This window comes from Streptomyces sp. NPDC033180 (genome assembly GCF_055577645.1).
Genome location: NZ_JBVIPU010000002.1, coordinates 846,218 through 889,492 on the forward strand (window position 1 = coordinate 846,218; position 43,275 = coordinate 889,492).

At 71.4% G+C, this 43,275-nt stretch carries 37 protein-coding genes and 5 pseudogenes (1 of these 42 running past the window's edge); 23 read left to right on the forward strand and 19 right to left on the reverse strand.

Going from position 1 to position 43,275, the window contains the following annotated elements; all coding sequences use genetic code 11:
* The 3 genes in view from ACZ5WE_RS10505 to ACZ5WE_RS10515 are tightly spaced (at most 14 nt apart) and all read right to left on the reverse strand, a layout consistent with a single transcriptional unit that may run on beyond the window.
* Nucleotides 1–2,353, reverse strand: the 5' portion of a protein-coding gene (locus tag ACZ5WE_RS10505) for an ABC transporter permease (protein WP_467683850.1). 218 nt of this gene lie to the left of the window's left edge; 2,353 of the gene's 2,571 nt are visible here — the first part of the coding sequence; the start codon lies at nucleotides 2,351–2,353; the stop codon falls past the left edge of the window.
* Nucleotides 2,354–2,367: 14 nt separating this feature from the next.
* A complete protein-coding gene (locus ACZ5WE_RS10510; protein WP_467683848.1) occupies nucleotides 2,368–3,156 on the reverse strand; it encodes an ABC transporter ATP-binding protein in 789 nt (262 codons plus the stop codon).
* Nucleotides 3,153–3,452: an SHOCT domain-containing protein gene (locus ACZ5WE_RS10515; protein ID WP_467683846.1), complete on the reverse strand. Its 300-nt coding sequence runs from the start codon at nucleotides 3,450–3,452 to the stop codon at nucleotides 3,153–3,155. Before ACZ5WE_RS10515 ends, ACZ5WE_RS10510 begins: the two co-directional genes overlap by 4 nt.
* 320 nt (nucleotides 3,453–3,772) lie before the next feature.
* On the opposite strand from ACZ5WE_RS10515, the gene ACZ5WE_RS10520 reads away from it, so the two are divergent.
* The 4 genes from ACZ5WE_RS10520 to ACZ5WE_RS10535 are packed head-to-tail and all read left to right on the forward strand — an operon-like array spanning nucleotide 3,773 to nucleotide 6,361.
* Nucleotides 3,773–4,345 (forward strand): TetR/AcrR family transcriptional regulator, encoded by a 573-nt coding sequence (locus ACZ5WE_RS10520; protein ID WP_467683845.1) that lies wholly within the window; start codon nucleotides 3,773–3,775, stop codon nucleotides 4,343–4,345.
* A gap of 15 nt (nucleotides 4,346–4,360) precedes the next feature.
* Nucleotides 4,361–4,780, forward strand: a complete 420-nt coding sequence (locus tag ACZ5WE_RS10525; RefSeq protein ID WP_467683843.1) for a (R)-mandelonitrile lyase — start codon at nucleotides 4,361–4,363, stop codon at nucleotides 4,778–4,780.
* Nucleotides 4,781–4,799: 19 nt separating this feature from the next.
* Nucleotides 4,800–5,453 carry a DUF4865 family protein gene (locus ACZ5WE_RS10530; protein ID WP_467683842.1) on the forward strand — a complete coding sequence of 218 codons (654 nt, stop codon included), beginning with the start codon at nucleotides 4,800–4,802 and terminating at the stop codon, nucleotides 5,451–5,453.
* Nucleotides 5,447–6,361 carry a phosphotriesterase family protein gene (locus tag ACZ5WE_RS10535; RefSeq protein WP_467683840.1) on the forward strand — a complete coding sequence of 305 codons (915 nt, stop codon included), beginning with the start codon at nucleotides 5,447–5,449 and terminating at the stop codon, nucleotides 6,359–6,361. Before ACZ5WE_RS10530 ends, ACZ5WE_RS10535 begins: the two co-directional genes overlap by 7 nt.
* Nucleotides 6,362–6,422: 61 nt before the next feature.
* Here ACZ5WE_RS10535 and ACZ5WE_RS10540 read toward each other — a convergent pair whose 3' ends face one another.
* Nucleotides 6,423–7,250 carry an alpha/beta fold hydrolase gene (locus tag ACZ5WE_RS10540; RefSeq protein WP_467683838.1) on the reverse strand — a complete coding sequence of 276 codons (828 nt, stop codon included), beginning with the start codon at nucleotides 7,248–7,250 and terminating at the stop codon, nucleotides 6,423–6,425.
* A 250-nt stretch (nucleotides 7,251–7,500) separates the two neighbouring features.
* On the opposite strand from ACZ5WE_RS10540, the gene ACZ5WE_RS10545 reads away from it, so the two are divergent.
* Together ACZ5WE_RS10545 and ACZ5WE_RS10550 are read left to right on the forward strand one after the other, a co-directional pair.
* Nucleotides 7,501–8,097 carry a TetR/AcrR family transcriptional regulator gene (locus ACZ5WE_RS10545; protein WP_467683836.1) on the forward strand — a complete coding sequence of 199 codons (597 nt, stop codon included), beginning with the start codon at nucleotides 7,501–7,503 and terminating at the stop codon, nucleotides 8,095–8,097.
* A 180-nt stretch (nucleotides 8,098–8,277) separates the two neighbouring features.
* Nucleotides 8,278–9,513 carry an MFS transporter gene (locus ACZ5WE_RS10550; protein ID WP_467683834.1) on the forward strand — a complete coding sequence of 412 codons (1,236 nt, stop codon included), beginning with the start codon at nucleotides 8,278–8,280 and terminating at the stop codon, nucleotides 9,511–9,513.
* Here ACZ5WE_RS10550 and ACZ5WE_RS10555 read toward each other — a convergent pair.
* On the reverse strand, nucleotides 9,510–10,742 hold the full coding sequence (locus tag ACZ5WE_RS10555) for an ROK family protein (RefSeq protein WP_467683832.1): 1,233 nt from the start codon (nucleotides 10,740–10,742) through the stop codon (nucleotides 9,510–9,512). The two genes, ACZ5WE_RS10550 and ACZ5WE_RS10555, sit on opposite strands and share 4 nt — an antisense overlap.
* A 374-nt stretch (nucleotides 10,743–11,116) precedes the next feature.
* Between ACZ5WE_RS10555 and ACZ5WE_RS10560 the strand changes: the two genes are divergently transcribed.
* Nucleotides 11,117–12,307: an MFS transporter gene (locus ACZ5WE_RS10560; protein WP_467683830.1), complete on the forward strand. Its 1,191-nt coding sequence runs from the start codon at nucleotides 11,117–11,119 to the stop codon at nucleotides 12,305–12,307.
* Nucleotides 12,308–12,404: 97 nt separating this feature from the next.
* On the opposite strand, the gene ACZ5WE_RS10565 is transcribed toward ACZ5WE_RS10560, so the two are convergent.
* The gene (locus ACZ5WE_RS10565) at nucleotides 12,405–12,932 is read right to left on the reverse strand and encodes an ester cyclase (RefSeq protein WP_467683828.1); all 528 of its coding nucleotides are present in this window, start codon (nucleotides 12,930–12,932) and stop codon (nucleotides 12,405–12,407) included.
* Between the two features lie 55 nt (nucleotides 12,933–12,987).
* Nucleotides 12,988–13,473: pseudogene (locus tag ACZ5WE_RS10570) on the reverse strand (sensor histidine kinase); the annotation flags it as partial.
* A 144-nt stretch (nucleotides 13,474–13,617) separates the two neighbouring features.
* Between ACZ5WE_RS10570 and ACZ5WE_RS10575 the strand changes: the two are divergent.
* Nucleotides 13,618–14,595: an SDR family NAD(P)-dependent oxidoreductase gene (locus tag ACZ5WE_RS10575; protein ID WP_467683826.1), complete on the forward strand. Its 978-nt coding sequence runs from the start codon at nucleotides 13,618–13,620 to the stop codon at nucleotides 14,593–14,595.
* Between the two features lie 18 nt (nucleotides 14,596–14,613).
* On the opposite strand, the pseudogene ACZ5WE_RS10580 reads toward ACZ5WE_RS10575, so the two are convergent.
* Nucleotides 14,614–14,850, reverse strand: a pseudogene (locus tag ACZ5WE_RS10580) (molybdopterin-binding oxidoreductase); the annotation flags it as partial.
* Nucleotides 14,851–15,112: 262 nt separating this feature from the next.
* On the opposite strand from ACZ5WE_RS10580, the gene ACZ5WE_RS10585 reads away from it, so the two are divergent.
* The 4 genes from ACZ5WE_RS10585 (at nucleotide 15,113) to ACZ5WE_RS10600 (ending at nucleotide 22,771) form a co-directional block, all read left to right on the forward strand.
* Complete coding sequence (locus ACZ5WE_RS10585; RefSeq protein WP_469157285.1) at nucleotides 15,113–19,795, forward strand: cation-translocating P-type ATPase; 4,683 nt, start codon at nucleotides 15,113–15,115, stop codon at nucleotides 19,793–19,795.
* A 146-nt stretch (nucleotides 19,796–19,941) separates the two neighbouring features.
* Nucleotides 19,942–20,406, forward strand: a complete 465-nt coding sequence (locus ACZ5WE_RS10590; protein WP_467683822.1) for a hypothetical protein — start codon at nucleotides 19,942–19,944, stop codon at nucleotides 20,404–20,406.
* Between the two features lie 216 nt (nucleotides 20,407–20,622).
* Nucleotides 20,623–21,996, forward strand: a complete 1,374-nt coding sequence (locus tag ACZ5WE_RS10595; protein WP_467683820.1) for a cryptochrome/photolyase family protein — start codon at nucleotides 20,623–20,625, stop codon at nucleotides 21,994–21,996.
* A 40-nt stretch (nucleotides 21,997–22,036) separates the two neighbouring features.
* Nucleotides 22,037–22,771 (forward strand): maleylpyruvate isomerase family mycothiol-dependent enzyme, encoded by a 735-nt coding sequence (locus tag ACZ5WE_RS10600; RefSeq protein WP_467683818.1) that lies wholly within the window; start codon nucleotides 22,037–22,039, stop codon nucleotides 22,769–22,771.
* Nucleotides 22,772–22,790: 19 nt separating this feature from the next.
* Here ACZ5WE_RS10600 and ACZ5WE_RS10605 read toward each other — a convergent pair whose 3' ends face one another.
* A complete protein-coding gene (locus tag ACZ5WE_RS10605) occupies nucleotides 22,791–23,216 on the reverse strand; it encodes a MarR family winged helix-turn-helix transcriptional regulator (RefSeq protein WP_467683816.1) in 426 nt (141 codons plus the stop codon).
* A gap of 89 nt (nucleotides 23,217–23,305) precedes the next feature.
* Here ACZ5WE_RS10605 and ACZ5WE_RS10610 point away from each other — a divergent pair, with 89 nt between their 5' ends.
* Both ACZ5WE_RS10610 and ACZ5WE_RS10615 read left to right on the forward strand, forming a co-directional pair.
* Nucleotides 23,306–24,805: an MFS transporter gene (locus tag ACZ5WE_RS10610; RefSeq protein WP_467683814.1), complete on the forward strand. Its 1,500-nt coding sequence runs from the start codon at nucleotides 23,306–23,308 to the stop codon at nucleotides 24,803–24,805.
* 76 nt (nucleotides 24,806–24,881) lie between these two features.
* Nucleotides 24,882–25,157, forward strand: coding sequence for a DUF6332 family protein (locus ACZ5WE_RS10615; protein ID WP_467683812.1), 276 nt, complete (start codon nucleotides 24,882–24,884; stop codon nucleotides 25,155–25,157).
* Here the strand turns inward: ACZ5WE_RS10615 and ACZ5WE_RS10620 are convergent.
* The 3 genes from ACZ5WE_RS10620 to ACZ5WE_RS10630 form a co-directional block, all read right to left on the reverse strand.
* A complete protein-coding gene (locus tag ACZ5WE_RS10620; protein ID WP_467683810.1) occupies nucleotides 25,118–25,783 on the reverse strand; it encodes a response regulator in 666 nt (221 codons plus the stop codon). The genes ACZ5WE_RS10615 and ACZ5WE_RS10620 overlap by 40 nt on opposite strands.
* Nucleotides 25,780–27,039, reverse strand: coding sequence for a sensor histidine kinase (locus tag ACZ5WE_RS10625; RefSeq protein WP_467683808.1), 1,260 nt, complete (start codon nucleotides 27,037–27,039; stop codon nucleotides 25,780–25,782). The genes ACZ5WE_RS10620 and ACZ5WE_RS10625 overlap by 4 nt, the downstream gene beginning before the upstream one ends.
* A 594-nt stretch (nucleotides 27,040–27,633) precedes the next feature.
* Nucleotides 27,634–28,545, reverse strand: coding sequence for a LysR family transcriptional regulator (locus ACZ5WE_RS10630; RefSeq protein WP_467683806.1), 912 nt, complete (start codon nucleotides 28,543–28,545; stop codon nucleotides 27,634–27,636).
* A gap of 194 nt (nucleotides 28,546–28,739) precedes the next feature.
* Here ACZ5WE_RS10630 and ACZ5WE_RS10635 point away from each other — a divergent pair, with 194 nt between their 5' ends.
* The 3 genes and pseudogenes from ACZ5WE_RS10635 (at nucleotide 28,740) to ACZ5WE_RS10645 (ending at nucleotide 30,161) form a co-directional block, all read left to right on the forward strand.
* The gene (locus ACZ5WE_RS10635; RefSeq protein WP_467683804.1) at nucleotides 28,740–29,363 is read left to right on the forward strand and encodes an NADPH-dependent F420 reductase; all 624 of its coding nucleotides are present in this window, start codon (nucleotides 28,740–28,742) and stop codon (nucleotides 29,361–29,363) included.
* A gap of 95 nt (nucleotides 29,364–29,458) precedes the next feature.
* Nucleotides 29,459–29,692: pseudogene (locus tag ACZ5WE_RS10640) on the forward strand (NAD(P)H-binding protein); the annotation flags it as partial.
* A gap of 82 nt (nucleotides 29,693–29,774) precedes the next feature.
* Complete coding sequence (locus tag ACZ5WE_RS10645) at nucleotides 29,775–30,161, forward strand: AfsR/SARP family transcriptional regulator (protein ID WP_467683802.1); 387 nt, start codon at nucleotides 29,775–29,777, stop codon at nucleotides 30,159–30,161.
* A 25-nt stretch (nucleotides 30,162–30,186) separates the two neighbouring features.
* On the opposite strand, the gene ACZ5WE_RS10650 is transcribed toward ACZ5WE_RS10645, so the two are convergent.
* Complete coding sequence (locus tag ACZ5WE_RS10650; RefSeq protein WP_467683801.1) at nucleotides 30,187–30,885, reverse strand: TetR/AcrR family transcriptional regulator; 699 nt, start codon at nucleotides 30,883–30,885, stop codon at nucleotides 30,187–30,189.
* Nucleotides 30,886–31,058: 173 nt separating this feature from the next.
* On the opposite strand from ACZ5WE_RS10650, the gene ACZ5WE_RS10655 reads away from it, so the two are divergent.
* The gene (locus ACZ5WE_RS10655) at nucleotides 31,059–31,538 is read left to right on the forward strand and encodes a nitroreductase family deazaflavin-dependent oxidoreductase (protein WP_467683799.1); all 480 of its coding nucleotides are present in this window, start codon (nucleotides 31,059–31,061) and stop codon (nucleotides 31,536–31,538) included.
* 55 nt (nucleotides 31,539–31,593) lie between these two features.
* On the opposite strand, the gene ACZ5WE_RS10660 is transcribed toward ACZ5WE_RS10655, so the two are convergent.
* The gene (locus ACZ5WE_RS10660; protein WP_467683797.1) at nucleotides 31,594–32,796 is read right to left on the reverse strand and encodes a geranylgeranyl reductase family protein; all 1,203 of its coding nucleotides are present in this window, start codon (nucleotides 32,794–32,796) and stop codon (nucleotides 31,594–31,596) included.
* Between the two features lie 135 nt (nucleotides 32,797–32,931).
* Between ACZ5WE_RS10660 and ACZ5WE_RS10665 the strand changes: the two genes are divergently transcribed.
* Nucleotides 32,932–34,287 (forward strand): M20/M25/M40 family metallo-hydrolase, encoded by a 1,356-nt coding sequence (locus ACZ5WE_RS10665; RefSeq protein WP_467683796.1) that lies wholly within the window; start codon nucleotides 32,932–32,934, stop codon nucleotides 34,285–34,287.
* Between the two features lie 3 nt (nucleotides 34,288–34,290).
* On the opposite strand, the gene ACZ5WE_RS10670 is transcribed toward ACZ5WE_RS10665, so the two are convergent.
* The gene (locus ACZ5WE_RS10670) at nucleotides 34,291–35,334 is read right to left on the reverse strand and encodes an NUDIX hydrolase (protein ID WP_467683794.1); all 1,044 of its coding nucleotides are present in this window, start codon (nucleotides 35,332–35,334) and stop codon (nucleotides 34,291–34,293) included.
* A gap of 305 nt (nucleotides 35,335–35,639) precedes the next feature.
* Between ACZ5WE_RS10670 and ACZ5WE_RS10675 the strand changes: the two genes are divergently transcribed.
* Nucleotides 35,640–36,017, forward strand: a complete 378-nt coding sequence (locus ACZ5WE_RS10675) for an STAS domain-containing protein (RefSeq protein WP_467683792.1) — start codon at nucleotides 35,640–35,642, stop codon at nucleotides 36,015–36,017.
* 454 nt (nucleotides 36,018–36,471) lie between these two features.
* Nucleotides 36,472–36,567: pseudogene (locus tag ACZ5WE_RS10680) on the forward strand (NPCBM/NEW2 domain-containing protein); the annotation flags it as partial.
* Between the two features lie 84 nt (nucleotides 36,568–36,651).
* Here the strand turns inward: ACZ5WE_RS10680 and ACZ5WE_RS10685 are convergent.
* Nucleotides 36,652–37,617, reverse strand: a complete 966-nt coding sequence (locus tag ACZ5WE_RS10685; protein WP_467683790.1) for an ROK family protein — start codon at nucleotides 37,615–37,617, stop codon at nucleotides 36,652–36,654.
* 175 nt (nucleotides 37,618–37,792) lie between these two features.
* Between ACZ5WE_RS10685 and ACZ5WE_RS10690 the strand changes: the two genes are divergently transcribed.
* Nucleotides 37,793–38,839 (forward strand): LacI family DNA-binding transcriptional regulator, encoded by a 1,047-nt coding sequence (locus ACZ5WE_RS10690; RefSeq protein WP_467683788.1) that lies wholly within the window; start codon nucleotides 37,793–37,795, stop codon nucleotides 38,837–38,839.
* 42 nt (nucleotides 38,840–38,881) lie between these two features.
* On the opposite strand, the gene ACZ5WE_RS10695 is transcribed toward ACZ5WE_RS10690, so the two are convergent.
* Entirely contained in the window at nucleotides 38,882–40,573 is a 1,692-nt protein-coding gene (locus ACZ5WE_RS10695) for a serine/threonine-protein kinase (RefSeq protein ID WP_467683786.1), read from the reverse strand.
* Nucleotides 40,574–40,648: 75 nt separating this feature from the next.
* Nucleotides 40,649–41,941: a DUF6986 family protein gene (locus ACZ5WE_RS10700; RefSeq protein WP_467683784.1), complete on the reverse strand. Its 1,293-nt coding sequence runs from the start codon at nucleotides 41,939–41,941 to the stop codon at nucleotides 40,649–40,651.
* A 246-nt stretch (nucleotides 41,942–42,187) separates the two neighbouring features.
* Between ACZ5WE_RS10700 and ACZ5WE_RS10705 the strand changes: the two genes are divergently transcribed.
* Nucleotides 42,188–43,084: an endonuclease/exonuclease/phosphatase family protein gene (locus ACZ5WE_RS10705; protein WP_467683783.1), complete on the forward strand. Its 897-nt coding sequence runs from the start codon at nucleotides 42,188–42,190 to the stop codon at nucleotides 43,082–43,084.
* A gap of 71 nt (nucleotides 43,085–43,155) precedes the next feature.
* Here the strand turns inward: ACZ5WE_RS10705 and ACZ5WE_RS10710 are convergent.
* Nucleotides 43,156–43,275 (reverse strand): annotated as a pseudogene (locus tag ACZ5WE_RS10710) (electron transfer flavoprotein subunit alpha/FixB family protein); the annotation flags it as partial.

Consider the following 43,275-nt stretch of genomic DNA (forward strand, 5'->3'; position numbering starts at 1 on the left):
AGGCGGCGACCAGCACCGACTCCCAGCGGACCATGGCCCGCAGCTGCGCCCTGGTCTGTCCGACGGCACGCAACAGGCCGAGCTCACGGGTCCGTTCGTGAATGGCCAGAGTCAGCGTGTTGGCGATGCCGAGCAGAGCGATCAGGACCGCGAGCGCGAGCAGGGCGTAGACCAGCGTGAGCATCATGTCGATGCCGCCCGCCGCGGACTGCGCGTACTCACCTCGGGTCTGCACATCGGGATTGCCGTACTCCTGGGCGACCTTGGAGACCGCGGCCTTGCCGTCGTCCGCGCTCACGCCGTCCTTGAAGCTGACGGAGACGAGGCTGTCGGCGTCCTGCATGCGGTGCGGTGCCCAGGCCTCGCGGGTGACGACGTAGTCCCCCGCGAGCTCCGACAGGCCGTACAGCGCACGGACGGTGAAGGTGGCCTTCTTTCCGTCGGCGAAGGCCAGCTCGGTCTTGGAGCCGACCTCGAGGTCCTGCTTCTCGGCCTCCGCGCGGGTGATCGCGATGCCGTTGGTGCCGAGGCCGTCAAGGGACCCCTCGACCTTGCCGAGGTCGAAGGACTTGGCGAAGGGGCCCGGGTCGGTGACCGTCAGGGCCCGCCCCTCACCGTCGACCTCCGCCGCGCCCTTGCCGAGGCCGACCGCGGTCGCGACCTCCGACTGCTCGGCGAGCGCCGGGGCCAGCTTGGGGCTGAGCCCGCTGCCGCCCGCGCCGAAGCCGGGGGTGCTGATGGCGAGGTCGCCGGCGAAGGAACGGTTCACCGTCTGGTCCATGGTCGCCTTCAGGGAGGCGCCGAAGACCGTGAAGAGCGAGACGACGGCGACGCCGATCATCAGGGCGCTCGCGGTGGCGGCGGTCCGCTTGGGGCTGCGCAGGGCGTTGCGCCGGGCGAGTCCGCCCGTGACGCCGCGCATCCGGTCGAGGGGCCCGCCGAGAATACGTACCGCTCGCGAGGAAGCGACCGGACCGAGTACCACGAACGCGACGAGCGCGAGGACCGCCCCGGCTCCGGCCAGCCACACGGACGGGCTGACCAGGACGCCGGTCAGCGAGAGGCCCACGGCGGCGAGCGCGAGCAGCGCACCCGCGACGGCGCGCGTCCGCGAGGCTCCGGAGTGGTCGACGGCGGTCTCGCGCAGCGCCGCCAGCGGTGCGGTGCGACCGGCGCGTACGGCGGGCAGCAGGGCGGAGCCCAGACAGACCACGATGCCGACGGCGAGCGGTAGCAGCATCGACAGGCCGCTGATCACCAAGTCGCCCTCGGGGAAGGGGAACCCGATGGCCGGGAAGAGTGCCTGGAGCCCGGCCGCGATCCCGATGCCACCCGCGAGGCCCGCGACGGACGCGGCCACGGCGACCACGCTCGCCTCGACCAGGGTGGCCGCGGTGACCTGGCGGCGCGAGGCGCCGAGTGCGCGCAGGAGGGCGTTCTCGCGGGTGCGCTGGGCGACGACGATCGCGAAGGTGTTGTGGATGCTGAAGGTGGCGACAAGCAGCGCAATCCCGGAGAAGACCAGCAGGAAGCTGGTGAAGAGCGTCAGGAACTGGCCGGAGATGTTCTCGGTGTTCTCCGCCGCCGACGCCTCGCCGGTGATCGCCTCAACTCCCCTGGGCAGTACGGGACTCAGCGCGTCGACGAGTTCCTGCTCGCTCACGCCGGGCCCGGCCCGCACCTGGATGGTCGCGGCCTCACCGGGCTTCGGCGTGAGGTACTTCTCGGCGTCGGCCTGCGTCATGCCGGTGAAGGTGGTCTGCGCCATGCCGTCCTCGCCGCCGAAGGTCGCGAGGCCCACGATCGTCACCTGGACGGGGTCGGGGGTGCGCAGCGTGGTCGTGTCGCCGATCCTCAGGTCGCCGGATTCGGCGGCGCCACGGTTGACGACGACCTCGCCGGACCTGGCGGGGGCGCGGCCGTCGGCCAGCTGGTAGGCGTTCAGCTCTTTGTCGTCGATCCAGTTGCCGGCGAGGGTGGGCGGGCCTTCGCCGCCGATGGGCTCCCGGTCCTTGCCGAGGAGCTGGCCCGCGCCCTGGATGCTGGGCGCGGCGGCGACGACGCCGTCGGTCTGCTCGATCCTCTCGACGAGCGAGGTCTTGACGGGCTGCCGGGTGCCCTGGCTGTCGTCGGGTGTGGTGATGGTGTCGGCGCTGCGGACGACGGCGTCGGTGCCGCTCGTCGCGTTGCCGAACATCGTGTCGAAGCTGCCGCGCAGGGTGTCGCCCATGACGAGCGTGCCCGCCAGGAAGGCGACACCGAGCATGACCGCGAGGAACGTACCGGCGAAGCGTCGTTTGTGGCCTCGCAGCGAGGAGAGGCTGATGCGTGCGGTGGAACTGAGGGAACTCATGACAGAGGTGCTACTCATGACGGTGGTGCCCCCTTGGCATCGAAGGCCTTGAGCCGGTCGAGGACCTTGTCGGCGGTCGGCTCCGCCATCCGGTCCACGAGGCGGCCGTCGGCGAGGAAGACGACCTCGTCGGCGTGGGCCGCGGCCACCGGGTCGTGGGTGACCATGACGACGGTGCGGCCCATCTGCCGTACGGCGCGGCCGAGCAGGCCAAGGACCTCCTCGCCGGAGCGCGAGTCGAGGTTGCCGGTCGGCTCGTCGGCGAAGACGACGTCGGGCCGGCCCGCGAACGCCCGTGCCACGGCAACACGTTGCTGCTGTCCGCCGGAGAGCTCGGCGGGCCGGTGGTGGAGCCGGTCACGCAGCCCCACCACATCGATGAGGGCGTCGGTCCACTCGGCTGACGCTCCGTCACCACGCCTGCCCGCGAGGTCCGTCGGGAGCGTGATGTTCTCGGCGACGGTCAGCGTCGGCACCAGGTTGAAGGCCTGGAAGACGAAGCCGATGCGGTCGCGGCGCAGCAGCGTGAGACGGCGGTCGTCGAGCGCGCCAAGTTCGGTGTCGCCGATGTGGGCGGACCCCGAGGTGAGGGTGTCGAGGCCCGCGGCACAGTGCATCAGGGTGGACTTGCCCGAGCCCGACGGGCCCATGATCGCGGTGAAGCGTCCGGCGGGAAAGCCGACGCTCACCCCGTCCAGGGCCCGCACGGCGGTGTCGCCACCGCCGTAGACCTTGACGGCCTCGGTGACCCGCGCGGCGTCGACGGTGGCGGTGCCGCTTCGGTGTCCGGTCGCGGTGGTCATGCCGCACCACCCTTGGAGGCGCGACCGAACTCCTCGTTCAGGACGGACAGACGCCGCCAGTACTCGTCCTCGTCGATCTCGCCGGATGCGAACCGGCGGCCGAGCACGGCGATGGGCGAGTTCTCGTCGACGCGTACGTTCCGCTCGGCGCCGTCCCGCTGCCACGGTGCGCGGCGGCCACGCCACACGGTGCGGCGCAGGAGGGTGATGCCGCCGATCACGACGGCCGCCCAGATGAGCGGGAAGAACAGGATCCACGGGCCGGGCCCGCCGTCGAAGTGAGCCAGGGTGTTCATGGTGTCCATCTCCTCGGGAGCGTGTCTTGTGTGCGGGGTCTCGTGCGATATCTCGAGACTCGCGCTCCGAGGGGGTCCGAGTCGTCGTACGGGCAGCGGCACTGCGCGTACCACTCCGGGAGTACGTGGGGGCCGCGGGGCTGCTTCCGGGGGTGCCCCCAGGGGCAGTTCCCGGGGCGGCTCCCGGGGACTGCTCCCGGGGCGGGCCGAGTCTGTACCTATAGGTAGGTACAGAGCGCAGCCCAGAGTTGGGTACAGCGCGCACCAATCGACCCATGCGCCTCTAGACCTCTGTACCTACTAGTATGTACAGTAGCTGCATGAGCACCCCGGAGCGTCTGATCGAGTCCACCCGCGAACTCCTGTGGGAGCGCGGTTACGTCGGCACGAGCCCCAAGGCGATCCAGCAGCACGCGGGCGCCGGGCAGGGCAGCATGTACCACCACTTCGCCGGGAAGCCCGACCTGGCACTCGCCGCCATCAGGCGCACGGCGGACGAAATGCGCGCCACGGCCGAGGGCGTGCTCGGCGGCACAGGATCGGCGTACGAACGCATCGAGGCTTATCTGCTGCGCGAGCGCGACGTCCTGCGCGGCTGCCCGGTCGGACGACTCACGATGGACCCGGATGTCATCACGAGCGACGAGCTGCGCGCGCCCGTCACCGAGACGCTCGACTGGCTGCGGGACCGCGTCGCCGGGATCGTCGAAGAGGGCCAGCAGCGGGGCGAGTTCGCGGCCACGCTCGACGCGCGGGCGATCGCGGCGACGGTTGTCGCGACGGTCCAGGGCGGCTATGTACTGGCCCGCGCCTCGGGGTCGCCCGCGGCTTTCGACACCGGCGTACGCGGCTTGCTCGCCCTCCTTTTCGCCGCCACCACCCCATCTCCGTAAAGGACTTGAAGAGAAGTGCACATCACGCGCAACCGCCCCGACAGCCAGGCGGGCCCCGCCGAGAACTTCACCGGCACGGTATGGCTGGATGAGATCGCCGCACCCCCCTCCCCCTCCCGGCTACGGATGTTCAACGTCCACTTCGCCCCCGGAGCGCACACCGCCTGGCACCGCCATCCGCACGGCCAGGTTCTGCACGTCCTGGAGGGCGAGGGCCTGGTACAGCGCAGGGGAGGAGAGGCGGAGACGATCCGCGCGGGCGACACCGTCTGGATCGAGCCGGATGAATGGCACTGGCACGGCGCCGCGCCCCGCACCTTCATGACGCACCTGGCGGTCGTCGAGGCGACGGACGACGGCACGACCACGCATTGGGACGCCCACGTGGGGGCGCACGAGTACCCGGCGGCTGCAGACGCGTACCCGGCGGCTTGATCCAGAGGAGCGAACCACCATGCATGCGATGCAGTACGAGATCACGCTTCCGGCCGACTACGACATGGCCGTCATCCGCGACAGGGTCGCCACCAAAGGCCACCTGCTGGACAACTACCCGGGGCTCGGGACCAAGGCGTACCTGATCCGCGAACGCGGCGTCGACGACTCACCCGTCAACCAGTACGCACCGTTCTACCTCTGGAACACCCCCGAGGGCATGAACTCGTTCCTCTGGGGCCCAGGATTCCAGGGCATCGTCGACGACTTCGGCCGACCGGAGGTGCAGCACTGGACGGGTCTGGCTTTCGTGGAGGGAGTCGCCTCGGATGCCGCCTCGTCCGCGAAGACGGCGAAGACGGCGAAGACGGCGAAATCGGCGGATGCAGCGAAGGCAATGAAGACCGCGAAGGCCGCGATACGACGTCGCATGCGCATCCCCGCTGGGGCCCACGTCGGCTCCTTGGCCGCCGAACTCGTCAGCCAGGCAGAGCAGTTGGCGCGTCAGGACGGAGCGATCTACGCGGCCGCGGCCATCGACCCGCGAACGTGGGAGGCACTGCACTTCTCCGTCTGGGATCACGCATCACCCAAGGGGCAGGGCGATGTGTTCCAGGTGCTGCACCTGTCCGCACCGGAGCGACATCTGCTCCCCAAGGGGCAGCAGTGGTGAACGCGATTCGCACGGTCCTGGGAGACACGGCCCCGGCAGACCTCGGCACCTGTGACGCCCACGACCACCTGTTCCTGACGAGCCCTCAACTACCCGGCCAGGAGCTGGACTCGCTCACGTCGGGGGCGCAGGAGCTCGCAGCCTTCCGGGATGCCGGCGGCGAGAGTCTGATCCAGTGGACACCGCACGGGATGGGGCGCCGCACAGGCGACCTGCCCGAGCTGTCCCGGCTGTCGGGCATACGCATTGTCGCGGCCACGGGGCTCCATCAAGCGGCCAACTACGCACCGGAGTTGCTCGGCCGCCTCCGCACGGACGGGCTCGCGGAGCTCTTCGTGCGGGAGGTGACCGAGGGCATCGCCGACACGGGCGTGCGGGCAGGGCTGATCAAGGTCGCGGGCGGGTTCCACGGTCTGGACGCGCACGCCCGCTGGACCATGGAAGCGGCGGCCGAGGCCCACCACGCGACCGGCGCACCCATCGCCGTCCACCTGGAACTCGGCACAGGCGCGCTGGACGTAATCGACTTGCTGTGCGGCGAGTTGAACGTCCCACCGAATCGCCTGATCCTGGGTCACCTGAACCGCTCCCCCGACCTCGCGATCCACCACCAGGCGGCCGAAGCAGGCGCGTACCTCGCCTTCGACGGCCCCTCCCGCGCCAACCACGCCACGGACTGGCGCATGCCGGAAGCCGTACAGGCCCTGACCGAGGCGGGCTTCGCTGACCAACTGCTCCTGGGCGGCGACACGACAACGGCCGCAGCCCGCGCGGTGAACGGCGGCCCAGGCCTGCCGCACCTGCTGCGCAGGGTACGACCACGACTCGAACTCGCCGTGGGTGAAGCCGTGGTCGGACGGATGCTGAGGGAGAATCCGGCACGGGCGTTCGCGGTGGAGTGGACGTAGAGAGCGGCTGATCGCTTCACTGCCGCCACTCCGTGCCGCTCGCCCCGGACCGTCCGGCCGCTCAGACGCTCGCGGTGTGGAAGCCCGCCGCCAAGTGCGCGAGCAGCCGCGCGGGTGCGTCGTCCTGGATGGTGTGGCCCGCGGCGTCCACCCAGGTCAGTTCGGCATGCGGGATGCGTGACCGGAGGAACTCGGCGAACTCCGTTGGCAGCAGGCGGTCTTCGCGGCCCCAGATGATGCGCGTCGGCACGGCCACCCCGCCGAGGAGAGGCTCGAGTTCGTCCGTCTGGGACTGCTCGAACTGGCGGTACTGGCGGTAGAAGGCCGCCTGGCCTTCCTTGCCGCGCCAGGGGTCGATGTACGCGTCCAGCACGCCCGGCCGGTAGCCGGTGTGCGTGGCGTGGCGGAGGTGGCTGGCCACCAGTGCCTCGTGGGCGTAGTCGGGGAGTTGCTCGAAGACGTGCGCGTTCTCGCGGATGAGCTTGAAGTAGCCCGTCCCCCATGCACCGCCACCGACCGCGTCCACCAGCGTGAGGTCCCCGAACTCCGCGCCCTCGATGAGCAGCGCCCGCAACGCCACCGCCCCGCCCACATCGTGCGCGACGACGCTGGGGCGGGACAGCCCCCAGTGCGCGAGCAGGCGGGCGAAGATCCTTCCCTGCGCCGCCAGACCGACGTCCTGCCCCTCCCGCTGCTCCGACTGCCCGAAGCCGAGCAGATCCCAGACGTAGACCTTGCGCGTACGGGCGAGGGCGGGGGCGATCTCGCGCCAGATGTACGACGAGAACGGCGAACCGTGCAGGAGGACCACCGGGTCGCCCTCCCCGAACGACGCCCACCTCACGTAACCGTCCGCCGTCTCGAACTTCTCCTCCAAGTGCCACGTCACTGGGTACCTCCCGCTGGTTGGGAATCCGCTCCGTCTGGTGGGGAATCCGCTCCGTCTGGTGGGGAATCCGCTCCGTTTACATGCCCTGCTGCTCGTCCTGCTTCTCCCCCTGGTGATTGACGTTACCAGTAGAAGTGGTTAAGGGGTAACTCCCTTCACTCCCTTGGATGCCTTGGCTCCCCGTGGATCCCTTAGCTCCCTTGGCGTACGCGTATTGCACTGGGCGTTCCAAAACCTGTACGGTACCGACATGGCCCGACCGAGAACCTTCGACGAGGAGCGGGCCCTGGACGCGGCGATGCACGCCTTCTGGGCGAATGGCTACGAGGCCACCTCGACCCAGGACCTGTGTGACGCCACCGGCCTGGGCCGCAGCAGCATCTACAACACCTTCAGCAGCAAGCACGAACTGTTCCAGCGGGCCCTGGCCCGCTACATGGACTCCATGACGTCCATCCAGATCGAGATCCTGGAGGACACGGAGCGCCCCCCGATGGAGCGCCTTCGCGCCCTGTTCACCCGAATCGTCGACTCCGAGTTCGAGTGCCGCGAGGACGGGCACAGCATCGGCTGCCTGACCGTCAACACCACAGTGGAGCTCGCCGGGCGCGACCCCGAGGCCGCCGAGATGCTCGCTCGCGACCTCGCGGTGCGGCTTGCCGCCATCGGCGCCGTCATTCGTGCGGGACAGAGCGGCGGCGACGTCACCTCCACGCGGGACGCGGGCGACCTGGCCCGTTTCCTGAACGCCGTCATCGGCGGCATGCGGATCGCCGCACAGGGCGGCGCCGATCACGCAGCTCTCACGGGCATCGCCGATACTGCCCTGGACGCCTTGACCCGCTGACCTCGCCGGCCGCACAGGGCTCGCTGACCTCGCTGACCTCCTTGACCTCACCGACCTGGCCGGCCTCGCCGGTCACCTCGCCAGCCCCCTGCGATCACCTCTACCCCTTCACCCCGAGCCGAGCTCTCGCACGCCCATGTTTTGCACTGATCAGTTCATAACTCATCGACAGGAGCCCTCATGCCCCGCGCCGTCTATCTCCTGGCCCTCGGCATCTTCGCCATGGTGACCAGCGAGTTCGTGGTCGCCGGTCTCATGCCGCAAATGGCCGACGGACTCGACGCCACGATTCCGGAGGTCGGCTACCTGATCACCGCCTTCGCCGCAGCGATGGCGTTCGGCGGGCCCTTCCTCACGATCGCTCTGCTGAAGATGCGTCAGAAGTCGGCCCTGATAGTCCTGTTCGGCATCTTCCTGGCAGGCAACGTCCTCGCCGCCCTGGCCCCGGACTACCGCACCATGCTGGTGGCCCGCGTCATCACGGGTGTCGCGTCGCAGGCCTTCTTCGGCGTCTCCATCTCCCTGTGCGCGCAGCTCACCCGACCCGAAGTCCGGGGCAGGGCCATCGCGGTGGCCCTCAACGGGCTGATGCTGGGCACGCTCCTCGGACTGCCGCTCTCCACCGTCATCGGTGAACACCTGGGCTGGCGGGCCGCGTTCTGGGCCATCACCGGCCTGACCGTGCTCGCCGCGCTCGCCACCCTGGCCGGGGTGCCCCGCATGGAACGCGCCGACGACGGCGGAGGCGACCTGCGCCACGAACTGGGCGCCTTCCGCAACCCCAGGCTCTGGCTCACTCTCACCACAAGCACCTTCATCATCGGCGCCACGTTCTCCGCCTTCAGCTACCTCAACCCGATCCTCACCGAGGTCACCGGTTTCTCCACGGGCACCGTCCCGCTGCTGCTCATCGCGTACGGAGCGGCCACCGTCATCGGCAACACCATCGTCGGCCGGTTCGCCGACAAGCGCACTGTGCCGGTCCTGCTCACCGGCCTGCTGCTCAACCTGGCTTTCCTCGCCGGATTCGCCATACTCGCCCACCTGAGCGTTGCTGCCGTGGTGTTGATGATGGGCATCGGCCTGGTCGGAGTCACCATGAACCCGGCTCTGGTCACCCGCGTCCAGCGCACGGGCAACGCACGGCCGCTGGTCAACACCGTCCACTCCTCGTTCATCACCCTCGGCATCATCATCGCGACGTCCGTGGGTGGACCCGCCATCGACACGTTCGGTCTGCGGGCACCGCTCTGGATCGGCGCCGCCCTCGCCGCCCTCGGTCTGGTCACGCTGCTGCCCGATCTGCTGCGGTTGCGCGACGGCCGAAACACGCCTGCCGCCACGGCAGTTGCCCCCGCGCGCCCGGCCGCGGCCACGGCCACGGCCGCGTCCACGGAGGAATCCGCCCGCGTCTAGCCCAGCGCCCCGAGGGGGTCGTCGAGCACTGGCTGCCAGGCCAACTCGGCGGCCCCCACCAGGCTGTTGTGGTCCAGTGTGCAGGCCAGGATCGGTACGCCGCCGCTGCGTCCCCACAGACTCCGGTCCGCGACGACGGCGCGCAGCCGCTCGGGGTCGGCCTCAAGGAGCGCGCGGTGCAGGCCGCCCAGGATGATGCGGTCCGGGTTGAGGATGTTCACCAGGCCCGCGAGCCCCAGGCCGAGGCGGTCGATGAGTTCCTCGGCCGCCGCACGGACCGCCGGGTCCGCGCCCCCGTCCCGGAGCAGTTCGCGGGCCTGCAGCAACAGCCCCTCGGGGCCCGGCTCGCGGCCCGCAGCGGTGAGGAAGGCCAGCGGGTCCGTCTCGACATCCAGGCAGCCCCGACTGCCGCAGTGGCAGGGGCGTCCCTCCGGGTTGACCGTGAGGTGGCCGACCTCGAGCGCGAGGCCCGAACTCCCCGTGTGCAGGCGCCCGTCGAGGACGAGCGCGCCGCCGACCCCCCGGTGTCCGGTCGCGACGCACAGCAGATCGCGGGCGCCGCGCCCGGCGCCGTGCCGGTGCTCGGCGAGCGCGGCGAGGTTGACGTCATTGGCGGCGAACGCGGGCCCGGCGATCCCCGCGTCCCGTACACAGTCGGCGAAGATCTGGCGGACCTGCGAGCCGGCGGGCCACGCCAGGTGCAGCGGGTTGAGCGCCGTGCCCTCCGGTGCGGCGACGGCCGAGGGCACGGCGAGGCCCGCGCCCACACACCGTCTGCCGGTCTCCCGCAGCAGTTGCGCACCCGCGTCGATGACCGAGCCGAGCACCTGTGCCGGGTCGGCGTCGATCGTCTCGCAGCCGGGCGCGGTGGCGACGATCCGGCCGCCGAGCCCGACGAGCGCCGCCCGGAAACCGTCGGAGTGCACCTGCGCGGCGAGCGCCACCGGGCCGTCGCCCGCGATGGAAAGCCCGTGCGAGGGGCGGCCTTGAGAACCCGCGGGCGCGCTCGGCCTCGCGTCGATCCTGATCAGACCGAGCGCCTCCAGCTCGGCGGCGACGGCGCCCGCCGTGGCGCGGGTGACGCCGAGTTCGGCGGTGAGCACGGCGCGGGTCGGGGCACGCCCGGTGTGGACGAGCTCAAGAGCGGGACCGAGCGCGCCGCGCCCTCGCTCCAGGCGCGTGCGCGTGGACAGATCCCCCTCGGTGCGGGAGGCAGCCTTGCCGTTCATGAGGGCGAGTCTCCCATGATCCGTACGCCGCCTCGCCGTTCAGTGGTCACCTGCACGCGCACCGCCATCTCCCTGCCCTTCCCCTGCCGCCTCACGAGAACCTCCCACTCACGCGCGCCCGCCACCTCAACGAGCGCCCTCCCGCACGAGACCCACGAGGCCACTCCGCCCGGCCTCCGCCCGGACTCCACCCGGACCCCGCCCGGCCCCGCCCGGACTCCACCCGGACCCCGCCCGGCCCCGCCCGGACTCCACCCGGACTCCACCCGGACCCCGCCCGGACTCCACCCGGAAATCCGCCCGGACCCACCGGTGACCGCCGCCTCACGGGAACTGTCTTGTACGCCACGGGGGCGCACCTCTACCCTGACTTTGTGCCGCTACTAAACAAAACCACGTCCGCAGCGTCGCGGGCCACTCCCCCGGGCCTTGCCCGGCTCCGTGTCGCACTCACCGTCTTCTTCGCACTCGACGGCTTCATCTTCGCCGGATGGGTCGTCCGCATCCCCGCCATCAAGGAACAGACCGGCGCCTCGGCGAGCGACCTCGGGCTCGCCCTGCTCGGGGTCTCCGCCGGTGCCGTGATCACGATGACGCTCACCGGACGGCTCTGCCGCCGCTTCGGGAGCCATCCGGTGACCGTGGCCTGCGGGGTCCTGATGCCGCTGAGCATCGCGCTGCCGCCGCTGACGCACTCGGCACTCTCGCTCGGGCTCGTGCTCCTGGTGTTCGGTGCCGCTTACGGCGGGATCAACGTGGCGATGAACAGCGCCGCCGTAGACCTGGTGGCCGCCCTGCGGCGCCCCATCATGCCCAGCTTCCACGCCGCCTTCAGCCTGGGCGGCATGGTCGGCGCCGGGCTCGGCGGGCTCATCGCCGGCTCCCTCTCGCCCACGCGCCACCTGCTCGGCCTCACCGTGATCGGCCTGGTCGTCACCGCCGTCGCGGGACGCACTCTGCTGCGCCTCGAACCTCCGGCCCCGCCCAGCGATGTCCACCGCGAGGACAGCGCCCCCCGCCGCCTGGACAGCCGTACCCGCGGCCTGGTTCTCGTCTTCGGCCTCATCGCGCTCTGCACCGCCTTCGGCGAGGGAGCGCTCGCCGACTGGGGCGCCCTCCACCTCGAACAGGACCTGGCAGCCCACCCCGGCATCGCCGCCGCCGGCTACTCCTGCTTCGCGCTCGCCATGACCATCGGCCGCCTCAGCGGAACCACCCTCCTCGAACGCCTCGGCCAGACCCCCATACTCGTCGCCGGCGGCACCACCGCCGCCGCCGGCATGCTCCTGGGCGCACTCGCCCCCACCGTCTGGCTCGCCCTCATCGGCTTCGCCATCACCGGGCTCGGACTCGCCAACATCTTCCCCGTAGCCGTCGAACGCGCCGGAGCCCACGCCGGACCCAGCGGCGTCGCCACCGCCTCCACCCTCGGCTACGGCGGCATGCTCCTCGGCCCACCCGCCATCGGCTTCATGGCCGACTGGTTCACCCTGCCCACAGCCCTCACCAGCGTCGCCGTACTCGCAGCACTCGCCGCCCTCATCGGCTACACCACCCGCCACTGACGGACGTCGTGTGCCGCGCTCGCCGAACAGGTCGGCGGCCATGAGGTCTTGGCCGCGCCCTGCACCGTGCCTTCGCCGACGGTGCGAGCGTCATGGCCTACGTACGGCCGACCGGCTCCGCCGAGATCTGCCGCATAAGGCCCATCATGTCCGGCGCGACCCACTCCTCGGCGATCTTGTCGCCCTCGAATCGGTAGATCTCGATGCTCCGGAAGCTGACCGGCCGGCCTGTCGCCTCCACGCCCTGGAAGGTGCCCTCGTGCGTCCCGGTGACGTGGACCCGTACCACCACCTTGTCATCGGCTCCGAACGCGTCCTCGACATCGATCTTCAAGTCGGGGAAACCTTCCAGCATGCCCTGGGACCCGTACCGCCAGATCTCCCGGCCGTGCAGCGGCTCCGGGGCCCCGGGGACGTTGGCCACGAAGGCCTCCGCCAGCATCTCGACACACGCGTCGAGATCGCCGCACTCCAGCGTCCGGTAGGCCGTGCGCAACAGGGTCAGGTTCTTCTCGACGGATGTGTCCATCTCGACGGTGGTGTCCATCTCAGTGTCCTCTCCAAAGGAGTTCGCCCCGACAAAGGAGATCGCCCCGACGAGCGCGGTGTGCGCTCCGATCCGCATGGCTCTCAGTAGAGACCTTGCCGCTGCGTCAAGGTCAAGTCGGGGCGCTTGCGGGCGAACCGCCAGGTGTACATCGCCCGGCGCAGTCGTCGATGCGGACGAAGCGGTCGAAGACCCGCTCCCGGTCGCCGGCGGCTATGCCCGGCCCCTCGTCGGTCACCCTCACCTGCGCCGCGCCGGAGGAGACGGAGACGTCGAGGGACACCTTCGTACCGGCGGGTGCGTGTTCGGCGGCGTTGGTGAGGAGGTTGTCGAGGGCCTGCCGGATGCGCAGCGGGTCGAGGCGCAGCCGGACCGGGTCGGGGCCGGCCGTCATGGTCAGCTCGTGGTCGGGGTGCGCGGCGTGGAAGGCGTTCGCCGTCCCGCCCGCCAGCTCCCCCAGGTCCGCGTCCGCAAGCCGCAGCGGTACCTCGGCCTCGGATCCGTCCAAGCGGGCGAGCAGCAGCAGGTCGCCCCGGAGGAGACCCATCCTGGCGGCCTCGGTGCGCAGGCGGGCCAGGTGCTTCTCGCGTTCCGCCTGCTCGTTGGCGGCCGCGTACTGCGGCCGCGTTCCACCAGATGCTCCATGGCCGAGAACACGAGATGATCAAGACGCTGTTCGAGCCCTGAGTCCGGGAGCCGGTCATGAGGCCGGTGCCGGGGGCCGGGACGGGGGCGGCCGAGAGGAAGGAGCGTCACCACGCCCATGTCGCATTCCACGCAGTCCTTGTCAGGTCTGACCGCGCTCGTCACAGGCGGCTCGCGGGGCCTCGGCCTGCTGATGGCCGACCGGCTCGCCGCACGCGGCAGCACGGTGGTGATCGCCGCGCGCGACCCCGAAGAGCTGGCCTCCGCCCAGAAGAAGCTGCGGGCCCGCCGGCACGGCGCCGCCATCCATACCGCGGTCTGTGACGTCCGGGACCAAGAAGCCGTGCACCTCATGTTCCGGGCCGCTCACGACACGTGCGGCGGCCCCGACATCGTCATCGCCAATGCCGGGATCATCCAGGTGGCCCCTCTGGAGGCCATTGGGGCCGCGGAGTTCAGGGACGCCATGGAGACCATGTACATGGGTGCCGTGCACACCGGCCTCGAGGCCCTTCCCTACCTCAGGGAGAGCGAGCAGGGCGGACGACTGGCTCTGATCTCGTCGGTGGGTGGTCTGCTGGGAGTGCCCCACCTGCTGCCCTATGCCTGCGCGAAGGCCGCGACCGGCGTCCTGGCCGAGGGCCTGCACGCGGAAGCCGCGGCCGGCGGTGTGAGTGTGACCGCTGTCTATCCCGGGCTGATGCGGACCGGCTCACATCTTCAGGCCCAGTTCGGTGGCGCGCACAGCAGCGAGTTCGGCTGGTTCTCGGCACTGGCGGGTGCGCCGGTGATCTCGATGAACGCGCAGCGAGCCGCGGAACGCATCGTCAAGGCGGTGCTCACGCGCCGCACCCGCCTGGTCCTGACCCCCGCGGCACGCGCTGCCGATCTGGCCCACGGCCTGGCGCCCGCCGCGGTCACCCGCCTCAACGGCGTGCTGGCCCGACTGCTCCCCGGGGCGCCCGCGGGCCACCGTCCCCTGCGTCCCGGGAAAGACGTCGCCCCGCCCGAGGGCGCCCTGAGCAGCCGGTTCCAGGCGTGGGGCAGCGCCCTGAACGACACCGCCGCGGACGCCTACAACGAGCGGGAAAGCTGAGGGAAGGTCAGCCGGTACTCAGGGCCGCACGACGGTGACGACCACCGAGTGCCACCCGCTGGCCCCGTCGGGGATGGGGCGCGTGCGTTTCTCCGTCTGTGTCTCGCCCGTCCCGTCGGTGGCGCGGACGGTGAGGGCATGGCCGCCTGATGTGGCCTTCCAGGGGAGGGACCACTGGCGCCAGGTGTCGTGTGTGTCCACGGTGACCAGATCAGCCACCTGCCACGGCCCTTCGTCGACACGGACCCCCACCTTCAGCCGGTGCGTTGCCGCGTTACGCCTGTTGCATGGGAGCACCCGTAGGCGTGTCAGTCCACGGCTGTTCGGCGGAACCCAGCGCTCTGCCGCCCGGCCGCCCGGAGCAAGCTGAGCCTATTGATCGTTGCCCTCCCCACAGGTCGTCCCGGCCGCTGCCCCCGCACCCGGCTCACGCCAGCTCTGAGAGGTCTCACCCGTGGCTCGAATGCGGCTTCCCCGGTGCCTTTCGGTGCGTCTGCCGCCGGCTGCCTTCGCGGGCGTGGGTCGTACGCTGCACGGCTGTCTCAGGGCGGCAGCGCAGGCGGTGCCGCGCGGTGGCGCCACGGTGGCCGGGATCGGCGGGAGCGCGGTGCGGCTGCTGGCAGGTGCGTCGCCCCAGCGGCTCGGCTCGCTGCTCGCGGACGCGCCGGACCGCCTCAGGTCCATCGCCACGGAACTGGCCGACTCGGGCGACATCCACACCGCCCGTCAGGTCTGGTCGCACGACGGCCACGCCCATCTGCAGGTGCGCGGCCTGACCGGACGGGGCACCGCCCATCGCGCCATCGTCAAGGCCGCGATCGTGACGCTGATGGAGACCGACGGCATCTACTGGGCCGAGGCCAACGCGGAGACGCGCCGGCTCCTGGTCATCTTCAACGAGAACCAGATGGACGTCGACCTCATCGAAGAGGTCATCGAGGGCGTGGAAGCCGCTCACGGCGTGGCCGACGAGGCTTTCCCGGCGGCGCCACAGGAGCATCCCGCCGACAACATCGAGCAGACGGCCGCGTACATCGCCCTCGCCGCCGGCCTGGTCGGGCTCGGCGTCTCCGCCGCTGGACGCCTCGTGCGGGTGCCGTCCCTGCTGCCCTACGGGGTCCGCGAGTGCTTGGTGCTTTCCGAAGCGCATCTGCGGCTGCGGCACGTCGTGGAGGAACATCTGGGACGCATCCGCGGAGATCTGCTGCTCTCGCTGGCCATCACCACGGCCCACACCTTCACCCACAACGCCGCGCCCATCGCCGTCGACGTCCTGCGGCGCAGCGCTCAGATCGTCGAGGCCCACGCTCGCCGGGCCGCCTGGGCCCGGCACGAAACGGATCTGCACTCCATCCAGTCGGTACTGCCGCACGAGTGCGTGAGACGCCCCTCACGGCCGGAGCCGCTGCCGCCCGGCCCCGTCGAAACAGTCACCGACCGCGCCGCGCTCGGCTCCCTGGCCGGGGCAGCGGCACTGCTCCTTGGCACCCGCAGTCCGTTCCGGGCCACCGAGCTCCTGATGACGACCGCGCCGCCGGCCGCCTGGCTGGGGCGGGAAGGGTACGCGGCTGTTCTGGACTGGCGCCTGGCCCGGCGCGGGGTGCTGCCGATGAACGCCGCTGTGCTGCGCCGGCTCGACCGGGTCGACACGGTCATCATCGACTCCCTCGTGCTGTGCGGCAGCCGGCCCGTCCTGCTGTCGGCGCAGGCGACGCGGACGGAGTTGGATGACACCGAGGTATGGCAGACCGCGCAAGACGTGCTCGGTGCCAAGGATGTGACCACACTTCAGAAACAGCCTCGGTGGAGCCGACGGGGCTGGACCCTGGAGCGCGAGGGCGCGCACGCGCGCCCTCTTCTGGACGGGTCCGGGACAGTGGCCTTCCACCTGCGCGACAGCCAGGACCGCCACTGCGGCACGGTCACCATCGGCTGCGGCCTCGATCCGCTGGCAGAGGCCGTACTGGAGGCGGCCCGGTCCAACGTCGACCGCGTGGTCGTCACCGAGCACGCCGGCATCGGCGAGTTGCTGCCGCTGGCCGACGAGGTGCTCCTTCCCGGCGATCTGTCCGATGAGGTCCGGCGGCTGCAGACGGAGGGCCGCGTCGTCATGGTGATCGCCGCCGGTCAGGACACCGCCCTGGCGCTGGCCGACGTCGGTGTGTCCGTGCTGCACGGCTCCCACGGGGCGAGTTGGTCCGCCGACCTCATCTGCGCGTACGAACTGGACTCCGCCTGGCTGCTCCTGCGCACCCTGGGCCCCGCCCGTCGCGTCAGCCGCCGCTCGGCCAGGACGGCCCTGGGCGGAGCAGCCATGGGCGCGCTGCTGACCCTGGTGGACGCCGCCCCCCAGCACCAGCGCCGCAAGCTCTCACCGATGCACAGCTCAGCGGCCTTCGCCCTGCTCGGAGGCGTCGTCACCGCTCGCAGAGTGGGCACCCTGCCCTCCCCGAAGCCGGCGCTGCGCGGCAGTTGGCACAGCCTCACCGCTCGCGCGACGTTTCTCAGGGTCCGCGAGTACGCCGCCTCGGAGTCGACCGCCGACGGCAAGGACGGCGCCGCGCGCCCCAGGACGAGGAGCGGGCCGCCGTCCTCCCTGCTGCCACCGAGAGCCGTTGCCCTGACCCGGGCGGTGGCGGAGGAACTGCGTGATCCACTGACTCCGGTCCTCGCCTTCGGCGCGGCCGCGTCCGCCGTGGTCGGCTCGCGTGTCGACGCGCTCCTCGTGGGCGGCGTCATGCTGGGCAGCGCCCTGGTCAGCGGTTCGCAGCGGATGAAGGCCGAACAGGCCCTGGACGAACTGCTCGACGTCGAGCGCGTCACCGTACGCCGCGCCCGCCTGACGACCACCCCGCGCGACCGCAACTGGGCGGTGGCCCTCGCCGATGAGCCCTTCGAGACGGTCACCGCCGACCGCCTCGCCGTCGGCGATGTCATCCTGCTTGGCCCCTCCGATGTCGTACCGGCCGACGCGCGGCTGCTGAGCGTCACCGACCTCGAGGTCGACGAGTCCAGCCTGACCGGCGAACCTCTGCCGGTCGACAAGGACCCGGCCCCGACTCCCGGTGCCGCTCTGGCCGAGCGCTCCTGCATGATCTACGAGGGAACCACCGTGCTCGCGGGGCACGGAAGCGCCGTCGTCACCGCGGTCGGCGCGAGCACCGAAGCCGGCCGGGCCTCCGCCGTGAGCGGCCGCGCCGCCCCCGCCACCGGTGTGCAGGCCCGCCTCGCCGACCTCACCCGTATCACCCTGCCCGCGACGGCCGCCGCGGGTGCGGTGGTCACCGGGCTCGCCCTGCTGCGGGGCACGCCGCTGCGCCAGGCGCTCGGCTCCGGCGTGTCCATCGCGGTCGCCGCGGTCCCCGAGGGCCTGCCCCTTGTCGCCACGGCGGCCCAGCTCTCCGCGGCACGCCGGCTCGGCGGTCAGGAAGTCCTGGTGCGCTCCGCCCGCGCTCTGGAGGCCCTGGGGCGCGTCGACACCGTTGCCTTCGACAAGACCGGCACGCTCACCGCGGGCCGTCTGTCGGTGACGCGCCTCGCGGACTACGGCGGCGAGGTGTCCTTCGACAGCGCCCACGCCCGTCGGCTGCTGCGCGTCAGCGGCCGTGCCTGCCCGCAGGCCGACCCCGCTACCCCCCAGGCCGTGGCGCACGCGACCGACCGGGCAGTCATCGAGGCGGTGCGCGACCACTCCGAGCCCGATCACGCCTGGTCGCTGATCCGGGAGCTCCCCTTCGAGACCAACCGCGGCTACGCGGCGGCCCTCGGCACCAACGGCAGCCGGCTGCACCTGGAGGTCAAAGGGGCCCCGGAAGTCGTCCTTGCGCGCTGCGCGACGGTGTGGGAAGCGGGCCGGGAGACGGTTGCCCTCACTGCCGCCCGACGCCTGCGCGCACAGCGCACGGTGCGGCGCCTGGCCGCGGCAGGCCTACGCGTCCTCGCCGTTGCGGAAGGCGTGCCGTCCGGCGACCGCGCGCAACACGGGGAAGACCTCGCGGCCCTGACCGACGACCTCACCCTGATCGGATTCCTCGCCTTCGCGGACGCCCCGCGGCGCACCACCACCGACGCTGTCCGCCGCCTCACCCAGGCCGGCACCCGCGCCGTGATGATCACAGGTGACCATCCCGTCACCGCCACCGCCTTGGCTGCCCAACTCGGTCTGCCCGCACCGGAGTCGGTGCTCACCGGCGCGGAGCTCGACACGCTCCCGAAACGCGACCGCGACCGGCGCATCGCGCAGACCTCCGTGTTCGCCCGCGTGTCACCGGAGCACAAGACCCGTATCGTCGAGTCCCTGCAACGCTCGGGCCATGTCGTCGCGATGACGGGCGACGGCACCAACGACGCCCCGGCGATCCGGCTCGCCGACGTCGGCATCGCCATCGCGGGACACGGGTCAACCGCCGCGCGCAGGGCGGCAGATCTGGTGCTCACCCGGGCCGACCCCTCGCGCATCGCCACCGCCATGAGCGAGGGCCGGGCCCTGTGGGGCCGGGTGCGCGACTCGGTGTCCATTCTGGTCGGCGGCAACGCGGGCGAAGTCGCCTTCACCATCCTCGGCACCGCGGTCGACGGCCGCTCGCCGCTGTCCACCCGCCAGCTGCTTCTGGTCAACATGCTCACCGACATGCTGCCGGCCCTCGCGGTCGCCCTCGCACCGTCCATGCCCCCTGGCGGCGACCAAGCGGGGCACGACGCCGGCGACACCGAGGCACAGGCCCCCGCATCGCGACAGCCGGACCAGGACGAGCCCGTGAAGGACCCGCTCAGCTCCGGCCCCGTCACCACGGTCTGGGGCACGTCCCTGGCGCACACCCTCGCCGTGCGCAGCGGGGCCACCACGCTGGGCGCGACCCTCGCCTGGGGCGCGGGCAAAGCCACCGGGCGCGTGCAGGAGGCCAGCACGATGGGCCTGGTCGCTCTCATCGGCACGCAGCTGGGGCAGACCCTGATGATGGGCCGCCACAGCCGACTGGTCACCCTGACCAGCGGGGTTTCGGGACTGGCCCTGCTGGCCGGGGTCCAGACGCCGGCGATCAGCCGCTTCTTCGGCTGCCGCCCTTTGGGGGCCGGTTCCTGGACTGTGGCCGTGGGCTCCTGCACGGCCGCCACGGCGCTCGCGATGAAGGCCGGCAGCCGCTGGGCCGGGCGGACGGATGAGGGCCGCCCGGCCGCGGGAGCCCCGAAAGAGCGCTGACGGGGCACCTGTCCGGCCGGCAGCGGCGGCGGCCCCTCCCGGCAAGAGGCGCTACGCAGCGTGACGCCGTGGTCGCGCAGGAGGTGCGGGTCAGGACGATCCATCTCAAGATGGACATCTGTCGCGATCAGAAGGAGCGATGTCCCATGGCTACAGCACGCAAGCAGACCCCTGCCAAGAAGGCGACGGCATCCCGTTCGGCGAAGACGGCCTCGTCCCGCCCGGCGGCGAAGAAGACGACGTCCCGCTCCAAGACGGCCAAGTCGACGAAGACCGCCACCAAGGCTGCCGCGAAGCCCACGTCCTCCGCAGGCAAAGCCACGGCCCGCACACGAAGCTCCGGCTCGCAGGGCGACTACACGCTGTCCATCCCGGTCGAGCGCATGGCCCGCGGTGTCGTGGACGCCACCTCCACTCCGCTGGCCGCCGCGCGCCGGGCGCTGCCCTCCCGTGACGGTCTGCCCGTCTATCTCGGCCTCGGCGGCCTGGCCGCCATCGGCGCGGTGGGCGGCCCGACAGCCGCGGCGATCGGCGTCGGCTACGCCGCACTGCGCCAATGGGGCCCCACGCGCCCCCTCCTGACGGGCGAGGGAAACGCGAACGCGCGGTAGCGCGACCCCGGACGGCCCACGGTCCGATCGCAACGGCGGAACCATCCGAACGGGGCCGCTGACTCACCCCGTGCATCCACCGGCCCACATCCGCATGAAGTAGTCACGCGGGCGGCCGGGGACTCCTGGCACGTCGAAGGGATCGAACGCGGGCATCTGCTGCGGCCTGCGCGGCGAGGCGCGGCTGCGCCGCTTCACGACATCAGGAGTGACGACATGACCGTCGCGGTCGTCCTGTTCACCTCGGATCTGCGTCTGCACGACCATCCGCCGCTGCGCGCCGCGCTGGCGGGTACCGACGAGGTGGTACCGCTGTTCGTCCGCGACCCCGGTGTGCACGCGGCCGGATTCGACGCGCCCAACCGCAGCGCCTTCCTCGCCGACTGCCTGGCCGACCTCGACGCTTCGTTGCGCCGGCGAGGTGGGCGCCTGGTCGTGCGCTCAGGGCCGGTCGCCCGGGAAGTCGCCGCGGTCGCAGCGGAGTGCGGGGCCGATGAAGTGCACATGGCCGCGGGCGTCACCAAGTACGCCCACGGGCGGGAGGAGCTGCTGCGCGACCGTCTTGGCGCACACGGCGTGGAACTGCGCGTCCATGACAGCGTGATCACCGCCGTCGCTCCCGGAACCCTGACGCCGTCGGGCTCGGACCACTACGCCGTGTTCACCCCCTACTTCCGCCGCTGGTCGGGCGTTCGGCTGAGGGAGACCTGTCCGGCGCCACGCACGGTGCGCGTTCCCGACGCTGTACGCGGCGATCGGCTGCCGTCCCGCGGCACGGGTGCCGACATCTCGCCGGGCGTCCCCCACGGGGGCGAGAAGGCGGGACGCGAGTTGTTCGCACGCTGGAATCGTTCGGGGCTTTCGACGTACGAGGAACGACACGACGACCTGGCGGGCGACGCGACATCCCGGCTTTCGCCGTACCTGCACTTCGGGGCCCTGTCACCGGTCGAACTCGTCCAGCGGGCCCGCACGCACGGTGGTCCGGGAGCGGAGGCGTTCGTCCGTCAGCTGTGCTGGCGCGACTTCCACCACCAAGTGCTGGCATCGAGGCCCGAGGCGTCCGTCCAGGACTACCGCACCCGGCACGACCGATGGCGCGGCGAGGACGACGCGGCCATGGACATCGCCGCGTGGAGAGAGGGCCGTACCGGCTATCCGCTCGTCGACGCGGGGATGCGCCAACTGCGTCACGAGGGCTGGATGCACAACCGCGCACGCCTCCTGACGGCGAGCTTCCTGACCAAGACGCTGTACGTGGACTGGCGGATCGGCGCCCGGCACTTCCTCGACCTGCTGGTCGACGGCGACATCACCAACAACCAGCTCAACTGGCAGTGGGTGGCGGGAACCGGCACCGACACCCGGCCCCACCGCGTCCTCAATCCGGTGGTTCAGGGCAAACGCTTCGACCCGCAGGGTGCCTACGTCCGCCGATGGGTGTCCGAACTCAAGGACGTGGAGGGCCGGTTGGTGCACGAGCCCTGGCGGCTCCCTGAGAGCCAGCGCGCCCGCCTCGACTATCCCGCACCGCTGATCGACCTCGCCGACGGTCTCACGCGCTTCAAAGAAGCCCGTGGTCGCGACTGAAAAGAGACTCGCGCGCACTCCATCCGGCACAATCCCGCACATGGAGATCTCCGAGCACCTTGAAGTTCTTGACGCGGAAGGCAAGTTGCTGGCCCGCACCGCCGAAACGGCCGGGACTGAGGCCAAAGTGGCCACCTGTCCCGGCTGGGCGGTGCGGGACCTGCTGAAACACACGGGAGCGGTGCACCGCTGGGCCGCCGCGTACATCACCGAGGGCCACGAATCCCGGTTGCCCCTCGGGGATGCGCCCGATCTGGACGGCGCCGCACTGGCCGACTGGTACCGGCAGGCGCACGGCGACCTGGTCGGCACGCTGCGTGCCGCCGCGCCCGACGTCCGGTGCTGGGCGTTCCTGCCCGCGCCGTCCCCGCTCGCCTTCTGGGCACGGCGGCAGGCGCACGAGACGACGATCCACCGCGTGGACGCCGAGTCCGCGCGCGGGGGTGAGCCGTCGCCGGTCGGCACGGCGTTCGCCGCGGACGGGATCGACGAGCTGCTCCGCGGTTTTCACGCGCGTGAACGCAGCAGGGCGCGTACGCCGGAACCCCGGGTCCTGCGCGTGCGGGCGACGGACGCCGGCCCGGACGCCGTGTGGACCGTTCGCCTGTCCCAGGAGCCGGCCGTCACGGAACGGGGCGAGGACGGCCGGGCCGACTGCGAGGTATCGGGACCGGCGGAGCGCCTCTACCTCGCGCTGTGGAACCGCGCGCCGTTCCCGCACGTCAGCGGCGACACCGCACTGAGCGCGCTGTGGAGCGAGACGTCGGGCGTGTAAGAGGGCGGGCCAGGTCGCACTAGCGGGAGTCGGGCCGCGCCAGCATCCGTTCAAGGACCGCGCGCTGCAGCGGCCGCACCTCCGCGTGCAGTTCGCGTCCCTTGCCGGTGAGCACGACCCGCACCCCGCGCCGGTCCTCACTGCACATGGCGCGCTCCACCAGACCATCCTTCTCCAGGCGGCCGACGAGGCGGGACAGCGCGCTCTGGCTCAGGTGCACCCGGCCCGCGATGTCCTGCACGCGGTAGGCGCAGTCGCCATCCGCCGCGGCGCCCTCGGACAGCACGTCGAGGACTTCGAAGTCGCTCGCCCCGAGGCCGTGCTCACGCAGGGCGCTGTCGATTTCGCACAGGGTGCGCGCGTGCACCGCGAGGATGTCGCGCCATTGATCCACGAGCCCTTGCTCGGCCGTCCTGAGCCCTTGCTCGGCCTTCTTCGCCGCCATGACATCGCACGGTAGCAGAGAACGCGCCCTTTGTTGCATTGGAATTAAATGCACTTGCACTCAATGCACGTGCATGTACTGTGCTCCGCATGACTTCTCCGCTCACAGCTGCCTCCGCGCCCCCGGAGCGCTGGTCCCCGCGCCTGTGGGGCACTCTGCTCGTGCTCTGCGCCGCGATGTTTCTCGACGCGCTCGACGTATCGATGGTCGGCGTCGCGCTGCCCTCCATCGGCTCTGAACTGAACCTCTCCACCTCGACCCTCCAGTGGGTCGTCAGCGGCTACATCCTCGGCTACGGCGGCCTCCTGCTCCTGGGCGGACGAGCGGCCGACCTGCTCGGGCGGCGCCGCGTCTTCCTCATCGCGCTCGCCGTCTTCGCGCTCGCCTCCCTGCTCGGCGGGTTCGTGGACTCGGGTCCGCTGCTGATCGCCAGCCGCTTCATCAAGGGCCTGAGCGCCGCGTTCACCGCGCCCGCGGGCCTGTCCATCATCACCACGACGTTCGCGGAGGGCCCGGTCCGCAACCGCGCGCTCACCATCTACACCACCTGCGCCGCCACCGGCTTCTCCATGGGCCTCGTCCTGTCCGGGCTGCTCACCGAGGCCAGCTGGCGTCTGACGATGCTGCTGCCCGCGCCCATCGCCGTCGTCGCGCTGATCGCCGGTCTCAAGCTGATCCCGCGCAGCGCCCGCGAGAAGAACGTCGGCGGATACGACGTGCCGGGTGCCGTCACGGGCACGGCGGCCATGCTGCTGCTCGTCTTCACCGTCGTCGAAGCGCCGGAGGCCGGCTGGGCGTCGGCCCGCACCCTCCTGTCGTTCCTCGCCGCGGCCGTGCTGCTCGCCGTCTTCGTACGCATCGAACTGCGCACCGCGAGCCCCCTGATCCGCCTCGGCGTCCTGCGTTCGGGGCCCCAACTCCGGGCGCAGATCGGTGCGATGACGTTCTTCGGCGGCTATGTCTCCTTCCAGTTCCTGGCCACGCAGTACTTCCAGACGCTGCTCGGCTGGTCGGCCCTGGAGACGGCGCTCGCCTTCCTGCCCGCGGGTGCCCTCGTCGCCCTGTCGTCCACGAAGGTCGGCTCGGTGATCGACCGGTTCGGCACGCCGCGGGTCATCGTGGCGGGCTTCGTCCTGCTCGTCGCCTCGTACGTGCTGTTCCTGCGCGTCAGCCTCGACCCGTCGTACGCGTCCATGGTGCTGCCGTCGATGATCCTGCTCGGCTTCGCGTGCGCCCTGGTCTTCCCCTCGCTCAACATCCAGGCCACCAACGGCGTGGACGACGACGAGCAGGGCATGGTGTCGGGCCTCCTGAACACCTCGATCCAGGTCGGCGGCGCGATCTTCCTCGCCGTGGTCACGGCCGTCATCACCGCGTCCTCCCACGGCGCCGACGCCTCACCACAGGCCGTCCTCGACAGCTACCGGCCGGGCCTGATCGTGGTCACGGCCATCGCTGTCGCGGGGCTGCTCATCACCCTCACCGGAGTACGGACGAGGCGTACGCGGGAGACGGTCGTCGTCACGAAGTCGGCGCCCCAGGAGGCGGTAGGGGCGGCGGAGAGGGAGCCGGTGGCCGTCCACGACTGAGCACCCGACAGATCAACAGGCCGCTCCCGGCACGCAGTTGCTTGCCCGCCGGGAGCGCGCACCGCACACTCGGAGGATGGGGCGAAGGACGCAGGCCGAGCGCGACGCCAACACCGTCGAGATCGGCTTCGCGCTCTTCGCCGCGACGTCCCTCGCGGGGTGCACGAGCCTGGCCGTGGCAGCACCGGCGTTCTTCTTCGGCGTGACCTCACCCAGCGAGGGCACCCTGGTCCGGGCCGGCCTGATCGCGGGGTCCGTCGTCTTCGTCGCGGTCCTGGTGACGATCCTCGTACGCCACCGGCGCGAGACGCGTCAGCCGAGCCAGCCGGGGCGGACCAGACCCGACTCGTAGGCCAGGACGACCAGTTGGGCGCGGTCACGGGCGCCGAGCTTCACCATGGTGCGGCTGACGTGCGTCTTCGCGGTGAGCGGGCTGACGACCAGACGGCGGGCGATCTCCTCGTTCGACAGGCCGATACCGACAAGGGCCATCACCTCCCGCTCCCGCTCGGTGAGTTCCCCCAGCGGCTCGGGGCCCGCGGGCTCCTTGGAGCGGGCCGCGAACTCGGCGATGAGGCGGCGCGTCACCCCGGGCGAGAGCAGCGCGTCGCCGTCGACCACCGCGCGGACGGCACGCAGCAGTTCCTCGGGCTCGGTGTCCTTGACGAGGAAGCCCGAAGCCCCGGAACGGATCGCCTCGAAGACGTACTCGTCCAGCTCGAAGGTGGTCAGCATGACCACCTTCACGTCGTTCAGGTCAGGATCGTCGGTGATCTTCCGGGTCGCGGCGAGCCCGTCGAGCAGCGGCATGCGGATGTCCATCAGGACGACGTCGGGACGCAGTTCACGCACCATGCGCACGGCTTCCTCGCCGTCCGCCGCCTCCCCCGCGACCCCGATGTCCGCCTGGGCGTCGAGCAGCGCCTTGAAACCGGCCCTGACCAGCGACTGGTCATCGGCGAGCAGTACGCGGATCACTGGTCCTCCTGAGGTGACGTGCGGGTGGGCAGTACGGCGGTGACCCGGAAGCCCCCGTCCGGGCGCGAGCCCGCCTCGATCGTGCCATTCAGGGCGGCGGCCCGCTCCCGCATCCCCGCAAGACCGTTGCCGCTGCCACCCGCGTCCGCGCCGGTGGCGGGGCCGTCGTCGTCCACCCGCAGGGTGAGCGCCGCGGCCTCGTACCGCACGAGCACGCGCGCGTGCCGCGATCCGGAGTGGCGTACGACGTTCGTGAGGGCCTCCTGGATGATGCGGAAGGCGGCGAGGTCGACGCCGGGCGCCAGCTTCCTCGCGGCCCCTTCCGTGTCGACGTCGACCGTGAGCCCCGTGCTCGCGGCCTGCTCCACGAGCTCGGGCAGCCGGTCGAGCCCGGGAGCCGGGGCACGAGGGGCGTCACCGGGTGCGCGGAGGGTGTCGAGGACCTGGCGGACCTCCCCCAGGGCCTCCTTGCTCGCGGCCTTGATGGTGGTCAGGGCGGTGCGGGCCTGCTCGGGATCGGAGTCGAGCAGCGCGAGGCCGACGCCCGCCTGGACGTTGATCACGGAGATGCTGTGCGCGAGGACGTCGTGCAGCTCGCGAGCCATGCGCAGCCGCTCCTCGTCCGCCCGCCGCTCGGCGGCCCGCGCGCGCTCCGCACGCTCCTTCATCCACTGCTCACGGCGTACGCGGGCCAGCTCGGACACGGCGATGATGGCGACGACCCAGACGGCGACGACGGTTTCCTGGCCCCAGGTCCGCTGTCCGTCACCGTCCGGTGGCAGCCATCGGTAGAGCCAGTGCGCGATCAGCAGATGCCCTGCCCACAGCATCCCGACGGCGCCCCACGCCGCGCGCCGATGCCCCGCGACGACCGCGGCGAAGCAGCCGACGGCGACGGTGATCAGGACCGGGCCGTACGCGTACCCGGCCCCGAGGTAGACCAGCGCGGTCCCGGCCGTGAAGTACGCGACCGGGATCGGATAGCGATGGCGCAGCAGGAGCGAGGCCGTGCCCGCCAGCAGGAGCAGCCGGGCGTAAGTGTCGAGCGGCTCCCGGACGTCGAGCTGGCCCTCCGCGGCGTACTTCGAGCCGATCTGCACGAAAACCGTGATCACCAGCGTCGTCAGCCAAGGAAGCCTGCTGACGTCCCCCGTCTCGCCGCGCTGGTTCCACCACGGCGGCCCCTGCCGCCACATCGCCGGTCCGCTCCGGGGCAGGAGCGGGCCGCCGCGCCTGTGTTCGCGCTGCTCATCCATGTCGGCCACGCTAGACCGCGCGGCGGGCGGCGGGCGTCAGCCGGACGTGGCGATCACGCGTACTCCCGTTGGAGTACCTCGAGGGCCTTGCCGCTCTCCGCGTCCCCTTCCGCGCCTTCGTGCAGGCCGAAGCGCCGGTGCAGCCGACGCAGCGGACCCGGCGCCCACCAGTGGCGCGGCCCGCGAGCCGCATGGCGACGGGCAGCAGGACGGCGCGGATGAGGGTGGCGTCCACGAGGATCGTCAGGGCGGTGCCGACGCCGAGTTCCTTGAGGAAGACGACGCCTCCGGTCAGCGGGTTCTCGTGGCCGTCAGGTGAAGTGGATGCTGCGTGCGCCCTTCGAGCAGTGGCGGGACATCGGCCTGCGCGGCTACGGCTTCGATGGGTTGCGCAGGGCCGGCTGGTCGGGGCCGAACGAATCGACGGTGTGGCAGCCCCAGCTGGATGGGTTCACCGAGCAGGAACCCCTGAACATCCGGGAGATGTTCGGCGGCGTGTGGTATGCGCTGTCCCTCATGTTGGGCACGCGGATCCGTCCACAACGCGGGAGGCCGCGCGCCCTCTGCTGGCGCTGCTGTTGTCAGTCGAACCGCTCAACCGTGCTTTGCAGCGGCAGCGCCTCCACGCTGCCACATTTCAAAGTTCCCACATTCTGCCGTGATCTCGGCCGCCGCCTGAGCCGCGGTGAAGAAGTCGTCGACCACCGGCGAGATGCGCGATGCCGGCACCGCGAGGCATACCTGATCGGGCGCCAGGTCCGAGACGGGCACATAGGTGATGTCCGGATGTGAGTAGAACACGGTCGCCGAACGGGCCAGGAATGAGACGCCCCGGCCGGCCGCGACGTGCTCGAGCGTTTCGTCCACCTCGCGCGCCAGGTACCCGGCGTTGGGATGCGGGTGCCTGGTGGGCTGCGTGCTCGTGTCGGCATGCCAGACCAGCGGCTCACCGGCCAGGTCGGCCTCGGTGACTTCCTCCTTGCCGGCCAATCGGTGGCCGAGGGGCAGCACCGCCACCCGTGGCTCGCCGTAGAGCGGGGCGACGCGCAGGCCGGCCTCGTCGATGGGCAGCCGCACATAGCCGATGTCGATGCGGCCGTCGAGCAGCATCGGGGCCTGGTCGTCCCATTCGATCCGTTGTACGTCCACCAGAACGTCCGGGTGCTGGTTGGCGAACAGTTGTACCGCCGGGGCGACCGCGATGCCTGCCCGGAAGCCGACCGTTATCCGCCGGCTGCCCCGCGCGGCCGCGGTCACCCGGCGACGGGCCGCGTGCGCGGAGGCCAGCAGCGGGCCGGCGTCGGTCAGCAGCTGCCTGCCGGCGTCGGTCAGCAGTACGCCGTGGCTGTCCCTTGTCAGCAGCGGGGTGCCGAGATCCTTTTCCAGCGCACGGATCTGCCGGCTGAGCACTGGCTGTGCGATGTGCAACTCATCGGCGGCGCGGCCGAAGTGGAGCTTTTCGGCGACGGCGACGAAGTAGCGCACCTTACGCAGGTCCAGATCCATGGTGCCTCCCGATCCGGCGATACCTCCAGGGTATCGCAGCCGCTGAAAGAGGTCTTGGACAGCCACTCAAGCCAGTGACAACCTCAGGAATTGGACGCCTCCAGGCTCGTCATCCGACGGCCTCGACCACACAACCGTGAATGACAACGGGGTCGGCATGGCGTCCTGTCCGACTCTCCAGAAGGCGGCACACCATGAGCAGTATCAGCATCATCGGCCTGGGGGGCGTGGCCCGCGCGATAGGCGCCCGCGCGGTCGAGGGCGGCAACGCCGTCGAGGTCATCGGCCGCGACGCGGTCAAGGCCAAGGACCTGGCCGCCGCGCTCGGCGGCGGCGCCACGGCCGGGACATTCGGCACCACCCCGGTCGGCGACCTCGTCATCCTCGCCGTGCCGTACGCCAGCGCCGTGCCGGTCGTCGCCCAGTACGGGGACGCGTTGGCCGGCAAGGTCATCATCGACATCTCCAACACGTCCAACGCCGACGCCACCGGGCTGGTCGCCCCTGACGGCACTTCCGGCGCGCAGGAGATCGCCAAGGCCGTCCCGGCGAGCGCGTACGTCGTGAAGGCGTTCAATACCGTCTTCGGCCACATCCTGGCCCAGGGCGGCCCGCTGGACGTGCTCTTCGCCGGCGATGACGCGCGGGCCAAGGCGAGCGTGTCGGCGTTCATCGAGAGCCTCGGGCTGCGCCCGCTGGATGCCGGCGGCCTGGAGGTGGCGCGCTGGCTGGAAGGGACGGGCCTGCTGATGATCAGCCTGGCCCGCCATGGCGTGGGGAATTTCAACTTCTCCCTCGGCGTCAACCTTCCCGGCTGAGCGCACCCGCACCATCACTTCTCGCGTCACATCACCTCGGTCGATCCAGGGCGCGAGAGGAACAGCCCCTCCACCTACCGTCACATGGAGCAGCAGTGCGCGTTTTCGTTACTGGCGGGACCGGCCATTCCGGTTCGCACATCATCCCCGAGCTCGTCGCCGCCGGGCACGAGGTCACCGGCCTGGCCCGGTCGGACACCGCCGCGGCGGCGGTGTCCGCGCTCGGCGCGAAGGTGCGCCGCGGCGACCTCGAGGATCTCGATTTGCGTGGACCGGCAGCGGCTACCGCCTCTCCGGCGCGGCGGCCGACGACCTGCGGGAGCGGCGGCGGTTGATCGACACGGCGCTCGCCGCGCGTGACGCGGGGCGGTTGCGGTGCGCGGGCGAACTCGTCGACCGGGCCGAGGCGTTGTGGCGCGGCGAGTTCGCGGAGGGCTCAACGCCCCGTACCTCGCGGCGGAACGGCTCCGGTGGCGCGAGAAGCGGCTCACCGTCGTGGAGGCCAGGATCGCGGGGGAGATCGAACTCGGCCGCTCCTTCGAGTACGTCCACGAACTCATCCGCCTCGTGGCCGCCCGCCCCCTGCGCGAGCGCACGGTCGAGCTCCTGATGAACGCCCTGTACCGCACCGGCCGTTCATCGGATGCCCTGCTCGCCTTCGAGGAGGCACGGCACCGGATCGCGGACGCCGTGGGCGCGTATCCGGGCCCCGCGCTGCGGTCCCCGCACGAGAGGATGCTGCGCCAGGACCCGGAGCTCCTCACCTCCCGGACGTCGCCCTCCGTGCCGGCAGCCTGAGGGCGCGCGCCGGCCGGGCGAGGCTCTACTTCTGGTCCAGCAGTCCCACGCCGTGGGCGAGTTGAGCCGCCGCGTACGAGAAGAACCCCGCACGGTCCTCGACGGCGCGGTTGAACTGCCCGAACACCTCGAAGCCCACGAGCCCGAAAAGCTGGGCCCACGCCGCGACCAGCGCCGTGATCACCGCCGGCGGCAGATCGGGCGCGAGATCGGCCGCGATCCGCTCGGCTTCGGTGCGCAGCCCGCCCGGCAGCGGCTGCACGGCGACGCCGCGCCCCCGGTGGGCGTCGCGCACGATGCCGATGAGCAGCTGCCCGACCCGGGCGGCGGCTTCGATCGTGGAGGCGGGCGCGCTGTAACCGGGGACGGGCGAGCCGTAGATGAGGGCGTACTCATGCGGGTGCGCGAGCGCCCAGGACCGCACGGCCTCGCACACGACCGTCCAGCGCCGCACGGGTTCGGCCGACGCGACCTCGGCGTGCGCCTCCTCGGTGGCGGTGCCGAGGGAGTCGTAGGCGTCGATGATGAGCGCGGTCAGGAGTTCGTCGCGGCTGGGGAAGTAGCGGTAGAGGGCGGAGGACACCATGCCGAGCTCGCGGGCCACGGCGCGCAGCGAGAGCTTGGCGGCACCGTCGGCCGCGAGCTGTCTGCGCGCCTCGTCCTTGATGGCGGCGGTGACTTCGACTCGGGCGCGGGCCCTGGCCCCGCTGGTGGCGCTACTCATACAGGCAGTGTGCCACGAGTTCGGAGCAGTGCACCAAAACGAGATCGGCGTACCGCTACGTGTGCGCCGCACACATTAGAGAGCACTGCTCTTGAAATGGAGCACCATTCTCGTGCACACTGCTCTTAAGTGAGAGCAGTGCTCTCGGAAACTTCCGGACTCTGGCGGTCACCATGTCTTCGTCCCCCTCCTCATCCTCCGGCTCCCCCACCCCCTACTACCTCAAGGGCAGCCCACTGGCCCTGAGGCTCAACAGCGTGATCGGCTGGCTGGCGCGGCGCGGCATCAGCCTGGCCGGCTCGGCCGAGCTCTCCGTGCGCGGCCGCAAGAGCGGGCAGATGCAACGCATCCCGGTCAACCCGTTCACGTACGAAGGCGCCCAGTACCTCGTCTCGGCCCGTGGGCACTCGCAGTGGGTGCGCAATATGCGCGTGGCGGGCGGCGGCGAGCTGCGCGTGGGGCGCAAGGTGCGCGCGTTCGCGGTCGAGGAGGTCCCGGACGCCGAGAAGCTTCCGCTGCTGCGCGGCTATCTGGAGAAGTGGGGCTGGGAGGTCAACCAGTACTTCAAGGGCGTCACCGCCAAGTCCACGGACGCGGAGATCGAGGCGGCCGCGGGCGACCACCCCGTCTTCCGCGTCACCATCACGAAGTGACGCCGAGCTGCCGCGAACGGACCGATGCCCATCGCTTCCACCGGCCCCGCTCGACCTACCGGTCCATCGCGCTCAGCGCCCGCCCCGCAAGCGGATGGTTCCGCACCAGCTCGCCGAGCGTCGTCGAGCCGCGGGTGATCCTCGCGAACGCGTTCCACGCGGGCCTGAACCCGGTGATCGCCGCGTGCAGCGTGCCCGGGCGGCGCTCGAAGACGGTGAGCATGCGCCGCCCGACGCTCATCTCGACGCCGAGTCCCGCCTTGATGGCGAAGGCGTAGTTCAGGGCCTGGCGGCGGGCGTCGACCGCGTCGTGCGCCTCGCCGATCCGCACCGCCCACTCCCCCGCGAGCCGCCCGGAGCGCAGCGCGAAGGAGATGCCCTCGCGGGTCCACGGCTCGAGCAGCCCCGCCGCGTCACCGCACACCACGACCCGGCCGCGCGAGAGCGGCGAGTCGTCGCTGCGGCAGCGCGTCAGATGCCCGGAGGAGATGCTCGGCTCGAAGCCCGCGAGCCCGAGGCGTGCGATGAAGTCCTCCAAGTACCGCTTGGTGGCCGAGCCTTCGCCGCGGGCGGAGATGACGCCGACGGTGAGCGTGTCGCCCTTGGGGAACACCCATCCGTAACTGCCCGGCATCGGGCCCCAGTCGATGAGCACCCGGCCCGCCCAGTCCTCGGCGACGCTCGGCGGCACCGGGATCTCGGCCTCAAGACCCAGGTCCACCTGGTCGAGCTTCACGCCGACATGTGCTCCTATGCGGCTCGCGCTGCCGTCGGCCCCGACGACCGCACGGGCGAGCACCGTCTCACCGCCCTGCAGGACCACGGCGACCGTCCGCCGGTCGGGCACCGCGGAGCCGTGCTGCTCCACGCGCGCGACAGTGACGCCGGTGCGCAGCTCGGCGCCCGCCTTCTGCGCGTGCTCGACCAGTTGCTGGTCGAACTCGGGGCGGTTGATCAGGCCGAAGAGCATCTGCTTCGAGCGGCGGGTGCGGGTGAACTTGCCGTCCAGGGAGAACGTCACCGCGTGCACCCGGTCCCTGAGGGGCAGTTCGAACCCGGGCGGGAGCGCGTCGCGCGAGGGGCCGATGATGCCGCCGCCACATGTCTTGTACCGGGGCAGTTCGGCTTTCTCCAGGACGAGGACACTGCGTCCCGCGACGGCTGCCGCGTAGGCCGCCGAGGCTCCCGCGGGCCCTGCTCCCACCACGACGACGTCCCATACGTACTGCGCGTCGTCCGCTGAGTTCTCGCTGCTCACGTTGGTCTACCGCTCCCGATCCAGCTGTTGGCCGCGCTTTCCAAGGCATCCTACGGCGGGCACCTCGGGCACCCTCCTGTGGGAGGATCACACCACCCACGTACGTACAACGTCGCACCTACGAGGAGCGTGCCCATGTCGCCGAATCCGATCGCCGCGACCATCGCCTCACTCATGCCGAAGGCGAAGGCGGAGCTCACCGAACTGGTGGCCTTCAAGTCGGTGGCGGACTTCGATCAGTTCCCCAGGAGCGAGAGCGAGGCCGCCGCGAACTGGGTGGCGGACGCGCTGCGCGCCGAGGGATTCCAGGACGTGGCCCTGCTCGACACCCCGGACGGTACGCAGTCGGTGTACGGCATGCTGCCGGGCCCCGAGGGCGCTCCCACCGTGCTGCTCTACGCGCACTACGACGTGCAGCCGCCACTCGACGAGGCGGCGTGGACCAGCCCGCCGTTCGAGCTGACCGAGCGCGAGGGCCGTTGGTACGGGCGCGGCAGCGCCGACTGCAAGGGCGGCATCCTGATGCATCTGCTCGCGCTGCGCGCCCTGAAGGCGAACGGCGGAGTCCCGGTGACCGTCAAGGTGATCGCCGAGGGGTCCGAGGAGCAGGGCACGGGCGGTCTGGAGCGGTACGCCGAGCAGCACCCCGACGTCCTGGCGGCCGACACGATCGTCATCGGCGACGCGGGCAACTTCCGGGTCGGCCTGCCGACGGTCACCACGACGCTCCGCGGCATGACCCTCCTGCGCGTCCGCATCGACACTCTTGAGGGCAATCTGCACTCGGGGCAGTTCGGCGGCGCGGCCCCCGACGCGCTCGCGGCGCTGGTGCGGGTGCTCGACTCGCTGCGCGCGGAGGACGGTTCGACAACGGTCGACGGCCTCACGGGCGACGAGGTGTGGGACGGGCTTCAGTACGAAGAGGCGACCTTCCGCAAGGACGCCAAGGTCCTCGACGGCGTTCGCCTGGTCGGCAAGGGCACGGTCGCCGACCGCATCTGGTCCCGCCCCGCCGTCACCGTGATCGGCATCGACTGCCCGCCGGTGGTGGGCGCGACACCGTCCGTACAGGCGGCCGCGCGGGCGCTGATCAGCCTGCGGGTACCGCCGGGCGTGGACGCGGCCGAGGCCACCAAGCTCCTGCAGGCGCACCTGGAGTCGCACACCCCCTGGGGCGCGCAGGTGACCACCGAGCAGATCGGGCAGGGCCAGCCGTTCCGCGCGGACACCACGAGCCCGGCGTACGCGGCGATGGCGGAGGCCATGGGCGAGGCGTACCCGGGCGAGGAGATGCAGTACGCGGGGCAGGGCGGCTCGATCCCGCTGTGCAACACCCTCGCGGCGCTCTACCCCCGGGCGGAGATCCTGCTCATCGGTCTCAGCGAGCCCGAGGCGCAGATCCACGCGGTCAACGAGAGCGTGTCCCCACAGGAGCTGGAGCGGCTCTCGGTGGCCGAGGCCCTGTTCCTCCAGAAGTACTCCACGCGCTGACCCTCACTGGCTACCGACCGGTACCCCCGCCTCCAGGTACAGGGCGACCCCGCGCTCCCTGGCGCGCAGGGCCCAGCGCAACCGTTCGTAGCGCACGGAGGGCAGCAGGTGGGCAGCCTCGTCCTCGGTGACGAAGCGGCAGTCGCGGAGTTCGGGGCCGGGCAGCAGCATCCGCCGCGCCTCACCGCTGTCGAGGCTGCCGCCGTCGAAGAGGAACCGCATCCCTCCGTAGCCGGGCGGCCTGGGCGGCTCCCAGTCGACGACGAGGAGCCGTGGGGCGTCGGCGAGTTGGATGCCGGTTTCCTCGGCCACCTCGCGCACGCCCGCGCGCGCGGGCGCCTCGCCCCGTTCCACGACACCGCCGGGGAACTCCCAGCCGGCCTTGTACGTCGGGTCGACGAGCAGCACCCGGTCCCGCTCGTCGAAGAGCAGTACTCCGGCCGCGAGCGTCTCCGCGGTGGGCTCCGGCGTCTGCACGATGTCGCAGACGGACGCGGCCCCGCTGCGCACGGCGTCGGCGATGTGCTCGGCGGTCTCGAAGGGAGTGAGCGCGCCGGTGTCGATGCGGTGGGCGTCGGCGCCCAGCCAGCCCGCGAGCGCCGCGCGGTACGGCTCGATGTGGTCGAACGACCACTGCCGCACGCGCGTCTCGCCGTCCGGCAGGTCCGGGACGGAGCGGCCTGATATTCGTTCGCGCAGGATCGTTTCCCCCGGGGCGAGCACGACGTGTCGTACGGCGATCCTGCGCGAGGCGAGACCGCCGAAGATCTCGTCGCGGTAGTCCTGCCGCAGCAGGGTCATGGGCACCACGAGGACGCCACCGACCTCGGCGAGCAGGGCCGCCGCCGTGTCCACGACGAGCCGCCGCCAGAGCGGCAGATCCTGGAAGTCGCTCACCTCGGCGAGGCGCTTGGGCGGCAGCAGGTCGCGCAGTCCGCCGCCGATGACCTCGGGGTCGAAGAGTGTGCTGTTCGGGATCAGCTCGATCAGTTCCCGTGCGGCGCTGGTCTTGCCCGCACCGAACGCGCCGTTGATCCAGACGATCACGGTTCCCCCTCTTCTGTTGGCCCCCTGTGGCTTGCCCGCAACACCCTGCCACGGAAACCAGGCCCTGATGAGGCAGCCATCGCCAGGACCGAAAAGCGCCGCAACATGTCAAGTGGTTCGCTTCTTCTTCACCCCATCGCGTGGCAGTCGCCCTGCATGAATCGTTCCCTCGCTGCGGGGCGAGCCCTCCCCCGCTACCGTGATCCGCTAGGCGCCCCAGCCCCTGGTGACCTCTTGAACCCGGCTCTTCCCATGTGCCCCCGCTCACGCGAGGACCCGGCCGATGTCCGACACTGGGGGAACACGTGCAACTCGATGCACTGAACGAATTCGCCTTCGAGGACTCCGACCAGCAGCCACGGGTGTACGGCCACAACGGCGCGGTCGTCGTCGAACTCCACGGCGAGGTCGACCTGTTGGCCTACCAGCGGATCGGTCCACTCCTCGATCCCATCACCGCCGGAACAGCGACAACGGTGGTCATCGACCTGACCCGCACCACGTTCTTCGACTGCTCCGGGCTGAGCCTGCTGGTCCGCGCACGCCGCCGTACGAAGTCAAGAGGCGCCCGCCTCGCCGTGGTCTGCACCTACCCCCTGACGCTTCGCGTCCTGCGCCTCACGGGCCTCACTCCCATGCTGTTGCCAGTGGCGACACTGGAGGAGGCGCTGCGGCAGAAGTGAGCCGCGCCAGGGAGGGTGCTGCGGGGTCCGGGCAGCACCTGGAGCTTGCCCCGCGGACGCCCTCGCCGGGAGTGGGCGCGCACGACGCATATATGCACTTCGTTCACACCCCGTGTGAAACGCGCACTCACCGTGGCTTCGCCGCGGGCCGGGCGCCGCGGACACGGTTGGGCCACCTGGTCCGGGTGTAGGCGTGAAAGTGGTCGCCCGCATGGTCCTGACCGAGGGTGCAGTGCAGGACATCACCGGGCCTCTCGTCCCAGCACAGGCCGGGAATTTCACGCGCGTACTTCGGGGCTTTCATGCGGAGCGCTCCGTCTGCCGAGGGTTGTCGGTGGCCACACCCGACCCTCTCAACCGGGCTGGTCAGCACGGGACATGACAGCCCATGACACGAAGCGGATCACGCGGACGGCCGCCCGAGCCCCTCACCCCTTGCCCGACCCCCGATGCCGCGCAGGGCCTTTCGGCCGACGTGACCGGCGCTCAGGTCGTACGCCTCGTCGTCACGGACGGCGGGGACGGCAGGGGCTCCGACCACGCGGGCTGAGCGGTCCCGGTCCTCAGCTGCTGAGTCGCGCGAACCGTTGACCGCGGGCCGGGCCGACGTCGTTCGGCCCGGCCCGCGGAAAGGTCAACTCCCCACGGCGGGGCGGAGGTCCACGGCCCTGTCCTCCTGGCTCAGCGCGGCCGCCGCTGCCCCCACGAGACCGGCGTCCGTCCCCATCAACGCCGGGCCCACGGTCAGATGACGTACGAACGAGAGCGTGGCGTAGTCCCTCAGGGACCGGCGCAGCGGGTCGAACAGGACGTTCCCCGCCTTCGCCACCCCGCCACCGATCACGGCGATGTCGATCTCGACGAGGGTCGCCGTGGCGGCGATGCCCGCCGCGAGCGCCTGCGCCGCCCGTTCGAACGAGGCGACGGCGACCGGGTCCCCGGAGCGTGCGGCGAGGGCCACCGCGGCGGCGGACGTGTCGCCGTCGGCCCCCGGGCGCCATCCGCCCTCCAGCGCACGCCGCGCGATGTTCGGCCCGCTCGCTATGCGCTCCACGCATCCGCGCGCCCCGCACGGGCAGGGATCACCGTCCAGATCGACGCTGATGTGCCCGATGTGGCCCGCGTTCCCGGTGGGGCCCGGGTGCAGCTTGCCACCGAGGATCAGTCCGCCGCCGACTCCCGTCGACACCACCATGCACAGCGCGTTGTCGTGCCCCCGGGCAGCGCCCTGCCAGTGCTCGGCCGCCGTCATCGCGACGCCGTCCCCCACCAGCTCGACCGGAAGGCCGCCGGTGGCCGCGCGCACCCGCTCGACCAGGGGGTAGCCGCGCCACCCGGGGACGTTCACCGGGCTGACCGTCCCCGCCGACGCGTCCACGGGGCCCGCGCTGCCGATGCCGACCGCGCGCGCCCTGCCCCACAGCGGGGAGTGCGTGAGCTCGCCGAGCACCTCTTCGACCGCCCGCATCACGGTGTCGCCGTCCTCGCGCGCGGGCGTGGGCCGCTGGGCGCGCAGCAGGATCCGGCCGCGCCCGTCCACCAGGGCGCCGGCGATCTTGGTGCCGCCGATGTCGAGTGCGGCGACGAGGTCCGTGTGCATCAGTGTCAGATCTCCTGGTGAATGGGCAGGCCGCTCTCCTGGTGAAAGGGCAGGCCGGAGAATGTGATGGACAGTCTCTCTTGCATCTGACAACGTTGTCCAGGTTCTATGCTCGACGCCACATCACTCAAGCACCACTTTCAGCTCACCTTCGTCGACGACAGGACAGCGCACCGTGGCCGAGACCGCCAGCCGACCCGAGCGACCCGAACCCCGCTACGGCAACCGTCCGACCATGAAGGACGTCGCCGCCCGCGCCGGAGTCGGCCTCAAGACGGTCTCCCGTGTCGTGAACGGCGAGCCGGGTGTCACCCCGGACACCGAACGCCGCGTCCAGGAGGCCATCGACGCCCTCGGCTTCCGGCGCAACGACAGCGCGCGCGTCCTGCGCAAGGGCCGCACGGCCAGCATCGGCCTCGTCCTCGAAGACCTCGCCGACCCCTTCTACGGGCCGCTCAGCCGGGCCGTGGAGGAAGTGGCCCGCGCGCACGGCGCGCTCCTCATCAACGGGTCGAGCGCCGAGGACCCGGACCGCGAGCAGGAGTTGGTGCTCGCGCTGTGCGCGCGCCGGGTCGACGGTCTTGTCGTCATTCCGGCCGGTGACGACCACCGCTATCTGGAGCCGGAGATCGCCGCCGGTGTCGCGACCGTCTTCGTCGACCGGCCCGCGGGAAAGATCGACGCCGATGTCGTGCTCTCCGACAGCTTCGGGGGCGCGCGCGACGGCGTCGCCCATCTCATCGCCCACGGCCACCGCCGCATCGGCTTCATCGGCGACCAACCGCGCATCCACACCGCCATAGAGCGCCTGCGCGGCTACCGCGCGGCCATGGAGGACGCTGACATCCCCGTCGAGGAGGAGTGGATGTCCCTGGGTCCCACCGCCCCGGACCGCGTCGAGCAGGCCACCAGGACGATGCTGGGCGGCTCCGAACCCGTCACGGCGATCTTCGCGGGCAACAACCGCGTGACGGTGACGGTCGTCCGTGTCCTCGCCGGGCTCGCCCGCCCCGTGGCTCTCGTCGGCTTCGACGACATCGAGCTCGCGGACCTGCTGCAGCCGGGCGTGACCGTCGTCGCCCAGGACGCCGCGCAGCTGGGCAGGACCGCCGCCGAGCGCCTGTTCCGGCAGTTGGACGGCGCGTCCGACGCCCCGGAGCGCATCGAACTCCCGACGCGGCTCATCAAGCGCGGATCGGGCGAACTGCCGCCCGCGACCTGACGGTTGGCGGCCGGCGATTGGCGGTCCGGAGTGCGAGCGCGGTCAGCAGACGGGCAGGCCCGGCAGCGGCCGGTCGTTGTCGCCGCCCTTGATGTAGACGTCGCTGACGAAGACGTCCTTGTTGCCGCTGTCGTCGTCCGTCCTGGCCCACCAGACGTTCGTCCACTGGCCGTGCGTCTCGCGGCGGCCGAGGTTCTGCTGACAGTAGAAGTAGTTCGTGCCCGCGTTCAGTACGCCCGCCTCGGCGCCCGACGCTGTGTACGACTTGGCCGTACGCCAGACCGAGCAGTCGTACTTGCCGCCGCCCGCGGCGTGGCATGCGGCTTCGGGGGCCGGATCGTCGCCCCCGCCCGCCGTGCCTCCGGAGCCGTCGGAGCCGCCGCCTGTCGTGCCGCCGTCCTCGGTGGGCTTGGAGGAGGGCTTGGGACGGGTCGTCGGTCTCTCCTTGGACTTGGGGTCGTCGTCCTTGCCGGAGGAGGACTCCTTCGCGTCCGGCTCACGGGTCCTCCCGTCGCCGTGCTTCGAGGGCTCGGGACGGTCCGCCCCCTCCAGCGCGCCGCGGCTGCTGTCGGCTGCCGGCTCGGCCGCGTCCCCGGAGGGGGCGGACCGCTCGGCCTGGTTCCCGCTCTCCCCTTGGCTGTTCAGGAGGGCCACCGTGACGCCGGTCGCCGACAGGGCGACGGCCACGGCCACCGCGGCGAGCAGCGTCCGCCGGCGGCGCGGTCGTCGCTCGGGGGGCGTGGCGGGCGCCACCGCTCCGGATGGCACCGCACCGCTGGAGAGCGGTGGTCCGAATCCTGGCGGTGGCCCGCTCGGAATGCTCCGCTCGGTGACCTCCCTCGGCCGCGGCGCGGCCTCGCGCAGGGCGGCCGTGACAGCGCCGCCAGCCGCGTCGGCGAGGATCAGCGCGGCCTGCTGCGCGTCCGGCCGTGCCTGTGGGTCCTTGTGCATCAGCCGGCGCAGCACGGGGATCAGGGGGCCCGCCCGCTCCGGCTCGGGCAGCGGGTCGGTGACGATCGCGGTGAGCGTGGACCACGTCGACGTACGGCGGAAGGGGGACGCGCCCTCGACCGCCGCGTACAGCGTCGCTCCCAGGGCCCACACGTCGGACGCGGGGCCCGGGTCCTGGCCCTGGGCGCGCTCGGGCGCCAAGTAGTCCAGGGAGCCGACGAGTTCGCCGCTGCGCGTGAGGTGCGTGGCGGAGCCGTCCCCCGGGTCGTCCATCGTGGCGATGCCGAAGTCGGTCAGGACGACACGGCCACCGGCCTCCAGGAGGATGTTGCCGGGCTTGACGTCGCGGTGCAGAACTCCGGCGCGGTGGGCGGCGGCGAGCGCGTCCATGACCTTGGCGCCGATGGCTGCCGCTTCGTGGGGGTCGAGGGTGCCGCGCTCCCGCAGCACGTCGTCCAGGGAGGGGCCTTCGACCAGCTCCATGACGATCAGGGGCCGCCCGTCGACCTCCGCCACGTCGTGCACGGCGACAACTCCGGGGTGGCGCACCCGGGCGGCCGCGCGGGCCTCGCGCTGCATCCGTACGCGCAGGTCGGCCAGTTCGGGCCCGGCCGCGTCCGTGTACGTACGCAGTTCCTTGACGGCGACCTCGCGGCCGAGCACCTCGTCGACGGCACGCCAGACGACGCCCATGCCGCCGCGTCCGAGCTGCGCGGTCACGCGATAGCGCCCGGCGAGCAGGCGACCCGCGCCGCCCGTCTGTCCCTGATCCCCCGAAGTCACCGCTGCCCCGTTCCTGTGACACCACTTTTCGTGGCTCACAGACTACGGGGCAGGGGTGACAGTGCGGGCCGGGAGTTACTTGCCGTGCGGCGTGAGATCCCCGCGGCGCGGTCCCGAGAAGCTCTGCAGGCGGGCCAGCGTCAGGCCGGTCAGCCGGGTGACCTCGCCGACGTCGAGGGCGCCGCAGTCCAGGCCGCGCAGCAGGTAGCCGGCGAGCGCCTTGGCCGACGCCGGCTCGTCCGCCACGTCGCCGCCCTCGCGGTGGGAGGCGTACGCGGACAGGCGCGCGGCGGCCTGCTCGAAGCCCTCGCGGTAGAACGCGAACACGGCGGCGTAACGCGTGGGGATGTGACCGGGGTGCATGTCCCAGCCCTGGTAGTAGGCGCGGGCCAGGGCGCGGCGCGTGAGGCCGTAGTGCAGCCGCCAGGCGTCGTGGACCTTCTCGGTGGTGCCGATGGGCAGGACGTTGGTGGAGCCGTCCGAGACGCGTACGCCGGTGCCGGCCGCCGCGACCTGCATGATCGCCTTGGCGTGGTCGGCGGCCGGGTGGTCGCTGGTCTGGTAGGCGGCGCTCACGTGGAGGCAGGCGCTGTAGTCGAAGGTGCCGTAGTGCAGGCCGGTGGCGCGGCCCTCGGCGGCGCCGATCATGCGGGCCACGGTGGCGGTGCCGTCGGAGGCGAGGATGGACTGGCTGGTCTCGATCTGGATCTCGAAGCCGATCCGGCCCGCCTCCAGGCCACGGGCCTTCTCGAACTCCTCCAGCAGGCGCACCATCGCGGTGACCTGCTCGGGGTAGGTCACCTTGGGCAGCGTCAGGACGAGGCCGTCGGGAAGGCCGCCGGCCTCCATGAGGCCGGACAGGAAGATGTCGAGGGTGCGGATGGCGCGGTCACGCACGTTCTCCTCGAAGCACTTCATGCGGATGCCCATGTACGGGGCCGCGGTGCCGTTCTTGTACGCCTCGGAGATCAGGCGGGCCGCGCGGGCGGCGTCCTGGTCCTCGTCCGCGCCCTTGTAGCCGTCCTCGAAGTCGATGCGCAGGTCCTCGATCGGCTCGCGCTCCAGCTTGGCGCGTACGCGGTCGTAGACCGGCGCGGCGAGGTCGTCGGCCAGACCGAGGACGGACGCGAAGGTGGCGGCGTCCGGGGCGTGCTCGTCGAGGGCCTTCAAAGCCTGGTCGCCCCACGTGCGGATGGTGTCGGCGCCGAAGAGCTCACCGGGGACGTACACGGTGTGGACCGGCTGGCGGGTGCCCGGGTCTCCGGGGTAGCGGCGCTCGAGCTCCGCGTCCACCGGGGCGAGGGAAGCGCTGATGCCCTCGCTGACCGCGCCCGCGAGGCTCGTTGCCACCTTCTCTTGCTGACCCATTCCTGCACCCTCCACACACTCGGGACCACACACTCGGGACCACATACTCAGGATCACTCGATTTCCGCTTCACGGAATCAACAATCCGCATGGCGAAGTTATCCGGCGACCTTCCCGCTGGTCAACACCCTCTCGTCTGCCGGACCTCGTCCGTTCACCCATGTCTCAGATCCTGCTTCCGCAGCCGCGCGCCCGCACCTCATCCTGACGGCCGTCCACCGACCGCCACCCACTGAAGGAGACCGCGTGCCCAATGACACCCGAGTAACGCGCCGCCTCGGCCTGCAGACCGCGCTCGCCGCGGTGGCCGTGCCCTTGTTCACCACCGCACTGGCCGCCTCGCCCGTCCACGCGGTCGAGCGCGCGGGCCGCCGCCTGGAGGTCATGTCGTTCAACCTCCGCTACGCGAGCACCACGCCGCCCAACACCTGGGCCGACCGCCGCCCGGTGACCCGGGAACTGCTGCGCCGCGCGCGCCCTCATGTCATCGGCACCCAGGAAGGCCTCTACCAGCAGGTACGGGACATCGCCGAGGACCTGGGCCCGCACTACGACTGGGTCGGTACGGGCCGGGCGGGCGGCAGCAGGGACGAGTTCATGACCCTCTTCTACGACACCCGCAGACTCGCGCCGATCGAGTACGACCACTACTGGCTCTCCGACACCCCGGACGTCATCGGATCGAACACCTGGGGCGGCGGTTCCATCCGCATGGTCACCTGGGTCCGCTTCCACGACCTGCGCACGGACACCGAGCTGTACGTCCTCAACACCCACCTCGACAACGCGAGCCAGTACGCACGCACGCGTGCCGCGAGTTTGATCTCCGAGCGGATCGCCGCCCTCGACCCGTCCCTGCCGCTTCTGGTCACGGGTGACTTCAATGTCGCGGCACACAAGAATCCGGTCTACGACACGATGCTGGGCGCCGGTCTCGTCGACACGTGGGACGCGGCGGACGAACGCAGCAAGGCGTACGCCACCTTCCACGGGTACAGGCCGCTGGTGCCGGACGGGGACCGGATCGACTGGATCCTGGCGACGCCCGAGGTGCGGGTCCACTCGGCGGTCATCAACACCTTCTCGCAGGGCGGGCAGTTCCCGAGCGACCATCTGCCGGTGCAGGCTTCACTGACCCTGTGACGCGGCGAGGCCTTCGCCACCGCAACTGCGTGCGGTGGCGAAGGCCTCGTACTCGTACTGTCCGAAGAGGCTCAGCCCTTTCGGGTGTTGATCTCTTCGGTCAGGGCGGGGACGACGTCGAAGAGGTCGCCGACCACGCCGTAGTCGACCAGGTCGAAGATCGGGGCCTCGGCGTCCTTGTTGATCGCCAC

Excerpts from the sequence above, each read along its gene's own strand:
- ACZ5WE_RS10510 (WP_467683848.1), bottom strand. The coding sequence starts at position 3,156 with ATGACCACCGCGACCGGACACCGAAGCGGCACCGCCACCGTCGACGCC.
- ACZ5WE_RS10515 (WP_467683846.1), bottom strand. The coding sequence starts at position 3,452 with ATGAACACCCTGGCTCACTTCGACGGCGGGCCCGGCCCGTGGATCCTG.
- ACZ5WE_RS10520 (WP_467683845.1), top strand. The coding sequence starts at position 3,773 with ATGAGCACCCCGGAGCGTCTGATCGAGTCCACCCGCGAACTCCTGTGG.
- ACZ5WE_RS10530 (WP_467683842.1), top strand. The coding sequence starts at position 4,800 with ATGCATGCGATGCAGTACGAGATCACGCTTCCGGCCGACTACGACATG.
- ACZ5WE_RS10545 (WP_467683836.1), top strand. The coding sequence starts at position 7,501 with ATGGCCCGACCGAGAACCTTCGACGAGGAGCGGGCCCTGGACGCGGCG.
- ACZ5WE_RS10550 (WP_467683834.1), top strand. The coding sequence starts at position 8,278 with ATGCCCCGCGCCGTCTATCTCCTGGCCCTCGGCATCTTCGCCATGGTG.
- ACZ5WE_RS10555 (WP_467683832.1), bottom strand. The coding sequence starts at position 10,742 with ATGAACGGCAAGGCTGCCTCCCGCACCGAGGGGGATCTGTCCACGCGC.
- ACZ5WE_RS10565 (WP_467683828.1), bottom strand. The coding sequence starts at position 12,932 with ATGCGGATCGGAGCGCACACCGCGCTCGTCGGGGCGATCTCCTTTGTC.
- ACZ5WE_RS10575 (WP_467683826.1), top strand. The coding sequence starts at position 13,618 with ATGTCGCATTCCACGCAGTCCTTGTCAGGTCTGACCGCGCTCGTCACA.
- ACZ5WE_RS10590 (WP_467683822.1), top strand. The coding sequence starts at position 19,942 with ATGGCTACAGCACGCAAGCAGACCCCTGCCAAGAAGGCGACGGCATCC.
- ACZ5WE_RS10595 (WP_467683820.1), top strand. The coding sequence starts at position 20,623 with ATGACCGTCGCGGTCGTCCTGTTCACCTCGGATCTGCGTCTGCACGAC.
- ACZ5WE_RS10600 (WP_467683818.1), top strand. The coding sequence starts at position 22,037 with ATGGAGATCTCCGAGCACCTTGAAGTTCTTGACGCGGAAGGCAAGTTG.
- ACZ5WE_RS10605 (WP_467683816.1), bottom strand. The coding sequence starts at position 23,216 with ATGGCGGCGAAGAAGGCCGAGCAAGGGCTCAGGACGGCCGAGCAAGGG.
- ACZ5WE_RS10610 (WP_467683814.1), top strand. The coding sequence starts at position 23,306 with ATGACTTCTCCGCTCACAGCTGCCTCCGCGCCCCCGGAGCGCTGGTCC.
- ACZ5WE_RS10615 (WP_467683812.1), top strand. The coding sequence starts at position 24,882 with ATGGGGCGAAGGACGCAGGCCGAGCGCGACGCCAACACCGTCGAGATC.
- ACZ5WE_RS10625 (WP_467683808.1), bottom strand. The coding sequence starts at position 27,039 with ATGGATGAGCAGCGCGAACACAGGCGCGGCGGCCCGCTCCTGCCCCGG.
- ACZ5WE_RS10630 (WP_467683806.1), bottom strand. The coding sequence starts at position 28,545 with ATGGATCTGGACCTGCGTAAGGTGCGCTACTTCGTCGCCGTCGCCGAA.
- ACZ5WE_RS10635 (WP_467683804.1), top strand. The coding sequence starts at position 28,740 with ATGAGCAGTATCAGCATCATCGGCCTGGGGGGCGTGGCCCGCGCGATA.
- ACZ5WE_RS10650 (WP_467683801.1), bottom strand. The coding sequence starts at position 30,885 with ATGAGTAGCGCCACCAGCGGGGCCAGGGCCCGCGCCCGAGTCGAAGTC.
- ACZ5WE_RS10655 (WP_467683799.1), top strand. The coding sequence starts at position 31,059 with ATGTCTTCGTCCCCCTCCTCATCCTCCGGCTCCCCCACCCCCTACTAC.
- ACZ5WE_RS10665 (WP_467683796.1), top strand. The coding sequence starts at position 32,932 with ATGTCGCCGAATCCGATCGCCGCGACCATCGCCTCACTCATGCCGAAG.
- ACZ5WE_RS10685 (WP_467683790.1), bottom strand. The coding sequence starts at position 37,617 with ATGCACACGGACCTCGTCGCCGCACTCGACATCGGCGGCACCAAGATC.
- ACZ5WE_RS10700 (WP_467683784.1), bottom strand. The coding sequence starts at position 41,941 with ATGGGTCAGCAAGAGAAGGTGGCAACGAGCCTCGCGGGCGCGGTCAGC.